Here is a 57,671-nt window from a genome sequence, read left to right on the forward strand (position 1 = left end):
ATAAAACTGCACAGAAAAAATTCGGAAAACTTTGGGGTGGGATATTGGCCGGACCAACTTGCGAAGAGTTAGTGCTTGATCATACAATTATCGAATATGCAGGTTCTACTACTTCAGATGCTTCTACTTCAGTTAAAATGGGTTTATACAAAGCTGTAGCTGGCGAAAACCTTCCGGCTTTATGGTTCTCCAATGCTAAGGGGAGATTGGTGGTACAAAACAGTGTGTTTAGAAACTTGCAGGAAGATTGTACTTACATTGAAGGTGGAAGGATTATTTTCGCTAACAATGTTTTTTACACCACTGGTGTAACCGGCGGCGAAGCAATGAATTTTAAATCTGGCTGTCTGGCAGATATCGCTTATAATCTGATTTACAGTACCAATACCAATGCGCTGAAACTTTCGAACACTGGAGATAAAACACCTCAAACTTACATTATTGCTTACAACAATACCATGGTTAATACAGGTTGGAGAAGACCAACTGCTAAGGGTGGTTCTGTTTGGCTGGAAAGTACTGTACGCGCTGACCTGTATAACAACCTGTTCGCTAATACGCGTTTTGGTGTAAAAAGAGACCCTAAAAAACCTGAAGATTCCAGGTCCGTTTACAGCAATAACTGGTATTATGGTTTTGATCAGGTTACCGTAAACCAATTTCAGCCAAAAGGCGATGTTGTTGGCGGTAAAAACGATATCATTGGCACAACCGCAGGTGCCAATGATCCGAAATTTGTAAATTATCCGGTAAATACTTCTGTTAATAATGCAGATTTTAATACCACATGGGATTTTCATTTACAGGGAAATTCTCCAGCGCTGGGCAGGGGAATTACAAACTTTACCCGTCACCATCAGGCAGGCATCGTTATGAAAAATGGCATCACGTATACTTCACCAGCACCAGCAACGTTTGTTGGTGCATATGGCACTAAATTATAAAATGAAAAACAAAAATTTAATCAACATTGCAGCAGTTGCAGTGTTAAGCTTAATCATTTCTTGTAATGGAAGTGCACAGCAGATAGATCTGAATGCCATTAAACCGTTATACGTTTCAGAACCTGTCGATTTTGATACTGATGATCCTGCAATTTGGATAAATCCAGCTGATCCGGCTAAATCTTTAGTAATTGGCACAGATAAAGATGCCAATGGCGGATTGTATGTGTTTGATTTAAAAGGTAAAATAATCAAGTCGAAAACCGTTAAAGGCTTAAAAAGACCTGACAATGTAGATATTGCTTATGGATTAAATCTGGCGGGGAAAAAAACGGATATTGCCGTAACTACCGAACGCCTTACGCATAAACTGAGAATCTATTCTTTACCAGAGATGAAGCCTGTTGATAACGGTGGGATTCCGGTTTTTGTGGACGAGACTGGGGCCGGGTTTCGAGACGTGATGGGCATTTCCATGTATACAGACCCGAGTGGAAAAATTTATGCTATTGTAGGTAGAAAATCGGGTCCGAAAGCAGGTGGTTATTTATGGCAATACTTGCTAAAGGATGATGGAAAGGGTAATATTAAAGCCGATTTAGTGCGGAAGTTTGGAAGCTATAGCGGCAAAAAAGAGATTGAGGCAATAGCTGTTGATAATGAGCTTGGTTTTGTTTATTACTGTGATGAACAATTTGGGGTACGTAAATATTATGCAGATCCGTTAAAGGGAAATAAAGAACTGGCATTATTTGGTCAAGGCGATTTTGCGGTGGATAACGAAGGGGTTGCCATTTATAAAACGGCTGGTAATAAAGGATATATTTTAGTTTCTGATCAGGGTGCGAGGCAATTGAAAGTATATAGCAGAATAGGGAAGGCAGGTGCTCCAAATCAGCACCCACTGGTAACTACTATAAAATATGCAGCCAATCAAACAGATGGGATCGATGTAGTTTCAGTCCCCTTAAATGCTGATTTTAAGCATGGGTTACTAGTGGCGATGAGTGATGATAAAACTTTTCATTTTTATAGGTGGGAAGATTTAGCTGGGAAGAAGCTTGACGTTAATCGCTAATATTACCGATTACCTTGGCTTGCCTCGGCTGGCCGCCGAAGGGCTGATGTCGGATTAGCAGGTCGAAGTTTAAATGGCGATCGCTTGGGGGCGTTTGCAATTCCCCTCCATTGGAGGGGTGCCCGCAGGGCGGGGTGGTTTCTGCATTGTGTCTCGTCCTAAAAAAAGTTTACAGTTTTTGATTTAATCCTGTAATTGATTTACAGGATTTTCCCGCTGCGCTGGCTTGCCTCGGCTAGCCGCCGAAGGGCTCTCTTCTTTTTCTTGACAAAAAGAAGCAAAACTCAAGGCTTGGATCTGATGTCGGATTAGCGCGTCGAAATTTAGATCGCGGTAGCGCAAGGGCTCGATTTGCTTTATAATAAGGATTTGTTTAAAGGAGCCGTTCGCGCTACCTTGGGTAGAGGTGTTTGAACAGAAAGTGCAAAAATTTCAACGGCTTCTCCTTCCATCATTTCCTAGGCCGGATAGCAGGATGGCAATAGCATGTGGTCATAGCATGATGAGAATTAGGATGCAGACTTAGATTTATAACGACAAGAACGACGATCGCTATCACTATCCAACAAGGCCAAACCACCGTTTCTTCGTTCTGCTCTTAGACCGGCATGGTCAATTTTTTGGGATGGCACTGACCAAGCCCAGCTACTGACTTGGATAAAAAAAATTGCGAGCCGGCAGTTTTGTTTCTTTTGCTGTCAAAAGAAAAAAGGCCCGTCCGGCCAGGACACGATAATATCCTTTTAACACGAAGCGTAAAAGACATTTTTTGTAGCATTAATTTATCAGCTGGTGTCAATACCTGCAGAGAAGTTTTTCCCACTGCACTGCCTTACCTCGGCTAGCCGCCGAAGGGCTTGTTCTTTATTCTTGATACTAAAGAACCAAACAATCAAGGCTTGGATCTGATGCCGGATTAGCGCGTCTAAATTTAAATGGCGGTAGCGCAAGGGCTCGATTCGACTTGTAATAAGGATTTGTTTTAGGAGCCGTTCGCGCTACCTTGGGTAGAGGTATTTGAACGTTGCTACAAAAATTTCAACGGCTTCTCCTTCCATCATCTCCTATGCCGGATAGCAGGGTGGCAATAGCAGGGTGGCCATAGCATGATGAGAAAATAGGATGCAGACTTAGATTTATAACAAGAATGGCGATCGCTATCACTACCTAGCAAGGCCAAACCACCGTTTCTTCGTTCTGCTCTTAGACCGGCATGGTCAATTTTTTGGGATGGCACTGACCTAGCCCATCTACTGACTTGGATAAAAAAAATGCGAGCCGGCAGTTTTGTTTCTTTTGCTGTCAAAAGAAAAAAGGCCCGTCCGGCCAGGACACGATAATATCTTTTTAAACCGAAGTATAAAAGACATTTTTTTGTAGCATTCATCTATCGGCTGGTGTCATCACTTGCCGTAAACTTTTTCCGCTGCGCTGGCTTGCCTCGGCTGGGCGCCGAAAGGCTTTTACTTTTTTGCTTGATCAAAAAAGAAGCAAAACCGAGCTTTTCTGCGAGCTCATGAATACCTATAAAAACATATACAACTGATGAATAACTCAAGGCTTGGACCTGATGTCGGATTAGCGCGTCGAAATTTAAATGGCGGTAGCGCAAGGGTTCGATTCGTCTTGTAATACAGATTTGTTTTAGGAGCCGTTCGCGCTACCTTGGGTTGTGAGGGAATTTGAACGGAGGTGTAAAAATTTCAACGGCTTCTCCTTCCATCATTTCCTAGGCCGGTTAGCAGGGTGGTGGTAGCAGGATGAGAAAATAGGATGCGGACTTAGATTTATAATAAGGATTGCGGTCGCTATCACTACCTAACAAGGCCAAACCACTGTTTCTTCGTTATGCTCTTAGACCGGCATGGTCAATTTTTTGGGATGGCACTGACCTAGCCTAGCTACTGACTTGGATAAAAAAAATTGCGAGCCGGCAGTTTTGTTCTTTTGCTGTCAAAAGAAAAAAGGCCCGTCCGGCCAGGACACGATAATATCCTTTAAACCCGAAGCGTAAAAGACATTTTTTTTGTAGCATTCATCTATCGGCTGGTGTGATCACTTGCCGTAAACTTTTTCCGCTGCGCTTGGCTTGCCTCGGCTGGCCGCCGAAGGGCTTTTACTTTTTTGCTTGATCAAAAAAGTAACAAAACCGAGCTTTTCTGCGAGCTCATGAATACCTATAAAAACATAAATAACTTATGAATAACTCAAGGCTTGGATCTGATGTCGGATTAGCGCGTCGAAATTTAAATGGTTGTAGCGCAAGGGCTCGATTTTCTTTTAATAAAGATTTATTTTAGGAGCCGTTCGCGCTACCTCGGGTTTGAGGTACTTGAAGGTTGGTGCAAAAATTTCAACGGCTTCTCCTTCCATCATCTCCTAGGCCGGATAGCGAGGTGGCAATAGCATAGGGAGAAATTAGGATGCGGACTTAGATTTATAATAAGAATGGCGATCGCTATCACTACCTAACAAGGCCAAACCACCGTTTCTTCGTTCTGCTCTTAGACCGGCATGGTCAATTTTTGGGATGGCACTGACCAAGCCCATCTACTGACTTGGATAAAAAAAATGCGAGCCGGCAGTTTTGTTTCTTTTGGTGTCAAAAGAAAAAAGGCCCGTCCGGCCAGGACACGATAAAATCCTTTTAAACCCGAAGCGTGAAAGACATTTTTTTGTACCATTCATCTATCGGCTGGTGTCATCACCTGCAGAAAACTTTTTCCCGCTGCGCAGCCTTGCCTCGGCTAGCCGCCGAAGGGCTTTTACTTTTTTGCTTGATCAAAAAAGTAACAAAAAAATCAAGGCTTGGAACTGATGTTGGATAAATTCGTAAAGTTTTATTTCGGCAGCACAAGCACCCGATGAAGAACCGGGAGAGAACGCGCTGCCTTGGGTTGTGGGGTATAAAAGATTGTGGTTGAAACTTTAACGTTTTCTCCTTCCATCATCTCTTATGCCAGATAGCGAGTTAGCAATAGCATGTGGTCATAGCACGGTATCAATCGCTGGAGTGTGAACCGTCCTACGGCATAATGCAAATTTGGTCCCGCAGAGCTAAATGACCACCGCAGATTTTTGCCGCTCAATTCTGCGTAAATCTTCTTAATCTGCGGGAAAATTATTTAAACGAGCAGGGTGGCGATAGCTAGACTGCGATTGCAATTATCCTCCATTGGAGGGGTGCCCGCAGGGTTGTTTTTGAACCGGTGAAAAATTACCTATAAGGTAGACATTGAAGGCACACCGGATGTTAATGTTTGGTACAGTGCTAATGGCAAGTTTATCAAAGAGCTGGCCGATTAAAACTGGATATTGTCTGCAGCAATAATCTGATTAAATAAAAAGCGCTCCGGATAATTCCGGAGCGCTTTATAAGGTAATTCACAATTGGTCTTTTGTTAGTAGATGTAGTTTAATGCCACTACATCATTAGCGTTGAATGTGCGGTTACCACCATTAGAGCAAGCTAACATAAAAGAAGCGGCATCAGGAGTAGCTGGAGTTCCTGGTATTACTACTGCTCCAACGTTTGATGCACCTTCGTTTCCTGCGCCACTTGCGCCACAGCTAAAAGCACGGTTCATATAATCTGTGTGACGTAAACCGATACAGTGACCTACTTCGTGCTGGATCACAGAAGCAAGATACAATAAGTTTGGATTAGCACCGTAAGCAGCAGCATTGGTATTCATTCTGATTTGATTAAAAGGGTTACCTGATGAGGTAGGGAAACCTGCAGAACCTAAAGTGATGAATCCACCACTTGCCGCTTCGTTAAAGCCAACCACATTAATATTGCCGGTTGTGCCTGCAGCTGCTCTTTGAAAAGTAATCTGTAAACCCAAGGAGTTATATCTAGAAATCATCGTATTTACAGCATCACTATATACCTGAGGTAAATTAGTAATGGATACAGTGATCACCCGGGGTAATGATCTTACCACATTGGTGGTGCGGTATTGCTCAGTTTCAGCAATATTTAAGTTAGCACCTGAAGCAGCTTCAGTTAAATTGGCATCAGTTAAAAGAATATCTCCTTCAACTAAATAGCCTCCATCCATTTTACGGATATTCTCAGTACTGAATCCTAAAGACTTAACCTTCTCCAAGGTAGCTGTAGAAATATCAGTTTTATTTTCGGCCGCAGTTTCTGTATCATTATTCTTACAAGAATATAAAGTAGTGAACAATAAACATGCTGCTGCCACTGATAAAAATTTGGTTTTTTTCATTTTAGTTTAGATTTAATTGGGGATAAATAGTTAAGTTAGTTAATATAATTTGTGAATTACCTTATAAATGCTAATTTAGGGAAGATTTATGATGTAAACAAAATTTTACAATAAAATATTTTTTGAGAGTCAATACTGTATATTTAATTATATTAATTTGTGTGTGCGTATTACGTTTAAATGCACAAGGACAACCTGGTGGAGTAGAAAAAAAAATGCAAAAATTTGTTTCTGCCAACGATAAAAAGACAGGATCAAGTTTAAATGATGTCCTGTTGGTTAGGTTTGATCACCAGTTAACACTAGCAGAAATCCGGAATTTACAACCGAAAAAGCAACTAACTGGCGATTATTTTATTGTTAGTAAGGCCAGTATTTCTAGCCTTTCTAGCCGAGTTGCTTATCAAATGGAGGCAAATGGCTTATGGAAAGCCAGCGATGGCTTAGCGCAGCTCCTTCACAAAAGTAAAAACAGCGATTCCATCACTGTAAGATTAGCGGTTAAAAATAGTACGCTGCAACCCGGGTTTTTAAAACCGTTAAACATTAAATCAGTTGATCTGCAGCATGCTATTTATACTATTTACATTACCGCTAACGATTTAACCTCAATACTTACAGAAGAGGAGATCATTTATGCTGATATTCTCCCAGTTGCCAAGCAAGAAGTGGTGATTAATGGATCTGATCTTGGACTCAACCAAATTACGAATGCCCGGAGTTTGTTCCCTGGTATTAATGGAGCGGGCATTAATATTTCGTTTAAAGAGGGAATGTATGACCTAACTGATCTGGATCTACTCGGAAAAACGGTTTCAGGTGCAGTTACCGGTGGTACAGCAACTGCTCATGCCACCAGTATGGCTACACTGGCACTAGGAAGGGGAAATTCTTTTATTCGTGGGCTCGGCGCCGCGCCAAATGCAAAGCTGGCTTTTTCTAGTTTTACAAATTTGTTTCCCGATCCGGTTTCAGATTTAAATCGCCTGCAGATTATGGTACAAAACCATTCGTATGGAACTGGAATAGATAATAATTATGGAATAGAAGCTGCTGCATATGATCAACAGGTATTTGATACCGATACCCTGGTTCATGTTTTTTCTGCTGGCAACAGTGGCACGCAAACACCAACTGGCGGTTTTTATCAGGGATTAACAGGAAGAGCTAACCTAACCGGAAACTTTAAACAAGCCAAAAACCTGTTAGTGATAGGCGGGATTAACCGGGAAAATATTTCAGAAAACCAGAGTAGTAAAGGTCCGGCTTATGATGGCCGCGTAAAACCTGAGCTCGTAGCCTTAGGCGAAGATGGAACATCAGGTTCTGCCGCGATTAGCAGCGGTGCTGTTGCGTTGCTGGAGCAATTTTATCATCAAAAGTTTTCAAAAGCACCATCTGCTTCGCTAATCAGGGCAACTTTAATAAACTCAGCTGATGATTTGGGAACACCACAGGTAGATTACATTTTTGGTTATGGAAAATTAAATGTCGCCCAATCTTTAAAAACCCTTAATGAAAATCGAGTTGCATTATATAGCGCAACAAAGGGACAAGATCTAATCATTCCACTAACTATTCCGGCAAATGTTGCCGAAACTAAACTAACCATTACCTGGAATGATCCGGCTGCTGCGGTAAATGCAGCGCAAAGCCTGGTAAATGGCCTGGATTTAAGTCTTGAAAGTCCATCCGGATCGGTTACCTTGCCATGGGTGCTAAGCAGCGCATCTAATTTGGATTCTATTGCCTTGCCTGCAACAAGAAAATTAGATCAGATTAATAACATTCAACAAGTGAGTATTGAAAATCCGGTGGAGGGCAATTTCAAAGTCCATGTAAAAGGCGACCGCATTTCACAAGGCACACAACAGAATTTTGCGCTGGCTTATCTATATAAATATAAAAATACCTTCTCTTTTATTACGCCTGATAAAGAAGTATATTTTTTTGGAAGAGAAGATAATTACATCCGATGGGAAAGTACCTATCCTGATAAAAAGGGTAAGCTTTCTGTAAGTTATGATGATGGCATTAGCTGGAAAGTGATCGATTCGAATGTGGATTTGGCAAAAGGATTTTACAATTGGGGTACCCCCGATTTATTTTCGAAAGCTACCGTTAAAATGGAAGTGGGTAGTGCTGTTTTTACCAGCGAGCGTTTCGTTATTTCCTCGCCAAGGGTATTAAAGGTAGGTTATGTGTGTAAAGATGGGATCGTTTTAAACTGGAATCCACAGGCTGGAGCCAAAGATTATACAATTTACGGCATCACTAATGATGTATTATCGCCAGTTGCAACAGTTACTGATACTTTGGTTAAGTTAAATGTGAACAGTATTGCCAGCCAGTATTATGCTGTGGCGGCAAATGGTAAAGACTTTACAGGGTTAAAGAGTTATACCATCGATTATACCCAACAAGGTGTTGCTTGCTATGTTAGAAGTCTGTTTGCTTCCGTTACTGGCGATAATAAAATTAGACTCGACCTCAGCATCGGGACTGTATTGGATATCAAAAGCATCATTTGGGAGAAACAAACGGGTGTAGATACGTATACGGTTTTGCAGCAAACGAAACCAGGAAATAATATACTTGATTATTCCATTTTTGATGATAAACCTAAATCCGGTATACAGTTTTATCGCGTAACTTTTGAAACGGCGAATGGAAATATTGTGAGTGATCTGGTCTCTGCGACTTTCCTTAAAGAGAATGAATTTTCATTTTACCCTAATCCTGTAACTGATTATTTAACCATTTTAAGTGGATCTTTTGAAGATTATAGCCTTTCTATATTTAATGTTTTAGGGCAAAAGGTATTCGAAGAGAAAGCCGCAAGTACGAATCGCTTTGGCTTAACGGCACTTACTACAGGTGTTTATGTTGGAGTGATCGTTAAAAATGGCGAACAGGTAAAGCAATTTAAGCTGATTAAAAGATAGTGGTCAGCGTTAATAATATAGAACCCTTCAGGTAAAAGTACCGCCAGGCAGATAGGATTTGCCCATTTCTCCATTTTACCTGCATATCAGATGGATTCTTTTGTCCTCATTATTTTTCTGCAACTTTGCCCTTCCAATTCATTTATTCAAATATTTACGCATTCAAAAAATACTTTTTATGTTTAAGCGGATCCATCATATCGCCATCATCTGTTCAGATTACGAAAAATCTAAAAATTTCTATGTAAATAAATTAAATTTTACAGTGTTGGCTGAAGTTTTCAGGGAAGAACGAAATTCTTACAAATTAGATCTTGCTATTAATGGCCTCTATCAGATTGAACTTTTTTCATTTGAAAATCCGCCAGCGCGTCCATCCAGACCAGAGGCACAAGGTTTACGGCATCTGGCTTTTGAAGTTGATGACATTGAAGCAGAGATTTCAAGATTAAATGCAGTTGGAATAATTACCGAACCTATTCGAATTGATGAATTTACAGGAAAGAGATTCACTTTTTTCGCTGATCCGGATGGATTGCCGCTGGAACTGTATGAGGGGTAGAAGTTGGTTAGTTGGGTTAGGGGGTTAGGGGGTTAGTTGGGTTAGAGGGTTAGTTGGGTTAGGGGTTTGAAGTATTGAGTTGGTTGTTAGTTTGTTATGAGTGTTTTTAAGTTTAAGCAATTTGAAGTCGACCAGACGGGTTGCGCCATGAAGATTAATACCGATGGGGTATTGATTGCTGCAATGGCTAATCATGAAGGGCCTCAACATATTTTAGATATTGGAACAGGGACAGGAGTGATGGCGCTCATGCTTGCGCAGCGTTTCCCTGAAACTGAAGTTAAGGCGGTTGAAATTGATGCACAGGCTGCAGAAACTGCTGGAAGAAACTTTCAAAAGTCTGTCTTTAGTGATCGTTTAACGATTAAGCATATAGCCATTGAACAATATAGCCATTCCGAACCATTTGACCTTATTGTCTCTAATCCTCCATTTTTTGTAAACGATCTGAAGAACACAGAGGAGCGAAAGGGAATCGCCAGGCATGCAGACGAACAGTTTTTCGAAATGCTGATTGATAAGTCAAATCAGTTATTGGCAAAAAAAGGTATGCTATGGTTAATTCTTCCTGTTAAACAAGCCAACGAAGTGATTGAGTATGCATCAACGCATCACTTGAAGCTTGCTGAACGAATAAATATTCACTCTGATCAACAAAAGCCGACTTTCAGACAGATTATTTGCTTAGCAAGAGAAGATTTAGAATTCAGAGAAACTGACTTTTATATTTATGAATCACTGAAGAAACATAGTCCCGCCTATAAGTTATTGCTAAAGGATTTTTTTCTAGCCTTTTAATTTAATAAATCAGGATAAGATCGTACATAAAATAACGACTGGTAATGCTGTTGTTTGAGGCTGAAAAATTCGGTTACTCTCTTTTTCGCGGGTAAATGATAAACTTATAAATAGCTGCTGATGTTTGTAAACAATTAGCACAATTAAATTCACAAAATGAGAAAAATAGGCTTGATTTCTGATACGCATGGATACCTTGATGATGCTGTTTTCAAACATTTCGATCAGGTAGATGAAATTTGGCATGCTGGCGATTTTGGTAATGATGTGGCAGCGCCATTGGCTGCCTTTAAGCCCTTACGCGGGGTATTCGGGAATATCGATGATGCGGTAATTCGCTCTGAATTTCCTGAGAAAAATCGATTTAGCTGTGAACAAGTAGATGTTTGGATGACTCATATTGGCGGTTATCCCGGAAAGTACTCCTCTTATGTTAAGCCAGAAATTTACACTAACCCTCCCAAATTATTCATCACCGGGCACTCACATATCTTAAAAGTAATGTTCGATGAAAAAATAAAATGCCTGCACATAAACCCTGGCGCGGCCGGAAAACATGGTTGGCACAAAGTGAGAACACTGGTTAGATTTTGCATTTCTGAAGAAAATATTCATACCTTAGAAGTTATAGAATTATCAGGTAGATAATGTAAAATATACACTAAGTATGGGTTTTGGCGTAGTCACATTAGGGCAATTTATTATAGAAAAACAAGCAGATTTTCCTTACGCTAAAGGAGAACTTTCCAGGCTATTGCGTGATATTGCAATTGCAGCAAAAATTGTAAACCGGGAAATAAATAAAGCCGGTTTGGTTGATATGATTGGTCATGTAGGTACGATCAACATCCAGGGAGAAAAACAAAAAAAACTTGATGTATACGCAGATCAACAATTTATAGCTGCCCTAACCAGTGGTGGCGAATGTTGTATCATTGCCACTGAAGAAGAAGAAGAGATTATTCATATTGATTCGCCGGTTTCACAGAATGCCAAATATATTGTTTGCATAGATCCAATGGATGGCTCGTCTAATACCGACGTTAATGTTGCGGTGGGTACGGTTTTTTCAATTTATCGACGTAAATCTTTAGAGGGAAAAGCCAGTATTGCTGATGTTTTGCAGAAAGGTACGGAACAAGTAGCGGCTGGTTATATTATTTATGGCTCTTCTACCATGTTGGTTTATACCACGGGAAAAGGGGTGAATGGATTTACGCTCGATCCTTCCATTGGCGAGTTCTGTCTTTCTCATCCAGAAATGAAAATTCCTGAAACAGGTGCTACGTATTCTATCAATGAAGGCAACTACGTTCATTTTCCGGAAGGAGTGAAGCAATATATTAAGTATTGCCAGGTAGAAGATGAGGCTTCTAACAGACCTTACACATCTCGCTACATCGGCTCTATGGTAGGAGATATTCACAGAAGTTTAATCAATGGAGGAATTTATATCTATCCGACTACAGCCCGCTCGCCTGAAGGCAAGTTAAGATTGCTTTATGAATGTAACCCGATGGCTTTTATTATTGAGCAGGCTGGCGGCAAAGCAAGCACAGGTTTTGAGCGGATTTTAGAAATACAGCCTACTGAAGTTCATCAGCGTGTTCCAATATTTATAGGTTCTGTACAAATGGTGGAAAAGGCAGAAGAATTGATGTTAGTTAATGCCAAAAGTACAGCCTATGCTGATCATCAGGTAGAGGCTAAATTAACAGATTTAGGAATCGTTTCCGGAATCGATTAATCCCGATGTAAACCATCTGTAATTCGGGATTAACAAGCTAGTTTTAAATTATACTGTCATGTTAATCCCGAATGTTCTCCTTATTGAAGGGCGACATGACTGTATCAAAAGGACTTGGATTTAATAGGTGATAAGTTTCATCGGATGTGTTGATCAGGAACGGGCACGCTCTGCCTCAAAAAAAGTATCTATGGCGAGGTTTTGCTTGTCTTTTGAGGCAAACACGGCTAGCCTGTCGCAACGCTCGTTTTCAGGATGATCATTGTGCCCTTTAATCCAAATGAATTTCACCTTATGCAGTTTGTATAATTCGAGGAAACGGATCCAGAGGTCCTTGTTTTTTTTATCCTTAAAATTTTTAGTTACCCAACCGAAAAGCCATTTTTTTTCTACTGCATCTACTACATATTTTGAATCGGAGTAAACCGTTACTTCCTGGTTTAGACTTTTCAGCGCTTCCAGGCCTTTAATTACGGCGAGTAATTCCATGCGGTTATTGGTTGTCATTCTGAAACCGCCGCTCAGTTCCTTATAGTGTTGTCCTGCTCTTAAAATGGTTCCCCAGCCACCTGGTCCGGGGTTTCCGCTAGCTGCTCCGTCTGTATAAATCTCAATCATAAACGGTGTAAAGTTATGTTTTTAGGTTTAAAACTGGTTGTTTTATGTGGATGTGAAAAATTATTTTCATTTCAAATAATTGAATTTTAAGCAATTAAAAGTTTGTTGTTAATTCTTTAATAAAAATATTTGCAGGGATTGGTAAAAATCGTACTTTTGTGACACTAAAAAATACGGTGGTTGTAGCTCAGTTGGTTAGAGTATTGGTTTGTGGTGCCGAGGGTCGTGGGTTCGAGCCCCATCAGCCACCCCGTGAGCCCTTTAAGTTATCTTAAAGGGCTTTTTTGTTTTTATGAGATTTTAAAATCGTTGAATAGAGGCGATAGAGGCAGATTTTTGGTTCGAGCCCTATAGGGGTACCCTGATGGTGCAAAAGTAAATCAATTCTTAAAACATTTTTTTAATATCCTTTTAATGAGAGTGTTGTAATTTTTAAGTTCCGAATTTTTGGTTCGATGCTATTAACTTCGACAGAAGCTTGCGTTATAATTTTATTATTGCTTGCTTCCTCCTCCCCGCCCCACCATTTCAAAAAGCGTTCAATATCGATCAGCATGGTGCACGGAATTGAACATTAAATTAAAAGAAATAGCGTGTTATATCGTTTATTGGCTACAATGGTAATAAAATTTGTTTGGCATAAAATTGGGGAAGGACGGCATAAGAGTTAAGGCCAGTATACTTCAACTATCCTGGTATTTTAAATAATTAAGTCTATGCTTGCACACAATCTACTTCTTATCTATAGAAATTTTAAGCGGTTTAAGATTTCGTTCTTCATCAACCTCATCGGCTTGTCTGTAGGATTGGCAAGTACACTACTGATCTATTTTTGGATAGAAGACGAATTAAGCATTGATAAGTTCAATGAGAAAGATACTCAGCTCTATCAGGTGATGAGAAATGAACCACTTAACAATACGATAAACACCGAAGAATATACCCCAGGGCTTTTAGCACGTAGTCTTGGATCGTCAATTCCTGCAGTTGAACATGCGGTGGCAGTTGTAACTCCCAATATCAGCTATAAGGGTGTACTTTCAGATGGAGTATCAAAAAGTTATGCCAACCCTCAATTTGCCGACAAAGACTATTTCAATGTTTTTACCTATCAGTTTATTGAAGGAGATAAGAATACCGTATTGTTGAACAAAAGTGCAGTTTCGATTTCAGAAGGAATGGCGCTTAAATTATTTAAGACAACGAAAGACATCATTGGGAAAACTATATCTTTTGAGAATGAATATTTCGATGGACAATATATCATATCGGGAATATTCAAGTCTCCATCAAACGCTTCAAAACAGTTCGATATATTGTTCAGCTACGAACTGTTTCTGGAAAGAAGACCTGAAGTAAAAGATTGGTCAAATGGCGGTCCCTCAACATTTGTAATTTTAAAGAAGGATGCGGATGTTGATAATGTAAACAAGGCCATTACGCAATTACTGCTGACAAAAAGAAAAAATTCGAACGAAACCCTTTTTGTACAGCGCTTTTCGGAAAGGTATCTTTTTGGCAGTTATGAAAACGGCATTCCTGTAGCAGGAAGAATGGTATATGTACGTCTGTTTGGAGTTATCTCATTGTTTGTACTTGGCATTGCATGCATCAACTTCATGAACCTATCTACCGCAAAGGTTTCTAGGAGAATGAAAGAGGTAGGTATAAAAAAAGTGATGGGAGCAAAAAGAGGTGCGCTCATGGTTCAATATATTGGAGAATCAATGCTGCTGACATTTATTTCACTATTCGTTGCCTTGCTCGCTACTGAATTATTACTGCCACAGTTTAATGCTATAACCGGCAAATCCCTTAGCCTGCATTTTGACCTAAAGCTAATATTAACACTTTTGGGCATAAGTATTTTTACAGGTCTAGTTGCTGGTAGTTATCCAGCTTTTTATCTATCTGGATTTAACCCTAGAAATGCGCTTAAGGGAAGGCTAAGCAGTTCAAAAGGTGAACTATTGACCAGAAAAGGATTAGTAGTGTTTCAGTTTATCGTATCGATTGTCTTAATTATATCTGTTCTGGTTACCTACAACCAGATAAAGTTTGCACAGAATAAAAATCTCGGTTATGAAAAAGACAATATCATTTCGTTTGCCAAACAGGGCAAATTGGAAAAGAATTTTAAATCCTTCATCTCACAACTGAAAAATACCCCAGGAGTAGTCAATGCATCCTATATGTATGGAAGTTTGGCTGGTGGCGTTAGTTCCCGTTCAGGTGGACTTTCATGGGATGGACAGTCATTAGATCAAAAGAACACAAAATTTGATTACCTGGATGTTGATTTTGGTTTGATCGAAACACTTAACATCAAAATGGAACAGGGAAGAAGTTTCTCTCCTGAATTTGGATCGGACAGTTCGGCAATTATTTTTAACAAGGCTGCCATTAAAGCAATGGGAATTACCGATCCCATTGGTAAAACAGTGAATTTTTATGGCAACAGGCAAATTATCGGAGTGGTAGATGATTTTCATTTCGAATCGCTTTTTGAAAAGGTAAAGCCTTTCTTTTTTAAGATTGACTATGAAAGTGGAGGAAATATATTGGTACGCATTAAATCTGGATCGGAGCAGATGGCGATAGCAAATATTGAGAAATTGTATAAAGAATTTAATGAAGGAACACCATTTGAATATAAATTCTTAGATGATGATTATCAGGTGCAATACACACTTGAAAACAAGGTAGCTATTTTATCAAGATATTTTGCCGGCATTGCAATTATGATCTCATGCCTTGGTCTATTTGGCTTGGCTGCATTTATGGTAGAGAGACGGTCTAAAGAGATTGCCATAAGGAAAACATTGGGCTGTAGCGATTTTGGTATTATTTCTTTATTGTCGACTTTTTTTATCAGGATTATTTTTATCGCTATAGCAGTTGCTTTTCCACTGGGTTATTTTATAATGGGTGATTGGTTACAAAGTTTTGCCTATAGAATATCTATAGAGTGGTGGTATTTTGCTTTAGCAGGTGTTTTGTCTTTCACGATGGCTTGGATTGCAATTGCAACGCAAATATTCATTGCTACAAGGATTAATCCTGTTAAGTATCTTAAAGAATAAATTACTCGTCTAAAATCTTCGAAAAACCGCTTATTTCAATCAATTCGTCCACAAAATGGTTCGAATTACGCACCGTTACTGACCCAGAATTTTGAAAGGTCTTGACATTACGTTGAGACCTTTCTTTGTTTTAAGAGCATGCTCTTAAATACATTATTTAGTTATTTCGTGGATTTATTGTGTTCGGCACCGGGCTCCAGTTTATTTTAATCTTCTAAAAATAAATGACTATTAAGGATCCATTTACTCATGGGCTGAAAAACTTAATTCTAACTTAAGAATATGATGGCGGGCATTCAGAAATCAAACTGATGATTATGATTTTAAAATCCATCTCCTTTAAAAATGCTGCATCATTCTTTAAGGTCTGATTGAGAAAGATTTAAGTCTTATTCATCTTTGTTTATTTTTTGGACAAAGGACGATATCGCACAGGAACCGATCAGGATCTTCACTTGTTGCCAAAAATAAACCTGATCTCAAATAGCGCATGAAACCATATGCTGTCATACTCGAAGCAAAGGCTAAGTATAGGTAGATTAATGGTGGACTAGAGGTGGAGATCACGTGGACTGTAGGCGCAGTAAAGAAATCAATTATTTAAATAAGCAGGAAAATGCTATATTTAATTGGTCATCCCCTTGATTACGCTAATATACTAAATTATTATGGCAACATTAAATGGAATGATCAGTTTTTCCGGTAAACTTGGCGACCTTGTTTTTTACAACCGGGGAAAAACAAAAGTGGTGCGACAGCAGGTGAAGTCTTATCAACTTTCTGAGAACAGCAAGAAAAGCGGTCGCGATTTTGGAGCGGCCAGTCGCACGGCAGCTTATATCGGAGCGGCCTTTTCGCCTCTAGTTAAACGATATGCCGATGGGGATCTGGTTAATCGCCTTAATAAAAAGGCGATGGAGATTTTTAAAAGTATCCCCAAAGAACATGCTGGAAATAAAAAGCTTGTTGACGGGGACCTTGGCCAGCTTCGGGGCTTTGAGTTTAATGTTGTTGCCCCTTTAAGTAAGCTATTGTTCCAACCCCTGGGCGCTAAGATGCAGTCTGATGGAATCCTCGAACTGGAATTTTCTAAAACTAAGCTAGAGCAGTTTATTCGGGTGATACCTAACGCTAGTTGTGCGGTACTACAGTTGATGGTATTTAATTTCGAACTGGATGGAGAACACTGTGAATTAATCAATGTTAATGATATGGAAATTCCGCTGAACCTTACAGATTTCCCAGGTGCAAAATTAATGTTGAAAACAACGCAAAAAGGTGCCAGGGCACTGATCATTGCTTTGGGTATTTCTTACCTAAGCAAGGGGATACTAAGTGACGACAAACGCTATTATGGCTGCCATATTTCTCATGCCTGGCATTTGCAGGATGGCGTGGAGGTTGAGTTTATACCGTTAGTAGAGGAAAAAATAGAAGTAGTTGAAAAGGTGGGTGGAATCAGTTGGGAAATGGGCTGAACGGGGTGCGTGAATTGCAGCGGCTCTAAAATATTGGGTATGGTCTATAACCTAAATTATAATGGCAAAACTACCTTTGTCGGTCATTTTCGATTTCTGGTATAGCCAAGTACAATGCAAGCATTAGTTTGTTCTTAGGAACATTTGAGTCTAAAGGCTATTCTACTGCCTGTGGATTAGTTCCCAGCCTTTTTAGGTTTGCCAACACCTGATAAGCATCACAGGTATTGCGGCTAAATCTATCCCATTTGTTAAAGAGGAGGAAATCCGACTGGTGTTTACGCAAATAGGTAGTGAGCTTCATCCATTCTGGTCGTTTGAAAGATTTTGCAGAGTGGTCTTCAGTGAAAATCTTTAAAATGCTAATGCCACGCAGTTTGCAGTAGTTGGTTAACATCTCCTGCTGAGCCCTTAGTGAATGACCCCTCAATGCCTGTTCCTCTGTACTTACACGGAGGTATAAAATTGCTGTTTTCATAATTTAAGTTTTAACAATAATTATACAGCGACAAGTATTTGCCAAATCTTGGCAAGGTTACGATATAGAGGTTGGGAAATACTCTAGTAAGGACAAATATTATGAAGTTTGGTATATTTATAGATAATTATGAAAGAGGACACTTCAGCTTTTCGGCTAAAATTATACGTATGTGAGTACCCAAAGCAAACAACAGATAAAGTCTTTTTGATGAGCTATAATTTAATATATTAGCAATACAAAACCAGCAAATCTATGGCTCCAATACAACTACTTCTAGCTACATTGGAGAATGTTTATGGCTGGTATAAAAGTTATAGGGCATTACCTGACCAAATGGAATGGCAAAAAAAACAAATAATAAAACCAAACTGACACTAATGAACACTTAAAAAATGCTTTAAGAAAGGTAATTGCGGACAATTCAGCAGGTATTGTTTTCAATATGCTAAACTTATTTGACGGAACTGGTTTCCCAAAAAATGACAATGTAGATTGGACTGGTTAAAAGTTATAGATGAAGAACCTAATAAAAATTCTGAACCTGTGGACGATTGTTTACATGACAAATTTTATGAAACTTATTGGGACTGGAAGAAAATTAGAGGCGATAAAAAATGGAAACTGGACACACACACATTCTACTCTGCATCAACTTTTGTGGTGTATTGACAACTTTGTGCTCCGAAATCCGCCACTGCGCCAAGCGCGAAACCGGTATAAACTCTAAAGAACATACACGAAACAGGAAATATGGGAGCTTGGGGAACAGCAATATCATCTAACGACACTTACGCTGACATATACGGTAAGTTTTTTGACCTGTATAATGACGGACTTGACGTGTCAGAAATTTCAAAGAATTTAATTGCTGACAATCAAGAAACCATTAACGATAAGGACAATTGTAATAACTTTTGGTTTGCATTGGCAAAAGCACAATGGGAATGTAAGCAACTTGACAAAGACATTTTCGACCAAGTAAAAAAGGTCATTGAAACAGGCGAAGATCTTGGAGTATGGCGACAACTTGATGCTGACGAAAAAGACATTAAAAAGCGTAAAGTAGTACTTGACAAATTTCTTACTGACTTACAAACAGAAAGACCAAAAGCAAAGTCAAGAAAAAATAAAATAATTTGCCAACCAGTTTTTGAAAAAGGAGACTGCTTGACTTTTAAACTTGAAAACGGAAATTATGGTGGTGCTGTTGTTTTAGAAGCAATTAAGGACAGCGAATATGGACATAATCTAATTGCAACAACAAGAATAGACCAACCGAGCAAGCCAACAAAAAAGGACTTCGAGAATGCGGAAGTTCTGGTAATGAACTATGCGAGTTGCGACAATGAACCAAATGTAAAATGGTATCTTCCAATACGACATAAGCAAATAGCACATTTAATTGAAAGGGTTGAGAACATAGAAGTTCATATAAATTACGACATCAAAAACTCTATGCTTGGGTTTGTAGGTGACTTTGACATTTGGGTAATTCAAGTTGTCGACCAGCAGTTAAAATCAGAAGAAACAAAACCTCGTTCAAAGACAAATCAAACAATCAAAGCATTGACAAAAAAGAGCAAATGGAAACTTTGGTAAAAACGGACAACGGAAGAAGAGCTGTCTATAACAGCACATTTGCAATAGACGGTGCGACGTTCTCCGCAGACAGTTTTGTGGTTACAGGAAGTTCAGTTCTCCGAATGAACATCTGGGCTGAAATCCCGCCCATCGCAAATCTGCAAAACATTATGCGTCACTTTAGCAAGACAGCAAACTATAACAATGAAACTATACGACATTTTTCTGGACAACAATAAAATTGGGACAACTGAATTTGAAAAGGGAGATGCACCTATGGGAGGTGTTTTTGGCAAAATAACTTTTATAAATATTTCTTCGGGTTATGACTTCTTTAAAACCTATTGTGTAACAAACGACATTGAATTAGTTACTGATTATCCCGAAGACAGACTGATACTTACTCGGACGATAAATAATTTAGCAGTTAAAAATGAACTGGGAATGGAAATCAAAGGTGTAGGAAATCAAATTAGTGGTATGGATAGCGATGAATTTGAAATTTCATTAGAAGGTGTTCCATATCCATTCTATGAAGAGGAATTTCCCCATCACGTAAAAGCGTATTACAACCAGTTCAACAACTAGCAATGACCACAATCGGAAACAATTTTCAATCTATACGTTTACTCTACTTTAGACTTAATAACTGAAGTAGGCGTAGTTGCACATTGATGACTGTGCAAACGGGGAAACTGAAAACCGTATAGAGTAAACATATTGCTTCTCACTACTAAATAGTATTTAATCGAAATATTCCCTAGTAGTGAACTTCCATCTTCTCTACTAGGGATAAAAACCATTCAATGATTGATGGTACGAAAATGTGCTCCAAAAGGGCCTATTTATCCGTTTTCCGAGTTCCTCAAACTCGTTCATTCGGCGTGGCATTTCGGCCACTCGCTTCAAATCAGCCACAAACTTGGAGGTAGTTGGTACCATCAGCCACCCAGAATTTTGAAAGGTCTTGACATTACGTTGAGACCTTTTTTGTTTAACAGCAGGCTCTTAAAATACAATATTTAGTTATTTCGTAAATTTATCGTGTTCGATATCTGGTTCTAATTTATTCCAATCATCTAAAATAATGACTATTAAGGATCCATTTACTCATGGGCTGAAAAACTTAATTCTAACTTAAGAATATGATGGCGGGTATTTAGAAATCAAACTGATGATTAGGATTTCAAAACCCATGTCAGCCACAAACCGCAATGAAATTTGTACCATAAACGACCTTTTTATTGTCCTCTAATTTTTGTTTATCAAGAAGATACGCTGAAACGTTTCGCTCACTAAAGCAGTTCGATGTTGTAGACTTTCAAATCAAATTTTTCGGGGAACATCGAACCAATCAGCTTCTCTTATTGTTAATCGCAGATTTTGTGAGAATTGGGGAAAATCGCGGTAGCAATGAATCATCGCCCCGCGCTATCAAAATCAAGTTCCACTGAAATGTGGAGACAATGTCTCCGGAATAAACTGAATCTATTACTCGATTCCGAGAGGTTTGATGTCAGGGATAAAGGGGGTGATCTTGTCATAGAGGTCAAATAAGATAGCTGTTATGCGAACTATCGTTTATCGTGCAGCTAAAGGCAACTGCTAAACAAAGAAAGATGGGAGGTAATCTCATTTGAATTGAAAGTGGCCATTTTTAATTACCTACTCAAATATGGCATGCCTATTATGAAGATAAATTAAAGTGAAATACTATCATAAAAATTATATCACACTTTTGTGATATTTATATATTTTTTTAACTTTGCTTTTGTAAATTTTGCTGAGCGTGTCGATATAGATAAAGCCATAGGCAATTATTTGATGTTTAAATAGATTACTTAACAGAAAACAGCTACCGGTACTCGCTATACTTCAATGGGAAAAGCCCAGACATATGATTAAAAATAAACTCATTAAAAATGAAAATCTTTACACTAGCTGATTTCTACAAGCAGTACGGCAAAATGATGTCAAGAATAATGATCATCTTTATGCAGTTTATACTGCTTTCTGCTTGCCAAAACGGGCAAAAGGATGCTCAGGATAAAACCTCTAAAGACGAGCAAAACAATATTTTAAGTGCACTAATCACTAATATGCGGGCCAGCATTACAGACCTTACTGAAGCCAACCGCAAGCCAACTAATCAGTGGTTGCTGCATAGCCATTATCCGCTGTCTGCGGAAGAAGTTAAAGCCATAGAAAATGCCGGAAAATTGGAAGGCAGTTATGCTACGGATATGGTGGATAAAATTGGGTGTTTCATTTTGCGTATTGAGCTTAAAAATGAAAAGGGCGAAAATGTAACGCTGGCAGATACTACGAAAAATCCATTGTACCTCCAACGTTTTGGGCTGTGGGAACATGATAAAAAATTATCCCAAAATGTGGGTATCAAGATCCGAACCAATCAGTTATTTTCTGAATTGAAAGGTAAAGTTCAGCTCCAATTGAAACTGGAAAATGGTGCTGTAAAATTGGCCGAAATTCCTGTTTCTATTACGATTAACGACCAGAATGAGTTGTAAAAGTTTCACTATTTAGTATTACTGTTCATATTTTGCCCAGACTTCCTGCTGCCGCAATCGCTTTTCTTATAGTGCAGATCTTTTAGTTCTTCGCGAAAAAAACGGCGGTTACGTTTCTCCACCAAGATCGGTATACTATGGCTTTATAATTTCTTTCATCTAAACTAAAAGATCTTAAAGAGCCAATGCAAAACTGGATTGACAATAGGAGATGTACAGACTTTGAGCTAAGGTTTTGATCGGACTGTTTGTTTTGTGATGCGGTAAATCTACCAGCCGCTGTCAATTTTTTTATAGGCTTCGGTAATTATATCATCGGGCGACGCATTTTCAAATAAATAATCCACTTTACCTAACGTAAACGTTTTTGATTTTGAAGGCATATCCTCTTCCATGGTATTGATTATTTCCTCTTCTAATGTTCCTTTATGTAAATCATAATTAAGCGAATGGTGGCTTCCAGCACCCATGTTGTAGGTTTTGATATGTGTAAGTACAAAATTCTTTCCAACGTATTTAAAAGTACTGGAAAGATTACCACTTGGTCCGATGCCAGATAATTTGATATTTAATGCTCCACTATCAATACGCACCTCTTCATATTCATAAATTTTAATGTCATTTTCGTTATATGCGATTGGCATTGCAACATTTGAAACCTTGTCTAAGCGGTAGGTTTTGTTCTGATTTTGTAACAGGATTAGCATTGGTCTTTCCGCAGTTTTATCTTTTTTATTGCCCAACACTATTACGATGTCAGCCAAACCGTCGTCATTCAAATCCCCTTCCGTTTCGTATTGAATTTCATAAACCCCTGTTTTAGGCAAGAAATCCTGCGGTTGATGGCCTGTTTGCGGATAAATAACCCTCTCCATCTTATCAATCGCTTTGATCGTATCTACAACACTTTCTTTAAAAACGGTATCATGTGTAGGCGCTTGGGGCTTCTTGTCTGTGCTGGTTTGGCAACTTTCAAAAAGTAGTATGATTGCTGTACATCGTGTGAGTAGATATTTCATTTGTCTGAGTTGGCTTTCCTGTGATGGTATAAAGGGTAAATCTTATCGTAATTGTGAAGAGTAAAAGGAGCGTAGTAATTTGGATATTGTTCATTGAATAGGGGAGGTTATGTGTTTTGCTGATTTCGGGTTAGCTGAGTTCTTTTGATTTTATCTCGGCGTTCAACGTTTTAACCCGTAAATAGACTGGGAGAAAACCTAAAATAATTGTAACTGCGGGAAGAAACAACGCTATGTTGCCTTTTTTGTAATAAAAATAAATAGCTGCTGCGAGTATACATGGCCAAAGTATACAGACACCGATGATTAGGCCTTTGAAAAAATCCCTTTGTTTGGTCAGTGTTTTCAGATCTTGTGGGTTGGATGGGTTCTTAGTTATCATTGTAATTTTTATTGTTTAGTGATGGAGAAAATATGCTTTAGTCTTTTTTTTTCGGATAGGGTATGCCACCAATATTTCGATGGCATACCTTTCCAGTATTATTCATAGTTTTATAAACTTCCCTAATTGCCTGGCAAGGGCAAAGCTAGTAAATATATTTTATATCACAATATTGTGATATAGATTTAATACATAGTTTTTAAACCTGAAAATTTGGCTTCTTATCCAAATTAGACCCTCCTTGAGCAATGGCCTATCGCTTAAACGAAATGGAAGAAAAGTTTGTTTCTGTGGGTGGAATCTTTGATGATGCCCCAAAAAATCGCAAATTGCACCAAAGTTAAATCGAATGGCAAGAAAAGTTACGGATGGACCTGTTAGGAATAAGGAACGCACCAAAGAAAACCTGATTTCTGCGCTTGGGGAAATTCTGAAAAAGGATGGTTTTTCCGGTCTGAACATCAGTAGGGTGGCAGAGAAGGCAAAGGTAGATAGGAGGCTGATCTATGATTATTTCGGAAGCCTTGAGGGACTGGTTAAGGAGTATCTTAATACCAATGACTACTGGAAGATGAGTCCGGAAGAAGTCGGCGATATTGTGGAGACCAGCAAAGCAGATGCGGGAAAAACACTTGCCTACAATGTTCTGGAGAACCAGTTTGACAGTCTGATCAAAAATGAAGAGATGCGCCGGATCATCACCTGGGGGCTCAGCGAGAAGTTGCCGATTTTGAAAGCGCTTGATTTGAAACGTGAGGATATAGGTAACCAGGTGTTGAGTGAGGTCTTCGACAAACATTTTGAAGGCAGTGATAAAAACTTCAGGGCGCTGTATGCGTTATTGATGGGAGGAGTTTATTACCTTACCCTTCATGCCAAGATGCAGGAGAATCCTTTTTGCGGGATAGACCTTCAACAGCCATCTGGTCAGGAAGAAATTAAGAAAGCGCTAAAACAGTTTATTGAACTTGCCTACGCCTAATGGTCTATTTAAAACATAGAAAAGTCTATTTTTAAATCCCCGAAAGTGGATATTCGAATGTTATGCCAACCGTGCATTATGAGATGAACAAGGCTCGTTGTCAGGCATGGTTATTACAAAACCGAATTTATATTAATTCATGGCTGATTTGTCAATGAGCGATGATGCTAATTTGTGTTAGATCCGATAGTAACTACCTCACTATTTTATTCAAATAATAATCATTTCCTTCCTCCTTCATCTCATTTAGGAAATCATTGTAAGTATAGTTTTTATTTAAGTTCTCCTTCTTGGCTCGAAGATAATCCTGGTAATAGCCAAATCCTCCGGCCATGTAGTAATTATAAAATCCATCAGCTTTGTTGTTCACCACACACAAATCGCCCGTTACAGAAGCTTTGTCGTTGTAGACGGTGGTATAATTTATTTCCAGAAAATAGGTGTTACCCTTAGATTCCCAAATCCTGAAAGTCATGCTCGGATCTTTATAATGATAAAAGGTTTTTCCGAATTTTGCTTCCAGAGCCTTTTCTAATTTTTTGGTTTCCTGCGTAGTTTTGGTTTCCAACTTATAGGCCTCGATTTGATTGGTTTTTTTATCAATATAGAATTTAACAAAGTTTGCCATGTAGGAGGTATTGGGACTGTTGTCTATACTGCCATAAAGGGACTCGCCCTCAAAATATAAGGCATCTTTTTCCATAGAGATATACTCATCTAGTCCAGCTACCTGGAAGTTCTGGTCTTCCAGTTGAAATTTAGAGGTGATGCTACTTTCCTTTACCGGAAGTACAATAGACGACAGATCGAAGTTTTGAGAATTACACGATTGTATAAACATACTCATTACAAGGAGGGACAAAACTATTGGGGCTGCTGTTCTGCTTTTTAACATTTAAAAATTTTTATAGGTTTTTGGGGAATTACCATTGCTTGCTCGACTAGCACTACTTTGCCTATAACTTATCATAGTGCAAAATATATTGGTAATGTTGCCAGCCAAATTTAATACTTGCTCAAAGATTAACTTGTTGCTCTACGCAATTTAACTACCCTTTCGAGCTACCTGACAAATATATCACATATTTGTGATATTTATCTACTTTGTTAGTTTTGCTTTAAAAGTTTTTGCCTGGACAACCGATATTGGTGTTTTCGCAGTGGCGATGTAAGTTTTGAAATTCCCAAAAAGGTAAAGCTTTTGAATTTCATCAGCAGGAAAAAATTAAATATGATTATGTTGTTGGTGGCGATGGTGGTTTCAGTGTATCCAATTGGCGAAGACAGGGATTTTTTCAAACCAATATTGCAGGCAGGATTTTGAATTTATGGATCCTGAACGGGTAGTGGAAAAGGAGAAGTACAATGGGTTTAAACCAAGCCTGTATACTGTGAGTGAACCCGGCTCTTCCTATAAGCTTTTTCATCCAGCCTTTTATCACTCCTCAAATGGTTTTTCATGCTATGCTCCAGGAGCAAAGGCTTTATTTTTAATTAGGATGAAGTAATGGATAATAATTTGAGCTATATGCTGATATTTGAAAATATATCACGATATTGTGACTTATAATAATACTGCTAACAAATGTTCAGTTTAGAAATTAAATAATATCATTTTATGAGTATGCTAAATAAAGTTGAATGGAGTAAGAATCCGCTGCATTATGTATATGCTTTGGTTTGGTTAACCCTTTTTGTGGCTTTCGCTGCCTATGTTTTCAGCGGCAAAATGTTCATGGCTGATGGGCAGATCAGCTTAGTGGCTATCCTGGTAGGCTGGGTGGCACAGTACATCACGCAAACAGGTACGGTGATTTTGATACTCCTGATCGGTTTATATGTTGTTTTCAGAACGGTTACAGTAAAAAATGAACAGTAATATGGATGTGAACTATTTGATCTTGGTCTTTACAGGAATTTATCTTTTGGCAACCTTTTTATATTATCGTTATGCTAAACGCAAGGGTATCGTTTTTCGCTATAAACCCCTGATGCTAATAATTGTGATGTTGTTATTTGTTTTAGCCCTGTTTGGTCTGTTGACAGGAAAAGCCTACAATGAGATCCTACCTTTTATCGGATAGCATCAGCATATAGTGGAGTTCAACTGATATCAATTAGTCAAACCTGAGAAAATCATAAATTTGGCTGATCATCAAACTATTTGAATAGGAGGAATTATTAGCTGATGCGCTCAACTATTTCTTGAAGCAGGGGTAGACTGACATGACTATGCTAGTGTACGCTAAAAAATTTGGCTGGCTTGATTCCATACCCGAAAGGGCTTTTATGGACTGTGGTCACTACGTCACGATAAGCGGCTAAGGGAAACCTTTCTGGTGCAGCTAAAGTTTATTCGCCTGTTTCGGAATTCTTCGTATAAAATGTAAGGAATTGTTTAGAAGAAGTTGTCCATCTGGGATTCGCTTGCTTCGATCGGGCATGCCTGCTTCGTGTCGGGCCGTGGTTCGCTATTGATTTAAGAAAGATGGTGTCGTGTCTATATTTAAAACGTTCCTCCATCTTCGTTAATCGCCCTTTACCCTGAGGCGTTCCAGATCAAGTACTTTTTTAAACATGGGGTCATGCTGTTTTATGGTATCGCTCTCGATATACCACTGATATAATTAACCGAGTTCTGTCTATAGGTCGCCAGATATAGATTGCTGTTGGGGAAAGTGGTGTAGTTGACCTGGCTGGTGGCAGACTTCCTTAAGAAAAGAAAGTACTGCACATATTTCGTTGATAGGTTTGATAATTATTGTTTCCATTTGTTTGCTTAAATACATTCAGCCTGATGCCTATTGTTATTTTAACCCAAGTAGTTACATCATTGCTAATGATTGACCTGGTTTTTTATTTAGCTGTCTTTTTCTGATCAGGAGAGAAATTACCCAAATTAACAGCAGTGTTATCAACAGAATTGTTTTGATGGTATCCATTGCCGGAAAAAAGTTGTTGAGCGAATGGAAGGCAGATACGGCAAGCAGCGAATGCGTGCTGTCTGCAACCTTTCCGATTCCCCAGCTCCCTAATATTAAAATTGCAAAGAACAGCAGGTTTGAGCTGGTGAGATCAAAGTTGAGATGCCAGATAAACCAAAGGGTTGCAACCAGTAGGATGTTCAAAAACTCCGGCAAGGGTTTTAGCTCGCGCTGCAGAAAGCCACGCCATCCGATTTCTTCTAAAAGGCCATAAAACAAAATGGAGATCACGGTGACTGGAGCTATTGTTCCTTTTATAAAATAGGCTGCCCCAGAAATCAATACAACAGGGAGTGCCCAGTACAAGAGAAAAGGGGTGCTGGTTTTGCTATAGTTCCCTTTGAGGTTAAGTGTCGGCTTGATCTTAAAGATGTAGAATGCTGCCATTGCCGCGATTGCGGGAGAAATGCCTTGCAAAACAACTTTGAGAAAGTCGCTCGATACCCCGTCTAAAAGACCCGTTTTGTTGGTGAGATAACGTAGCGCTATAGCGACCATGTAGAATGTTAGGATAGCAGGAGCGTCAATTTTCGTTTTCATCTTTTTTACTTTTGAAAGAATTCATTTTGAAACTAGACAAAGGTAGTCAATAGAAATATATTATATCACGTTATTGAGATATAATATAAAAATATTCTCGGGCGGTAGGTTTTAGAATAAAAATTTGCAACGGTAGCTGAAACTAATTTTCAATTTTTCGCCAATTCTGATTGGTTATTGCTATTCTCATAAAATATTAAAAAAACCGCCAATTTCAATCAATTCGTCCATAAAAATGGTTAGAATTGCGCAGTTACTGACCTAGAATTTTGAAAGGTCTTGACCTTACGTTGAGACCTTTTTTGTTTTAACAGCATGCTCTTAAAATATATTATTTAGTTATTTCATCAATTGATCGTGTTCGGCATCGGGCATCAATTTATTTCAACCTTCTAAAAAATAAATGACTATTAAGGATCCATTTACTTATGGACCGAAAACTTAAGTCTTAATAGTTTCCCGAACTCATCATATACTGTCATTTGTGTCTAATTCTGCGATTCGATTCAATCAGCGATATATTTATTCCAATAAAGTACGCTTACCGACCGAATTTTTAAATTCATTTTTAAAGATTTGAGCTTTTTTTATTTATAGCGTTATCTAGCCGATGATCACACCAACTAGCGGTTAAAGTTCACTGTTGCTCAATATTTGTCTATGCCTGGAAACATTGACCACTTTTTTTTGTTCTAGGGCTAAGATATAACCGAATGAAAAAAATATACTTTCTAATATGCTTCATGCTTTTTTTAACTTTAAAACCCTGGGCTCAGGAAAAGAAAAGCATACACTACAATCTATTTCGCCCGGTTCCAAAAGCTGAACTCAGGGAAATGGAAACCGAAAGACCTGATGTTACAGAATCTCCAATTACTTTGGATGCCGGCCATTTTCAGTATGAAAGTGATCTTTTCAGGCTGGAAAGAGCGCCGGGAGAAAATGCGCTGACTAATACTTTTCTTTTTAATCAGGCTAACCTGAAGTTGGGACTTACTCATTCAACAGCTGTTCAGCTCGTGGTTCAAAGCTTTGTATACCAAAGGGAAAAGTTAGTAGAGGATGGAACGATAGCACGTTCTCATGGATTTGGAGACCTTACCTTGCGCATTAAGCAGAATTTCTTAGGAAACGATAAGGGGAATTTTGCCATAGCAGTGATACCTTATATTAAATTTCCGACCTCGCATGTGGAAGAAGAGAATCGCCACGAAGGTGGGCTGATCATACCGATGTCTCTGAAACTTCCCAGCGAATGGAATGTGGGCATGCAGATGGAGGTGGATAGGTTGCAGGATACTGAAGGAGCCGGATTGCATACAGAAATCCTTCAGTCTTTTACAATTGGACATAGCCTTATGGATCGCGTTACCGGAATTGCTGAGACTTATTATAGATATGATTTCTCGCATCATCATTGGGGTAATTTTTTAAATGCCGCCTTGCAGGTTGAACTTGCAACGGATATTAAGCTAGATGGTGGACTAAACTATGGGCTCCAGCACGATGCCTTGAAGAGTTATTTTCTTGGCCTCTCTTTCAGGCTTTAGGTGAGTGCATAAAAAGTAGGCTCTTTGTTAAGATTTCAAATTCCAGCGATTTCATCACGAATGGATAATTTCTGTTGATTGGGATATAGCCTTATTTTTTAATGTATTATTTTGTAGGTGTTTGCATGCTAAACACCTATTTTTTTTTGTTTGATGTTAATGCACTCCACGTACCCAGGCAAATAAATGATCAAGCATAAACCAAAAAGCTCATTTCCTCTTGCAAGCTTGTAGGTTTTAAATCGTGGTGTTAATCCAGCAATGCTTTCCTGAATGTCCGTAAATCGATTGTTACCTACTCCCACCGAAATAATGATGGGTAACTTCCATTTTCAATTGATCAAAGGGTATCCCGACCTGGTTTCACCGTATTGAGACCCTCACAATAATGGGAGCAAGTTGAGGGCCCACAATTTATCCAACGCTTTCCACAGCATCTGATTGCTTCTTTCTTAGGCATTACCAAAGAAACGCTCAGTAGAATCAGGAAACGAGCCATAAAATAGATTTTTGTTTTTTTAACTTGATGCAAACCGTTGATAAATGTCAACGGTTTTTTTTATCATATCTCATTGTCGCAAGGCCTGCCTTTGATGCAACTTTGCTTTATCAAAATAATTAAAAAATTATAAAAAATAAAATAATGAGTGATTTATCAAAAATGTCTAAAACTGTTGTTTTCCATGAAGCTGGAGCGCCAGAAGTATTAAAAGTAGAACAAGTTGAGGTGTCTTTTCCACAAGTTCACGAAGTAAGAATTCATGTTAAATCAATCGGTGTAAACAGAGCAGATGCGATGTATCGCCAAGGAATGTATATTGAGAATCCTATCTTCCCGGCCCAAATTGGTTATGAAGCAGCAGGAATTGTTGAAGCTGTTGGATCTGAAGTTACAAATATTGCGGTTGGAGATATTGTTAATATTGTTCCAGGATTTTCATTACATAATTATGCTTCTTATGGCGAATATATTAATATGCCGGCATATGCTGTACATAAATATCCATCGAATCTGTCTTTTGATGAAGCAGCATCTGTTTGGACAAGTTATTTAACCATGTTTGGAATGGTGGTACATTCTGGTCAATTAAAAGCCGGGCAATTTGTGGTAGTTAATGCCGCTTCAAGCAGTGCAGGATTGGCAGCCATTCAAATGACCAACTACGTTGGAGGAATAGCGATTGCTTTAACTACTTCATCGAAGAAAAAAGAAGCTTTATTAAAAGCCGGCGCAGCTCACGTCATTGTAACGTCTGAACAAGATATAGCGACTGAAGTTTTAAAAATTACAGAAAATGTAGGAGCTCATTTAATTTTAGACCCTGTTGTAGGAGCAAAATTCAGCAATCTTTTAAGTTCAATAGCCGAAAACGGTAAAGTATTTGTATATGGCGCATTAAGTCACGAACCTGCAAGTTTTCCTGCATTTGATGTTTTGATGAAAACACCAACGATCAGAGGGTATTCAGCAATTGAAGTAATGGGTAATATGGAAGTTTTAATGCAAGCAATCACTTTTATTGATAAAGGATTAGCAGAAGGAAAATTAAAACCAGTTATCGATAAAGTTTTTAGTATTGACGACATCGTTGCCGCTCACAATTATTTAGAATCTAACCAGCAATTTGGAAAGATTGTAGTAAATATATAAGTAACAAGAGATTTAAAAATTCAGAACCATTGATATTTATCAACAGTTTTTTTTATCAAATCGCATCAATTCAAAGCTTAATTGTGATGCAACTTTGCCCTGTCAATATTAATTAATAAAATAACATTCAAAAATTAAAGAAAAATGGAAAATTCAAAAAATACACCAGCTACTCAACTACTTCGTAACACGTTAGATAAATTTCTTGCCAAAGATATGAAAGGCTGGACAGAACTTTGTGCTGAAGACGTAGTGGCTGAATTCCCTTTTGCACCAGAAGGTTCACAAGCACGATTTGAAGGCCGTGAAGCACTTTATGCTTACTTAAAAGATTACCCTAGCTACATTGATGTAAAATCACTGCCAACTTTGAAAATCTATGGTACCGATGATGAAAATGTTGCTATCGCAGAGTGGAGCGCTTCAGGAGTAGTAATAGGTAATGGTAATCCGTATGAAATGAGCTATGCCACTTTCGTAACCTTCCGCGATGGTCTTGTTGTAAACTACCGTGAATACTGGAATCCACAGGCTTTTCAGAAAGCAATGAGTGGTGGCAGTTTCGCTGAATAAAAGATATCAACTAACTGATGAGAACCGTTGATATTCATGTCAACGGTTTTTATTTACAAGGGTACAGCAAACATACCTTTAGCATTCCTTTGTCAATTGATTTTGAACTTCACCCCATTCTGCCATAGCTTCTAACACAGGGAGTAATGTCTTGCCCTTTTCAGACAAATAATATTCTACGTGTGGGGGGATAATTTCTTTTGCATCTCTTACCACCAGGCCATCAAGTTCCAGCTGTTTCAGTTGTTGTGCCAGCATTTTTTCGGTAGTGAAGACCAATATCTTTTTTAATTGCCCAAATCGCAATGGCTCGTTTCTAAGTTGATATAGAATGATCGTTTTCCATCGCCCGCCAATCATTTCAATGGTGAAAGACATTGGACATTTGGTAAGGACGTTATTGTTTAAGCTATTGGTTGAATTCTCTTTTTTGGTTGCCATTTTTACACTTACTTTTTGGGTAGTACTTGTTTGTTTAATAGTGCAAATATACCTTTGTCTTATTAAAAATCAATCAATTTAAATTAAATTTTCAGAATTATGAACATATTATTAATTGGCGGAACGGGCAACATTGGTCAGCGAATTTTAAAAGAAGCTTTGGATAAAGGCTACGACGTAACAGCGGTACAACGCAAACCAGAAACGTTGACTTTAGCACATCCAAATTTGACAGTAATCAAAGGCGACTTGCTGAATGAGGCAGAATTACCATCACTGATAGCTGGTAAAGATGTAGTTATATCTGCAATTTCTCTTTATGCGGGATTAACGCCTGAGCAGTTCAAACAAGCGCATCAAAACCTTATCAATGCCTTAAAAAAACAAACACAAACAAGAATTATTGCAGTTGGGGGAGGCACCAATAATGAGGTTGCACCTGGCGTAAGAATGTTGGATGTCGAAGATATAATGAAGAATATTCCAGAAGAATATAAACCTTCGATTTATGCACACGGTGAAGTACAGAAGTTATACGAAGCTTCGGGACTTGAAAAATGGACTTACTTTAACCCGGCAGCTATGATACAAGCGGGCGAACGCACCGGTAAATTTAGATTAGGAACTACCAACCTGGTGGCAGACGAAAACGGAGGAAGCAATATTTCGTTTGAAGATTACGCAATTGCATTGGTAGATGAAGTTGAAAATCAAGAATTTGTAGGCAAGCCATTTACCATTGGTTATTAAATCATTATATAAAATGGAAAATTACAGTAGAGCAATTATTGGCTCAGCATTTAAATAAAATTTGGAATCAACGCGACGAAACACTTAGGCTTGCAGCTTGGGTAGCCCCAACTTAAAAGCTGCGAATACCAATGGCATATTTTAAATGTGTTCTCTTCGCAACAGGCTGTAAACTATAAGCTGAATTCTCATTTTGAAATTCAGCATCATAAAAACCGTTGACATTTATCAACGCTTTTTATTATCATATCTCATCTTTACAGACCTCATTTTCTGTGCAAATTTACCTTATCAAAATCAATAAAAATGGATCAACGCTATTTTTTTGAAACCGATTAAGTCCTTGGTAAAAAAAATGTATTTATTGATGTGTTTTAAAAAACTGATTTACAGGTAATTATTTAATAATAAACAAAGAATATAAAATGAAAGTAATCGTATTTGGAGCCACAGGATTAGTGGGCAAACATATTGTAAAAGAGAGCTTAAAACTTGGAAACGAAGTAACCGTTTATATCCGACAAACCGAATTTTCGATTGATGGTGTAAAAATCATTTCGGGAGAACTAAATGATGAAGCTAAGATTTCAGCAATCATCAAGGATTATGATGCAATAGCTTGTACTGTGGCCAACAGAGATCTTGAAGATCCTACGCAAGTGCTAACGCCATTGGTGAAATTAGTTACCAGGCACATTTCGCAAGAGCAAAGATTGATCGTAGTGGCAGGTTCGGGCCTGACACTTTTAAATTTCAATACGCTTAGAAGAGATTTGCCGGGACAGCCTGCATTTTTGAGAAATCCACGGGCTGATCATTGGGATGCTTACACTTACCTTGCCGCTATAGATGTTAATTATTTAGTGGTGTGCCCAACAATGATTGTTGAGGGCGACGCTGATGGCAATTATCTTTTTGAAGAAAAATATTTTCCACAAAGCGAAAGCAAAGAAATATTTGCAGGTAATGTAGGGCATTATATAGCCAAAGAGCTTAATGAGCAAAATTTTAAACAAACCAGGATTGGTCTTGTGAACAAAGGATAATTTTAGTTGAAAATCAAGAAGTCGTTGGCATAAAAATCGAAAGGACAAAAACTTAAAGAAGAACTAACGGCTTACTTTGCCAATAGTGGGGAATTATATGCACCTCAGCTCAAATTTTTACCAAAGTTTAATTAGAATTGCAAAACTCAAAATCTAAGGCTTCAGTCACACTATTTCCGCACAAATGTTGGACGATATGCTTTTATTCTGGCTTTAATTTCACTATCTTATTGTCTCTCATTACAACAAGCTTGGTATTTTTTTGTTTCTTAAAAACAATCAATTTTTCGTAAACTTTTTCAAGTCCGAATAAAATTTTATTTCTAAGTTCTATTTGTTTTTCAACAGTTGTCATTTCGTGCTTTTTAGTTCGTTAAACTTCATTTGGTTAAAAATATTTAGCTGTTCATCAATTGTTTTTTCAGCTAAAAGTTCGTGTTTTCCATTTGAATTGTCAAAAATTAATGTTCCGTCAACAATTGGCAAGTAAATCTCAAATAGATTTTTTATTCCTCTGTAATATCGCCTTTCAATAACTTCTGGTTCAATGTTGTGTCCACCCTCCGAAACCCTTATTTTTACACGTTCCTTAGCCAATTCTACATTTTGAAGCCAAAAAAAAAGCAGAGTGGTAGTATATCCTTTCTCTTTAGCTTTTATTATTTTAGACTTGTAACTTCTTGTTGATAATGTAGTTTCAAAAGCAAAACTTTCATTATTATTCAACAATTCATCCACTCTTTTTAGCATTATTCTTCCGGCTTCAAAAGCTACTTTTTCAGGTTGAAATGGAGATAATCCTTTTGCAATTTCGTCTGCGTTAACAAATTCTTTACAGTCTATAATCTCGGGCAGAATTGTAAATGAAGCCGTCGTTTTTCCAGCTCCGTTACAACCCGCAATTATGTAAAGATTTGTTTCCGTCATACTTTACAAAGTTACAAAATAATAGCTTTGATAATATGAGAAAAACAATCCCAAAGGGATGTCAATATTATAGCCAAAAAAAAATCAAAACCCTAGGGGTTGGCATTTCACCCTTTCAGGGTTATAATTTGTAAACATTTGATGTTATCTATAATCAAATCAGTCCTTTGGGCTTAAAAAATTTATGATACCCCAAAAAACCGTTGATATTTATCAACGGTTTTTTTTATCATACCTCATCGTTTAAGCACCTGTTTCTGTCGCAATTTTACACCATCAAATAACGAACTACTAAACTTTCAAAAGTAAAGAAAATGAAATCGCAGATTCACGAATACCAAAAAACTAATAAAAAAGAAATGAGTAAAGCAAAAAAAATTATTTATTGGGCTACAACAGGAATTATTACGGCAATGATGCTTTTCAGTGCCTTTGGCTATTTTACCAATCCGGATATGAAAGCCGCATTTGTGCACCTGGGTTTCCCTGATTATTTCAGAATTGAACTGGGGATTTTAAAAGTATTGGGTGCCTTGGCCTTGATCCTTCCAATGGTTTCGGATAAGATAAAATCGTTCGCTTATTTTGGTTTTGCACTCACGTTTATTTCTGCGTTTATTGCACACCTAGCCAGTGGAGACCCTATTTCTGTTGCCATTATGCCTATTGTTTTCTTAGTCATTTTGGCAATTTCATATATTTTTTCTCCTAAAATAAAAGCTTAATCTTTATGAAAAAGCAAGTAAGTTTTTCAACACAAGGCAGCAGAGCCGATTTAGGTCCGCTCGCCATTCAACGAATGTTGCCCAATAGATACGCCAGTGCCGTTGGTCCATTTGTGTTTTTGGATTATGTGGCACCAGCCATTAAAAACAGCATTACAAAAAACGGGATGGGTGCGCATCCACACCGTGGCATTGCCACCTTAACCTATATTTTGCAAGGCGAAGTGGAACATTTTGACAGCGCCGGTAATGGCGGCAAAATTTATTCGGGCGGTGCACAATGGATGAAGGCTGGTAACGGCATTATCCACGATGAAAATTTAAATTACGATAGCCAAACCGATAGTAAATATGTCCAGGGATTCCAGTTTTGGATCAACCTTCCCGCAGAAAATAAAGCCGAAAAACCAGCTCACATTGCTATCCAGGCCAATGAAGTTCCGCAAAAAACATTGCCTGACGATAGTGGCACGGTAAAAGTAGTGGTTGGGAACTTTGAAGAGCTAAGTTCTAAAATCCCTGATTATTCTGAGCAGTTTTTATATCACATCAAATTGGAAGCGGGTAAACAATTTTCGTTTAAAATTAAAAACGAGATTGAGGTTGCTGCATTCTTACCCACTCAAAAAGCAACGCTTAATGAAGTAGAATTTCAAAAAGGAGAGTTTGTAGAATTTGATAGAGAAGCTGGCGAAATTGAAATTAAAAACACATCCGAAACTGCCATTGATATTATGCTTTTTGGTGGCGAAAATTATGCCGAACCAATTGTTGCCGAAGGTCCATTTGTAATGAATTCGCAGGAGGAAATTATAGGTGCCTATCGTGATTTTTATGCCGGAAAATATGGAGAAATTAAAAATATAAATTAAAATGAAAATACTTGCATTTGCCGGAAGTAGCAGCATCCATTCCATCAATAAAAAATTAGTAACCTACACTTCATCTTTTTTTGATGAGCATACGGTAGAGATTTTGGATTTGAATGATTACGAAATGCCCTTATTCAACGTGGATAGATTGGCAATAAATGGCGTGCCTCAACTGGCTTTAGACTTTGCCAAAAAAATTGATGAAAGCGATTTTCTTATCATATCTCTTGCCGAAAACAATGCGGCTTACACCACAGCTTTCAAGAATATTTTCGATTATATCTCAGTCATTCCCGAGCGGAAAGCTTTTTGGGGCAACAAGCCCACTTTTCTAATGGCAACTTCGCCCGGGGCAAGAGGCGGAGCTTCGGTATTGAATTTGGCGAATACTACTTTTCCTCATTTTGGTGCTACCATAGTTGAAACCTTTTCTCTGCCAAGTTTCTATCAAAATTTTGATGAAGAAAATGGTATTACAAGTACGGAGTTTGCCGATGCATTGCAATCAAAAATTAAGACCATTAAAACAAATCACCTGAAATAAATAACGAAATGCAAAAATCAATTTTAATCATTGGTGCAGGAACCGGATTGAGTTTGGGCGTTGCCCAAAAATTTGGCGAACAAGGCTATAAAGTTGGGCTGATCAGCAGAAATGCAGATAACCTTGAAAAATTAAGCCAAGAGTTAAAAGCAAAAAATATTGATTGCTTTTATAAAACTGCCGATGTCAAAAATGCTACCGAACTGGAACAGGCTATCACCGATTTACGTTCCATTTTTGGCGAAATAGACATACTTTTTTACAATGCCGCACATCTTAAAATGCAAAATATTTTAGATGAAACACCAGAGTCACTTGTCGACGATTTTATGATAAATGTAGTCGGAGCGCAACAGGCATTTAAATTACTATATCCCGATCTGCAAAAGCAAAAAGGCGCTATGCTGATTGCCGGAGGTGGCTTGGCTTTTTATCCCAGTCCCGATCTTGGTTCGCTGGCGATTGGGAAAGCGGCAATTCGCAATCTTTCCTTACAATTGAATGCTATGGGCAAAGAAAAAGGAGTTTATGTCGGTATACTAAATATCACCGGTAGGATTGAACCCGAAAGCCTCAAACATTCACCAGAAATCCTTGCAGAAAAGTTCTGGAAACTAAACTCCGACAGAACACTTGTGGAAGAAACTTATTAATAAAAAATATTTAAAATAATGAAACTATTACAAGCAATCAAACTAGCAAACATCACGCTAAATAACAGCGTCGCAATGTCGCCAATGACCCGTGCCCGTGCCGAAGTCGATGGAACCGTAAACGATGCAACGGTTACTTATTACACGCAAAGAGCAAGTGCAGGACTATTAATTTCAGAAGGTGCCAATATTTCTGAACAAGCCATCGGAAGCCCTTACACACCAGGAATTTATACGAAAGATCAAATCGAAAGTTGGAAAAAAGTAACTGATGCGGTACACGAAACAGGCGGTAAAATTTTTGCCCAGCTTTGGCATACAGGTCGTGTGGCGCATTCGGTAGATAAAAATGACGTATTGCCGGTTGCTCCGTCGGCGTTGGCTATTGTAGGGCAACAGCATTTTTCTTCGCAAGGAGCGATGGATTATGAAGTACCAAGAGCATTGGAAACTGCGGAAGTAAAACAAGTTATTCAAGACTATAAACAAGCTGCTGTAAATGCTATTGAAGCAGGTTTTGATGGAGTGGAATTACACGCAGCAACAGGCTATTTGCCCAACCAGTTTTTGGCAGAAAGTGCTAACATTCGTACCGATGAATACGGCGGTAATATCGAAAACCGCAGCCGTTTTATTTTGGAAGTAATGGCAGCTGTAACCGAAGCCATCGGCGAAGGAAAAGCGGGTATTAAATTATCGCCAAGCATTCCGTACAACAGTATTTTGGAAAGCGACCCGGTTGCAACCTATTCTTATTTGATAAAAGAATTAAATAATTTGCCTTTGGCTTACATCCATTTGATGAACCCGTTATTCTTGCCGGAAGAAGGTTTTGAGCAATATCCAAAAGACGTGATGGGAACGTTGGGAACTTTGACCACACACAGCATAATTGCCAACGCAGGTTACACCAAAGAAACTGCCGAAGCAGAATTGCAAAAAGGCATTGCCAAAATTATTTCTTTCGGTGTACCATTTATCGCCAATCCAGATTTAGTTAAACGTTTTGAACTCAACGCCGAATTGAACCAGCCCGATCGTGCTACATTTTATGGTGGCAATGAAAAAGGGTATATCGATTATCCGTTTTTGGATGAAGCAGTTCTTTAAAAGTGAAAATACTACAAATCATATCGAGTCCAAGAGGCGAAGCTTCGCAAACTATTCAACTCAGTGAAGCTATTATTCAAAAATTAAAAGCTAAAAATAGTAATACGTCTGTTACGGTTCGTAATCTTACCGTAAATCCACTGCCTTATATTGCCAGTAATCATATCCAATCATTTAATACGCCAGCGGATATCCGTTCCGAAGAACAATTGGAAACCATTAAGCTTTCAGATGAACTGCTTGCCGAAATAAAAGACGCAGATACGATCGTAATCGGTGCACCAATGTACAATTTTGGCATTCCTGCAGTTTTAAAAAGCTGGATAGACCATTTGGCAAGAGCTGGCGTGGCTTTTACCTATACCGCTGATGGCCCTGTTGGGTTAATTAAAGGCAAAAAAGTTTATTTGGCTATTGGCTCTGGAAGCGTTTACAGCGAAGGCGATTATAAAGCAATCGATTTTATTGAGCCTTATTTAAGAACTTCTTTAGGCTTTTTCGGACTGACTGATGTAACGGCATTTCGCATAGAAGGCGTTTCAGTTTCTGCACTCAAAGACCAGGCAATGCAGGTTGCACTTGATAAATTAAGTATTTTAAACTAACAAAAATGATGAAGGTGCTTAGTTTTAAGCACCTTTTTTATAAATAAAACTTGGTGTAAATATAGAATCTAATGAAAATAGATAAGCGTATAAAATGGAACCGCATTGACCCAAAAACTATCAGCCTTACCGCAACGAAAGTGATAATTGTTGGCGGAACCGGTGGAATCGGTCGGGCTTTGAGTCAATTTATGGCATCTCGTGGTGCCGATGTTACCATAATTGGGCAGACTTTTAGAGATGCTGATATTGCTGGAATTCAATTTATCAAAGCCGACCTTAGCCTGATGAGTGAAGCGAAACGTGTTGGCGAACTATTGGAAGCAGAATCGGCCAACCTAATTATTTTTACTAACGGCATATTTGCATCCCCAAAAAGGGAAGAAACCAGCGAAGGCCTGGAACGTGATATGGCTATAAGTTATTTCAGTAGGTTGGTCATCATCAATGAAACAATTGCCCGACTTGGAAAAAATCTACCCTTAACTGCTGCTAAGCCAAGAGTCTTTATAATGGGATATCCAGGTGCTGGCAACATTGGCAAAGCTGATGATTTGAATGCGGAAAAATCATACAAAGCGATGGATGTACACCTCAACACCGTTGCAGGTAACGAAATGCTTGTGCTGGATTTAACAAAAAAACATAAGAACATCAACTTTTATGGCTTAAATCCTGGTCTTTTACCTACCAATATCCGAAGCAATTTCATGGGCGCAAATTCCTTTAAATTTCGTTTAATGGAATGGATTGTTTCGTTAATTTCTATTGGCACAAAGGCTTATGCCCAGAGATTAACACCACTTTTAATCTCTTCAGATATTGAAAATCACAGCGGTGTTATGTTTAATCAAAAAGGTATTGCAGTACTTCCATCAAAAGGATTAACGGACGATTATATTGAAAAATTTATGATGGCCTCTCATTCGCTTTTAATGAAGGTTTCATTGAATTAAATCTTCATTCACTTCCTTATAATTTAAAAATCCGTTGATAAATGTCAACGGATTTTTTTATCGTTTGTCATCTTTCGGCACTGCCTCTCCAATGTAATTTTGGTGTAACAAATCAATAAAAATTTAAAGAGATGTCAGTACAAAATTCAACCAGTAAAAAATATGATTTTATTATTGTAGGTGGTGGTTCTGCCGGGGCAGTAATGGCTTCACGTTTAAGCGAAAATAACAGCGCAACTGTTTTATTAATAGAAGGCGGAAATGCTTATTCTGCCTGGGATTATCCAAGTGCGGTTTACAGCGCCAACAATCCTGGAGGCGATGCAGCGCACAATTGGGGCTTTCAGTCTGAGCCAACACCTTATGGCAACACATTAGATTTACCGAGAGGAAAAGTGTTGGGCGGAAGTTCTGCTATCAACGGCGCAGTTGCTTTGCGTGCCAGACCGCAAGATTTTAAAAACTGGAACCTTCCCGGATGGTCTTATGAAGAAATTCTTCCTTATTATAAAAAATTAGAATCAAGTGATTCAGGCGATAAGAACCTGCACGGTTTTGACGGCCCGTTGCCGGTACATCAATTGTTGCGAAGCGATTTAACTTCGGTGCAAAGGGCATTTGTTGATTCGACCGTTAACATTGGATATAAACTTATTGAAGATTTTGATGGTGCAGATGCCAATGGTGTAGGCCCATACCGTATGAATGTGGTAAACGGCGTTCGTGTAAATACAGGAATGGCCTATCTTACCAATGCAGTTCGAAAACGTGAAAATCTTACAATTATAGCGCAGGCTGTTGCCGACCGCGTTCTGTTTGAAGGTAAAAAAGCGATCGGTATTTTATTGGCAAATGGAGATGAATTTTTTGCTAAAGAAATTATTCTTTCAGGTGGAACTTACGGAAGTGCAGCCATCTTGTTAAGGTCTGGAATTGGAACAAAAAATGAATTGGAACTATTGGGAATACCAGTTGTTGCAGATCTTCCTGTGGGCAAAAATATAAAAGACCATCCTTTTCACTATGCGGCCTTTGCGCTGAATAAAGAAATGGTTGAAACCAAAACACCACCCATTGCTGCCAAACTATGGACGTCGGCATTTGATACTGCTGAACTGAATATTCACATCACCGCTACCCATCTTTTTCCAGATGAATATAGCCCTACACAAAGTGGATTTGTTTTAGGAGTAGCAGTAACCACGCCCAATTCAAAAGGAAAAGTTTGGATAGAAACAATCGACCCAAACATCAACCCAAAGGTAGATTTAAACTTTTTGGATGATGAAAACGATACTAAAAGAATGATAGAAGGTGCTAAAATTGCAAGACGCATCGCAGCAGCTGAACCTTTTGCTCAATACGTCCATTCCGAAATTGCCCCAGGCATTGCCGTACAAACAGATGAGGATCTGGAAATCGCTATCAAAAAAAATGTGGCAAGCTATGCACACCCAACCAGCAGTGCACCAATGGGAGACATCCATTCAAAAGAAGCAGTGGTTGATTTGGAAGGCAGGGTACATCACGTAGAATCACTGCGTGTGGTAGATGCGTCAATCTTTCCCGATATAATTTCGGTAGCGACTAACATCACCGTGATTGCTGTCGCAGAAAAAATAGCCGATAAAATAGTAAAATCTTAAAACATTAAATTATGACAACATCAATAAAAAAAGTGGCTTTGATTACAGGAGCTGCAACAGGAATCGGTAGAGCAATTGCCATCCGATTAGCAAAAGACGGAATCGCCATAGCCATTAATTATATAGGTGATCCAACATTGGCAAATGAGGTCGTAAAAGAGATAAGAGATGCAGATGGAACAGCGGTTGCATTTGAAGCAAATGTGGGTGCAGTGCCAGAAATTATTAATCTTTTTGATCAAGTAATTAATGAATTTGGCGGGATAGATATTGTTGTAGCCAATGCAGGTATTGCAAAGATGGGAATTCCTATCGCTGAAGTAACTGAAGAAGACTTCGACCGCATCAATGCCGTAAATTATAAAGGAACTTATTTTGTATTGCAGCAGGCAGCCAAACACGTTAGAAATGGCGGTCGGATTATCCAGATTTCTTCATCCAGTTCACTTTATCCAGCAGCAGGTCTGGGCATTTATGCGCCAAGTAAAGCAGCAGGTAAGGTATTGACCGAGATATTGGCGCAAGAACTAGGTACGCGTCAAATTTCAGTAAATAGTGTATTCCCAGGACCAACAAGAACCCCTTTAATGGAAAAAGAAGCCTCAAAAGAAGAGTTGGAAAGAATTGGGCAAAGTATGAACTTAGGTAGAATGGGCGAACCGGAAGATATCGCTGGTGTGGTTGCATTTCTTGCCGGTCCGGAAGGAAGTTGGGTAAACGGCCAACAAATCATCGCCAATGGTGGTGGCAGAATTTAATTTAAAGAATCACCTTATGGGTTGAGCTCACAAAACCTGTTCGAGATCAGATAATTGTTTATGGAGAAAATAGAGAAGGTTTTCAGTAATTTAGGCTTATTAAATCAAAATCTCTTTAGCTACTGATCTTAGATGATGGCATCGACCTTATGAAAGAACTTCTCAAACAAAATATCGCCCAGCATATTTCTCTTTCTGAAGAGGAAGAAGAGGCATTCTGTAAGTTGTTTCAACAAAAACAAATCAATAAAAAGAATTTTTTATTGAGGGCAGGCGAAATCTGCAGGTTTGAAGGATTTGTAACCAAAGGGCTTTTCAGGGTGTACCATATTGATAAAGATGGCTTTGAACAAATCCTTTATTTTGCTACAGAAAACTGGTGGGTTACAGATATCGACAGCTTTACAAACGAAATACCATCCCAGCTTTTTATTGAGGCACTTGAAGACAGTGAAGTGCTTTTGATTTCAAAAAAAGATAAAGAATTTGCTTATAGGAGTTTACCCAAAATCGAGAAGTTATTTCGGGTAATGACCCAAAAAACACATACTGCCTTGCAAAGAAGAATGATTGACAGTATGAGCAAAACGGCAGAGCAACGCTATCTTGAATTTGTAGAAAAATATCCGCAATTGATTCAGCGCCTTTCCAATATCCAGGTGGCTGCCTACTTGGGGATTACCAATGTCTTTTTAAGTAATATCCGAAAAAAAATTACGACAAAAAAATAATACCTGCGCTAGTTTTTATTAAACTACTTTAAAGTTTACGCCCTTATTTATTGCCAGATTTGCATAGAATTACAAGAGTAATCAATCATTAAAAATAAAAGATGAGCAAACTAATTTATGTAATGGACCCGCTTTGTGGATGGTGTTACGGAAACAGCATCAATACACAAAAATTGTTTGATAAGTATAAAGATGTGCTTGATTTTGAGATTTTACCTGCCGGAATGTGGACTGGTGCAAATGCCCGGAAACAATCTAAGCAGATGGCACAATTTATCAAAAAACACGATCCGCAGGTACAGCAAACTACAGGAACTGAATTCGGCGAAAACTATTTTAAATTTATAGAAAATGAAGAGATTGTTTTAGACAGCGAAGTGCCGTCAAGAGCTATTGTTACTGTGAAAAAATTGTGGGCTACACAAGCAATTCCTTTTGCTGTTGAAGTGCAGAAAGCAAGATACTGGTACGGTAAGGACCTGAATGAGGACGAAACCTATTTGAGCATTTGTGAAAAATTAGGATTGGACAAAGCAGGTTTTCTACAAGCATTCCACTCAGAAACAATCAAAAAAGAAACGCAGGAAACCTTTGCTTCAGCGCAACAATACGCCAATTCTTATCCTACGCTTTTAGCAGAAAAAGAAGGCCAATATTATGTATTGGAACAAGGCTATGCCAGTTTTGAAACCATCGTAAATAGAATAGATGAAATTCATTTATTAAACTAGTTTAAAGTTTTTCCGTTCAAATGACAGCAACTTTGCAGTACTAATTTTAAACAAAAGAAAATGAAAAAATTAATTTCAACCGTAGTATTAACAACAATAACTTTATTTAATATGGAAACACAAGCACAAAGTTTAAAGACCATTGAAGCTAACAATTTGAAATTAGAAGTTTACAACGCATCAGAAAATGCTTTTGGCGTAGCATCGGTAATTGTATCAGGAAAAACAGATGCGGTATTGATCGACGCCCAATTTACTTTGGCAGATGCCGAAAAAGTAGCACAGAAAATTAAAGAAAGCGGCAAAAAGCTAACTGCTATCTATGTTTCTCACGCAGACCCTGATTACTATTTTGGATTGGAAGTTTTTAAGAAATACTTTCCAGAAGTGGTGGCGTATGCTTCACCAGCTTCCGTAGAAGCGATCAAGGCTACAGCTCAAAAGAAATTAGACGTTTGGGGCGAAAGATTAGGTAAAGCCATTACATCAAATGTGGTTTTGCCTCAGGTTTTGAAAGGAAACAGCATCGAGTTAGAAGGTCAGAAGCTAGAAGTTATCGGTCTTGAGGATTTTCCAACAAAAACCTTTGTTTGGGATCCTTCAATTAAAGCAGTTGTGGGCGGTATCAATGTTTTCGGAACTACGTTTAATGTTTGGATGGCAGACGCACAAACTGCGGAAGCCCGTAAAAATTGGATGGCAGTTTTAGACAAAATCGAAGCTTTGCATCCTGCAATTGTAATCCCGGCTCATGCAAATAATGCAAGTCCATTCGATGTAAGTGCCGTTAAACACACCAAAAATTACATCCAGTTTTACGAAGAAGCGTTGAAAACCAACAAAACTTCAGATGATTTAATCAAAGCCATCAAAGCAAAATATCCAACGCTTACTTTTGAAACAGCCTTGCAGATAGGTGCAAAAGTAAACACCGGCGAAATGAAATGGTAAAATAATATTGCCACTGATGCACGAATATCTTTAATTTATTCGTGCATTCGTGGCAATTTAAAAAACTGAAAATGGAAAAAATATCTTTTAAATCATTCCTGCTTTTGGCTTTTCTTGTCATTAGTTCTGACGCAAGTGCGCAAACTAAAAGAAATGTAAAACAAGAAGAAGCCAACAAGAAATTAGTTACCACATTTTATCAGGGCTTAATTGGCAATAAAGATATTTCTGTAATTGATAAATATTTGGCCAAAGATTTTATTACCCATAACCCAAATATGGGCGATGGAAGCGAAGCTTTAAAAAAGGCATTTTCAGCAGATTTTGCCAGTGCGCCAAAGATAAAAGTCGATTTTAAACATATTGCCGCTGATGGTGATTTTGTTTTCCTGCATATGAAGATGAAAAATCCCGCAGGTAAATACGAAGCCGTTGCAGATATTTTCAAGGTCAAAAATAACAAAATTGTAGAGCTTTGGGATGTGGTACAGGAAGTGCCTGAAAAATCTCAAAATCTGCATCCGATGTTTGATAATACCCAGGTTTATAAACCTACCCAACGAAATGTAAAACAAGAGGAAGCCAATAAAAAAATGGTGCTTACTTTTTATCGGAAACTATTTGGCGATAAAGACATTTCATCGATTGATACTTATCTTGCTAAGGATTACAAACAGCACAATCCGGCAGTATCCGATGGAAGTGATGCTTTAAAAACTGCGGTAACAAAGTGGTTTGCTGGTGCAAAAAAAGAAAAGGTAGATGTGCAACACCTTGCATCCGATGGCGATTTGGTTTACTTGCACGTAAAAAATGCCCTAACTCCGGGAAAAACCAAAGCCATTGTCGATATTTTTAGGGTTAAAAACAATAAAATCGTAGAGCATTGGGACGTGATACAAGAAATGCCAAAAAGTTCGGTGAGTATGCACCCGATGTTCTAAATCAATAAAATTAATGAAGTTAACAATTTATGTTGTGTTGGTTGCAAGTTTGCTGCTAACAGGCTGTTCTTTAAATCAAAATAAAATGACAAATCTTGAAATAGTAAAAAGCACGTACGAAGGAAAAACTTCGGAGGAAAATGGTAAAAACCTGGCTAAACATGTGGCTGATAACCTCTCTTGGACAGAAGCCAAAGGTTTTCCGTATGCGGGAACTTATATCGGCTTGGACGAAGTAACTAAAAATGTTTTTAGCCGGTTGGGAAGCGAATGGATCGATTATAAATTTACTCCGGAAGATTACGTTGCCAGCGATGACAAAGTCGTTGCTTACGGAACTTATTCTGGAACTTATAAAATCACAGGCAAGCCATTTTCGGCAAGAGTTGCTCATATCTGGAAACTAAGAGATGGGAAAATTATCAGCTTTGAGCAGTTTGTGGATAGCCAGACGGTAAACGAGGCAATGAAATAAGCGAAATTAGTACTGAATAACTAACCTATCACCATGAAGATCCTCAAGCAAATTATAGCAGAAATAAAGCATTCGAAAGATGAAGATACGGATCAATTGCAGGATTTGATATTGCGTTATATCTGTTATGCTCCAAAGATGCCATTGCGCATCTTTCAGGAAAACTTGCTTGAACGTGCTGAGCAAACCACACTTAAGGTAGATGATGAATATTTCTCTGGCCGGGAGCTGACTTTTCAAGCTTTCAGGTGGGGAAAGGGAAGTCGAAAAATCTTACTCACCCATGGATGGGGCTCAAAAGCGGGTGATTTATATGAAATAATCATCGCCCTGGAACAGCTTGGTGATGTAGAGATTATTGCTTTCGATGCGCCGGGTAATGGTGCATCTGAAGGCGAACTCTCTAGTCTGTTGCTGTTTGTGGAGGGTGTAAAAGCTATTGTAGCTCACTATGGTATGCCTGAGGTAACGATAGGACATTCATTAGGTGCGATGGCGAACATCATTGCAATGGAACAGCTGAAAATTCATCCCAAACAGCTGCTCAGCATTGCGCCATTAATTGATCTGGGGAAAAATTTCGAAGCCAGTATGGATGCCTTGGATATTCCCAAATCCATTCAACATACTTTTTTTGAACGTTTTGAAGAAAGGTTTACAAAACCAATTTCCCACTATAATCTCAATGATTGGTCAGTCTTTAGTACCAAACTATCCAAACATTGGGTCGCATATGATGCAAACGACCTGGTTTCTCCTTATTCATTTATGAAGGCCTTCTTAAATTCAAATTCTTTGATCGATTCTACTAATTATCTTGATGCTGGTCATGAACGGATCATCAAATCGCAAGCAATGATTCAGGATTTGATATCAAGGTGAAGCTCGTAAACTTAATTTGACCATCACTGCCAATGCATAAATCCTTTGATCCCAAATTGATGGACATACTTGGTAGGGCATGCGCAAAAAAAGAATTCCAGGTATCTAATGTGATTTTTATGCAGGGAATATAGCGAGATAAAAAAAATGAAATAAAAATAAAGAGAGACTGCTTGTTTTACTCTACCTTTCAAATAATTATTTTTTTTCGGGTATTTCAATTGGGCAGTCTCTCTAACGCTAATAACCTTTTGCCTGTTGGTCTTTCTGCAGGTTTGGATTTCTATCTGTAGCAGTTAAAGGATAGGGGAATAGGTAAAATTTATCTTCCCATTTCCTCACCTGACTCAGGTCGTTGGTGATATCACGAATATCTTTGACTACAGTAGATGCGATTTTTAGTCGCCGAATATCCAGAAATCTTCTTCCCTCGGCTGCAAGTTCAATATGACGCTCATTCAATATCAAGGTACGCAGGTTGTCTTTATTGCCGTATTTGGCCTGATCAACATTTGGCATGCCTGCACGATTTCTAACCTGGTCTATAGCCGCATAGATTGCTGGATTTGGTCCTGTTAACTCATTTTGTGCTTCAGCGAAGGTCAACAGCACTTCGGCATACCGGATAAGTTGGTAATCATTATTTCCGTTCTGTTCCTGTATATAATTCGGATCGGCAAGCTTTCGGAAATTATAACCGGTTTTTGAGTTGTTGTTTCCACCCTTGCCCCACACGAATGTTGCCGCAGCGCCGTTAATAAATATTTTATTACCAGGGAATAGGATAGAGGCGTATAATCTCGTGTCACGGTTCTTAAACTCTGCCAGGAATTGGGCGTTATAATTTCCGCCATTGTAATTTGCTGCACGCTGTGCGGTAGTAGGTAGTGTCGTTACAGGATCCCCATTACGGTTGCCATAACTATTAACCAGATCCTGTGTTGGCGTAACAGAGCTCCAGCCATTGAACGTACCTGGAAATAAAAACGTGGTTACTTTGGTCGGATTGATATTTTCAGCATACTGACTGCTGAGAATCACTTCGCTATTACGCTCGTTTACTGACCAGAATTGCTGGTTATAACTGACAAGACCCTTATAGAATTTTGCTTTATCTGCATTATCCTGAAAATCTACAAGTTGGCTGTAATCCTCGCTTAAATCGGCCGCAGAAGGTTCCTTTGTGAAGAGTTTATAGCCCAGATCCATTACTGCCCTTGAATCTGAGGCAGCCTCATCATATTTTTTGTAAAATAATGCTGCACGGGCGCGCAAAGCTAAGGCTGCACCTTTAGTCATGCGTCCATATTCGTTACCGCCACCATTTGAGTAAGCTGTTGGCAGGTCTGGTGCAGCCGCTTTCAACTCGGCTAATACAAAATCAAATACTGTGGCTTGAGGCGTTGGTGCCACTTTTGCCTCTAGCGGGTCTACAATATCATTGGTAATCAAAGGTACCGGACCAAAAATAGAAGATAGGTTGAAGTACGAAAAAGCCCTCAATGCCCTGACCTCAGCAATATATCGCTTCTTTAGCGTTGCATCCATCGGCACACTTTCTATCTTGGAAAGGAAAAAGTTAAATCTGCGTATGCCGTTATATCGGTCACCATAACCCATATCCAGATTGACCGTTACATTCCCTGCACCTACGGCCGTTGCATTGCTTTCCCAAGGATATTGGGCGTAAGCGTCGTCTGTCATCGCATCCAGATAGATGTCGTTCTGACTGCCATTTAAATATCCATAACAGCCATTTAGAGCCAGGAGTGCATCGTTAGGTGTTTTGAAAAAAGTTTCTGCAGCAATAATGTCATTTGGAAACTGTTCCAGGTTTTTCTTGCACCCGGCCGAAAAAAATACCGTGAATAAGATACCACAGCCAATATATTTGAGTTTAATAATTTTCATTTTGATATGTTTAAATTGATCAGAAAGTAACATTTAGGCCCACTGAGCTTGTCTTCAATTGGGGATAAGATGGTCTGCCCGATGGTGCCTCGGGATCAAAATCCTTCATACGTTTATCTCCACGGATAGTAAACAGGTTGTTTGATGTGAAGTAAACCTTGATGTTGCTTGCACCGACTTTTCTCGATAATTTCTCCGCAAAATTATAGCCCAAGGTGAGCGATTTAATTCGGAAGTAGGAGGCATCGTAAAGCCAGAAGCTATTGGTAACCGTATTTTGGGTATTGTTCTCGGATAGTAAAAGACGTGGGTAAACCGCATTCGGATTTGGGTCGTTTGCTGTCCATCTTCCCTGATGGTATGCTCTTACACCAGAACCGTTAAAGAAGGCATTGGATGCTTCACCCTCTAGATAGGTTTTTACACCAAAAACACCCTGACCGATAATAGAAAGATCAAAACCTTTATAATTTAAAGAAAGGTTCACTCCATAATATTTGTATGGCACGTCGTTCCCAACTACTATACGATCTTTGTCATTAATTATCCGGTCACCATTTTGGTCTACGAACTTAATATCTCCGGCGCCTGTTCCGTTAGCCTGGAATGGTGAGGCAGCCACATCCGCTGCGTCTTTGAAGAGCCCGTTTGCCTGATACATGTAATACGAACCAATTGCCTGCCCTACACGATTAATGTAAAAGCCGGATGGTGGTAACTCATTTAAACCGTTGAGATCTTCTATTTTGTTCCATATCCGGGTAAAGTTTCCGCCAATTGAGTAGTTTAACTGACCAATTTTATTGCTGTAATTTAAGGTAATTTCAATGCCTTTATTTCTTACAGATCCTGCATTTATGCTTGGAATATTAGTCACCCCAGCTTCCTGCGGAACTGAATTTCCATTACTCAGCAGAATATCTTTGGTCAGCGCATCATAAGCATCAAGCTGAATGGAAAGACTTCTATTAAACATGGTAGCGTCTAAACCGATGTTTTTCATGTCTTTCTTCTCCCAGGTTAAAAATGGGCTTGGCAACCTGCCCGGCCAGGCACCATCTACAAATGTGCCATTAAGGAATGCGCCACGACCTGTAGATATACCACCGAAGTAGTCGTAGAAGCCTACGTTACCAACATTGCCCAGTAAACCCCATGAACCACGCAATTTCAACTCATTTACCCACTTTGCATTTTTCATAAAGTCCTCCTGAGCTATTCTCCATCCTACTGATGCGGAAGGGTAGGTGCCACCACGATGTCCAGGCGCAAATTGAGATGATACATCATGGCGCAGATTTGCTTCCAATAAATAACGGTTATTGAAAGCGTAGTTAAAACGGCCAAAGGTGGAAACAAATGCACGGGTATTGATTGTGCCTGATGCAGAGGTATTGGCCGGATCGGATGAGCCGGCATTGATTGCATCCAGGTTCTGACTTGGGAATTTGTTTCTAGACACGCCAATATCACGGGCATTGAAATATTCGTAAGAAGAACCTCCTAATAGCTTAAGGTTATGTTCGCCATAACTTTTGGAGTATGAAACGGTGGCTTGGGTGAGTAATCTCGAATTTGTATACCAATTTTCAGTTAAATTATTGGTATTCACTCCGGTACCCGCGATAGGTTGCTTTGTAAAAAAATCAATTATTGCAGGCCTGGTTGCTGTAAATGTCGAAAATATTTCTGTTTGGGTATAATACGAGGCATTTCCGTCAATTGATAATCCACTTATCGGCTTAAAAGACGCATCAGCAGAAGCTGTCAAACGGTTAGCAGCACTATTTGATCGACCTCCATTTTCGAGTATAAAAAGGGGGTTGTTATTAGCAAGCGTAACATCTATACTTCCGCCATTTACAGATCCCCAGTTACCATCACTTTGTTTGTTTACAAACAATGGGGTCATCCGGGCAAGGGTAGATAAATCCAGAGAACCGCTTTTATTGTTTATTGCATCTCTGATGAAAGAGATATTGGTTCCTATAGTCAGTTTATCGCTGACCTGAGTCTGGCTGTTTGAGCGAAGGGAGTAACGCTGAAGTTGTTTTCCCGGAAAAAGCGATGACTGGTTTAGATACGAACCACTTGCATAATAGCGGGTTTTGCCACCTCCGGAAACATTTACTTCGTGTTCCTGCAGGGGTGCATTATCCCGAAGGGTTAGCTTATACCAGTCGTTATCTGGATATAAATCAGGATCCGACTGTGCCCGTATTTTCTGAAGCACTTCAGGGTTGTATTGAGCTGATCTGCCAGCATTGGTCAGGGCTTCATTTTTTAAAATAGCATAATCATAGGATCCAAGTCCCTTTGGTAAATAAGCTGCCTTTTGGAGGCCGTAGGTACCATTATAGGCTATAACCGCTTTGCCATTATTGCCTTTCTTTGTAGTAACCAATATCACCCCATTGGCTGCACGAGATCCATAAATAGATGCAGATGCCGCATCCTTTAACACGGAAATACTCTCCACGTCGCGTGGATTGATACGTGAGAAAAATGCACCATCCAAAATCACGCCGTCTACAACGTATAAAGGTTCTGGTGCTCCAAGGTTTCCACGTCCACGTACAGTAATGCCTCCAATGTCGCTACCCACATCACCAGGACGGGATATCACCGTCAATCCAGGCGTTGTGCCCTGCAGTGCATTATTTAAAGAAATCACCGGGCGCCCCGTGATCAGCTTGGTCGGAACCGTATTGATTGATCCTGTAACCGTATTCTTGGTTTGTGTACCATACCCCACCACAACCACTTCCTGCAACCCTGAGCTTGAAGAAAGCATAGTTACATTAAGAACTGTTTTACCAGATACTGGGATTTCTTGCGAAACGTAACCTACATAACTGAAAATAAGTATTGCATCATCCGCTACAGTTATGGTAAAATTACCCTTCGCATCAGCTGAAGTTGCAGTAGCTTGTCCCTTCTCCCGTATGGTAACGCCCGGAATAAAATTGCCCATTGCATCCTTAATCGTTCCGGAAATAGTTAATGGTGGATGATTTTGATTGCGATTTACACTCGCCGTCTTGTTCCATTCGGATTCAGTAAACGAATGAGCTGCTAACGCTGCTAAAGGAGGAACTGTATTTAAAGTGACTAATAGGGCAAAGAGGAATATTTTCCGTCCTTGCATAGAAAAGAGATGGCTTACGCCATATTTTTCGATTTTTTTCTTCATAACAACTGGTTTAATATTTGGTTTGTTTTATAAAGCTAATATCAAGGGAAACAACAGATCTGTACATACACAAATCGGTCAAAAACGGGGCTTAATCAAACCAAATATTATTCTAGCTTAAAAACTTGTGTGAGGTATTTGGTTTGCCTTTGCTCAATTGAACATGGCAGGCAGGTACCATTAAAAACCAACCCAATCGGTTAAAAGCTATTTGCTGGTCGTTTTTTGCTATAGATTAAGTCGGTCAACTTTTGAGTTAATCGGAAAGATGGATTTTTCAGGATCGAGCTTACTCAGATGTTTATCTTCACCCATTTGTGTATATTAGCAATATGGAAGAACTGTAGAATTGATGTTGCTAATTTCAAAAAACAAACCTAACCAAATCAAGAGCTTAAGTGGCGGAACCAGGCTGTTTCGTTTGCTTATTCATTGCTTTATAGCCTTATTTTTTTTCCAATCCTCGAATGGGCAGTCACACTTTCCAATAGATCATATTGGTATCGAAAATGGGTTGTCAAATAGTGCCGTACGCTGTATTTACCAGGATCACCGGGGCTTTATCTGGATGGGTACACAAGACGGGCTAAACAGATTTGATGGTACAGATTTCAAAACATTTGTAAAAGTAAATGACTCAGAAAATAGCCTCTCCGACAATTGGATTAGTTCTATTGCTGAAGATCGCTTAGGGAAATTGTGGATCGGGACTCGTGCCGGTATTAACCTATACGATCCAGTATCTGAGAACTTTACAACCGTTTTTTTTAGAAAAAAAGGGGAAAAGTCTGTGCGGCCACTGAGGGGATGGGGAGAAAAAATCCAAATCGCCAGAGATGGTGATATTTTCGCATCGGTTTCGGGGGTCGGTTTGATCCGTTTTAAAAATGGAGCATATGCTAATGGGGAAGTTATCCGCTTTAAATCGGAGAAAGGGTACTCCCTCATAAACGACATCGTTTGTACCTCCCTGGGCACATGGGCACTAATTGATGGTGCTGGTCTTTGCCAATATACCAAAGGCCAGGATAGACTTCTTGTTAGGGATTCTAGATTTGCAAAGGCCACAGCGATGGTAGCCGATGGCAATACATTATGGATAGCCGGGCCTGATGGACTAGCGCATGTTGATCTTAAATCATTAAATGCGCTGCCCGTTTTCATCGCACGAAACCGTTTTACCGATTTACCCATCAAACAGTTGATGAATACACCACAAGAAGTGTGGGTGGCTACAGATGGTGGTGGCGTTTTCATTTTGAGCAAATTAACCGGCCAACTTAGATCAATATCTAACGGTTCGGGGAAATTTTCTTTGTCCAGTGAAGCCGTTTTTTCGCTTTTTTTAGACAAAGAATCACGCATCTGGATTGGTACGCTACGAGGCGGCGTTAATATACTAGATCCTTACAAAGCAAAGTTTAAGTCAATAGAACGAGAGCCTGGAAATGCTAATAGTCTGATCAACAACTTTGTACTTTCCCTTGAAGAACTTCCAGGCAATAAGCTTTGGATAGGAACTGATGGCGGTGGACTAAGTGTTCTTGACAGAATATCGGGAAGGTTCGAAAACTATAAACATCAAAGCAATAATCCTCACTCTCTTTCAGGAAACTTCATCACGGCAATTGAACAAGATTTCGAAGGTGAGGTGTGGGTAAGTACTTACGATGGCGGGATAGATCGCTTTAGCGCTGGCACACGGGATTTCCATCGCTATAAAGTCCTTAAACCTTCACAGCATACACCTGCCACAAAGTTTTGGACCATTTATGAAGACCATGAGCATCAGCTTTGGGCAAGCTCACTCGAAAGTGGTTTATATCTTTACAATCGCAGCAAGGATTCTTTTGAAATCTGGTCATCACAAGTGAATATATCAATACTCACAGAAGATTCTTTAGGCAGATTGTGGGGTGGAGGTGCAGATGGGTTGGTCTTAATAGACAAGAAGAACCACCAACTGATTACCTACTCAGTTGGAAGTTGGGTGAGAGCGATTCTGGAGGATCGTAATCAAAACTTTTGGTTAGGTACAGATCAGGGGCTGCTCTTATTTGACCGGACTAAAATGAAGGTCAAACAGCAGTTTAAAACGGCACAAGGATTGGCAAATAACCAGGTATTTGCGATTCAAGACGATCCTCAGGGAAATTTATGGATCAGCACATACAGTGGTTTGTCGAGAATGCAGGTAAGCACTCGGCGTTTTAGGACCCATTCCCAATCTGATGGACTGCTGAGCAACGAATTCAATTTTAATGCGGGCATAAAACTCCGTTCAGGTGAACTCGCCTTTGGTGGAATTAAAGGACTAAATATTTTTTTTCCCGAAAGCTTCAACCAGGAAAAGAAAGATCCTGAACTGTTGCTTACCCGGATTCGGATTAATAACCGTGCCGCAGAAAAGGTTCCACAGTTTGTTGAAAAGAGAGATGATAAACAGATTCTTGAAATGAAAGTGCCTTTAGCCCAGGCCATTTTTGCATTTGATTATACGGCAATCGAATATCCATCTGCTAACAGGATCCGTTATCGATTTAAAATGGATGGAATTGATAAAGACTGGAACTACCCCGGCGCTACCCGCACAGCGATTTATACAAATGTATCTCCAGGAACGTACGTATTTCGTGTGAATTGCACCAATGCTCACGGCTTGTGGATTAAACAGCAGGTGCTGGTGAAGGTAGTGGTTTTACCGCCATGGTACCGTACCTGGTGGGCTTATTTCCTATATATCGCCCTTATTACTAGTTTGGTTTACATTTACCTTCGTTACAAATTTAAACGAGCCCGTTTGGTCTACGAAGTTAGATTAGCTAAGGCCGATGTAGAAAAGGAACGTGAAATCCATGAAAAGAGAATGCAGTTTTTTACAGGTGTATCTCATGAATTTCGAACTCCGCTCACGCTTATAATCAACCCAATTAAGGATTTATTAATGAAATCCAACGCAGAAGGTAATGAGTTAAATATCATTTACCGCAATGCAAGGCGCCTGTTAAGCCTGGTTGATCAACTTTTGTTATTCAGAAAAACAGAATCGGGGAACTCGGGTATGAAGATATCGCCGCTCGATTTGCATGCGGTTTGTATGGATGTGCATCTTTGTTTTATCCAACATGCTAAATCTGCCGGAATTCACTATAGCTTCACAGGAGAAAACCAACGACAAACTGTTTTTGCAGACCGCGAAAAGCTGGAAACTATTCTCTTTAACCTCATCTCCAACGCCATAAAGTTCACGCCGCCAGGCGGAGAAGTAACGATTGGCATCAATGACCGTCCTTCCAGCTTTGAGATCGTGGTCAGCGATACCGGATGCGGCATCCCGGAAACTGCCAGAGAACAATTATTCGAAAAATTCTACCAGGTCAAGTCTTCTGGAAAGCCAATTAAAGCGGGATTTGGCGTGGGACTATTTCTGGTGAAACAATTTACTGCCGCACATCAAGGAAAAATTAATTATGTAAGTGAAATAGGAAAAGGCACTACATTTCATTTAACGTTGTTAAAGGGGGCGGCACACTTCCCGCCCGAAATGATCATCGAAGATGAGTCTTTCGAATCAGCATTTTTACAGGAACCGATAGAAGAGGGAAACACCGTAAAAGAACACATCCCAGAAAATCCCACACAATTTAAAGCGGAAAATATTTTCTTGGAGAAAAAGCTGGTTTTACTGGTTGATGACGACGCTCAACTTCGGAATTATCTGAAAGAGATACTGGGCAAAGAATATGCTACAGTGGAAGCATCAGACGGTGAGACCGCAATTATTATCGTTAAAGAGAAACAGCCTGACTTAGTTATTTGTGATGTGATGATGCCGGGAATGAATGGCATTGAGTGGTGTTCATGGTTAAAACGAGATCCAATGCTTAGCCATATACCTGTTATTCTGCTTACTGGTTCTTCTTCATCCGAAAACAGACTGAAAGGATTGCATGGGGGAGCAGATGATTACCTAAGTAAACCTTTTGATAACGAAGTGTTGATGGCCCGGGTGGCTAATTTAATTGCCATAAGAAATAACCTGCGCAGCTATTTTTATAATGAGATTACGCTCCAGAAAAATGACATCACCGTGTCTGCTGAATATCGTGATTTTTTAGCTAAATGTATAAGGGTAGTTGAGCAGAGTATGATGGATCCTGATTTTGGAACAAAACAACTCTGCGCTGAAATGGGTATGAGCCATTCGAATCTTTTTAGAAAAGTGAAATCTATATCGGGTTATAGCATTAGTAATTTTATGCGCTATATCAAGTTACGAAAAGCCGCTGAATTGCTGATTAACACAGAGTCGAATATTAACGAAGTAGCTACCATATGTGGATTTAGCAGCATGAGGTATTTCCGCACCCAATTTGCGGCCTTATTTGGATCCAACCCTTCTGATTTTAAGCGGCGTAACCGACCTGTATTCAAAAAGGGAGATCGGGTGCTGCACTAAACAATTGTTACCTGTTCCTACCCACTGCCTCAAAAGTCTAAATCAGTAGAAGTGCTAAAAACCATTATAATTGCCTGCCGAATGGTCTATTACTGTACCTCTATTGACTTATTTGAGCTTGATTTTTTCTTTAAATAGTAGCCACTTTAGCGGTGCTAATCTGTAAGATGTTACCTAACTGGTGATAGCTCTGCGGAGGAAAATAATCTAATCAAAAATAAATCATTGAAAACAAAACTAGAACTGGCTCAGTTATGGAACTGTGCCTTGGGCGGCGATGTAAGGGCTTTTGGAATCATTCATGATGCGCTTTATCCAAGTGTTTATCGATCTGTACTGAAGTTGACAAAGGACGAAGATGTAGCGAGCGACCTTGTACAGGATTTGTTTGTTAGAATGTGGATCAAGCGATCCAAGATCGGAGACATTGATTGTGTGAATCAATATTTCATGGTCTCGGCAAAATCAATTGTTTTCAATCATCTCAAGAAAATGTCAGTCTTCACGGTTTCTCTTCACGAAACATCTTCCACACTCTGCGATCCCTCTCCGGAAAAGGAAATGATTGAAAGAGAGACGGATCTGCTGCACATTAAAAA

47 protein-coding genes and 1 tRNA gene (2 of these 48 running past the window's edge) are annotated in these 57,671 nt (G+C 39.0%); 37 read left to right on the forward strand and 11 right to left on the reverse strand.

The features are described from left to right. Both SOM16_RS07390 and SOM16_RS07395 read left to right on the forward strand, forming a co-directional pair. On the forward strand, positions 1-944 hold the 3' portion of the coding sequence (locus tag SOM16_RS07390) for a right-handed parallel beta-helix repeat-containing protein (RefSeq protein WP_320463352.1). 316 nt of this gene lie to the left of the window's left edge; 944 of the gene's 1,260 nt are visible here — the last part of the coding sequence; its start codon lies beyond the left edge, outside the window; it ends in the stop codon at positions 942-944. A gap of 1 nt (position 945) precedes the next feature. Beyond that, entirely contained in the window at positions 946-2,022 is a 1,077-nt protein-coding gene (locus SOM16_RS07395) for a phytase (RefSeq protein WP_320463353.1), read from the forward strand. A gap of 3,401 nt (positions 2,023-5,423) precedes the next feature. On the opposite strand, the gene SOM16_RS07400 is transcribed toward SOM16_RS07395, so the two are convergent. Beyond that, complete coding sequence (locus SOM16_RS07400) at positions 5,424-6,257, reverse strand: M57 family metalloprotease (RefSeq protein WP_320463354.1); 834 nt, start codon at positions 6,255-6,257, stop codon at positions 5,424-5,426. Between the two features lie 215 nt (positions 6,258-6,472). Here SOM16_RS07400 and SOM16_RS07405 point away from each other — a divergent pair, with 215 nt between their 5' ends. The 5 genes from SOM16_RS07405 (at position 6,473) to fbp (ending at position 12,309) form a co-directional block, all read left to right on the forward strand. After that, on the forward strand, positions 6,473-9,202 hold the full coding sequence (locus tag SOM16_RS07405) for a S8 family peptidase (protein ID WP_320463355.1): 2,730 nt from the start codon (positions 6,473-6,475) through the stop codon (positions 9,200-9,202). Between the two features lie 178 nt (positions 9,203-9,380). Then, on the forward strand, positions 9,381-9,764 hold the full coding sequence (locus tag SOM16_RS07410) for a VOC family protein (RefSeq protein WP_320463356.1): 384 nt from the start codon (positions 9,381-9,383) through the stop codon (positions 9,762-9,764). 96 nt (positions 9,765-9,860) lie between these two features. Then, on the forward strand, positions 9,861-10,562 hold the full coding sequence (locus tag SOM16_RS07415; protein WP_320463357.1) for a tRNA1(Val) (adenine(37)-N6)-methyltransferase: 702 nt from the start codon (positions 9,861-9,863) through the stop codon (positions 10,560-10,562). Between the two features lie 156 nt (positions 10,563-10,718). Continuing rightward, on the forward strand, positions 10,719-11,210 hold the full coding sequence (locus SOM16_RS07420; protein WP_320463358.1) for a metallophosphoesterase family protein: 492 nt from the start codon (positions 10,719-10,721) through the stop codon (positions 11,208-11,210). A gap of 19 nt (positions 11,211-11,229) precedes the next feature. Beyond that, positions 11,230-12,309, forward strand: coding sequence for a class 1 fructose-bisphosphatase (gene fbp / locus SOM16_RS07425; protein ID WP_320463359.1), 1,080 nt, complete (start codon positions 11,230-11,232; stop codon positions 12,307-12,309). Between the two features lie 153 nt (positions 12,310-12,462). Here the strand turns inward: fbp and rnhA are convergent, their stop codons facing one another. Continuing rightward, positions 12,463-12,927, reverse strand: a complete 465-nt coding sequence (gene rnhA / locus SOM16_RS07430; RefSeq protein WP_320463360.1) for a ribonuclease HI — start codon at positions 12,925-12,927, stop codon at positions 12,463-12,465. A 176-nt stretch (positions 12,928-13,103) separates the two neighbouring features. On the opposite strand from rnhA, the gene SOM16_RS07435 reads away from it, so the two are divergent. From SOM16_RS07435 to SOM16_RS07445, 3 genes are all read left to right on the forward strand, one after another. Next, positions 13,104-13,177: transfer RNA gene (locus SOM16_RS07435), tRNA-His, on the forward strand. 466 nt (positions 13,178-13,643) lie between these two features. Then, positions 13,644-16,010 carry an ABC transporter permease gene (locus SOM16_RS07440; protein ID WP_320463361.1) on the forward strand — a complete coding sequence of 789 codons (2,367 nt, stop codon included), beginning with the start codon at positions 13,644-13,646 and terminating at the stop codon, positions 16,008-16,010. 668 nt (positions 16,011-16,678) lie between these two features. Beyond that, positions 16,679-17,488 (forward strand): hypothetical protein, encoded by an 810-nt coding sequence (locus SOM16_RS07445; protein ID WP_320463362.1) that lies wholly within the window; start codon positions 16,679-16,681, stop codon positions 17,486-17,488. Between the two features lie 157 nt (positions 17,489-17,645). Here SOM16_RS07445 and SOM16_RS07450 read toward each other — a convergent pair whose 3' ends face one another. Next, entirely contained in the window at positions 17,646-17,966 is a 321-nt protein-coding gene (locus SOM16_RS07450; RefSeq protein WP_320463363.1) for a recombinase family protein, read from the reverse strand. 753 nt (positions 17,967-18,719) lie between these two features. On the opposite strand from SOM16_RS07450, the gene SOM16_RS07455 reads away from it, so the two are divergent. The 3 genes from SOM16_RS07455 to SOM16_RS07465 all read left to right on the forward strand — a co-directional run bounded on the left by SOM16_RS07455 (position 18,720) and on the right by SOM16_RS07465 (position 22,081). Next, on the forward strand, positions 18,720-19,568 hold the full coding sequence (locus tag SOM16_RS07455; RefSeq protein ID WP_320463364.1) for a hypothetical protein: 849 nt from the start codon (positions 18,720-18,722) through the stop codon (positions 19,566-19,568). A 186-nt stretch (positions 19,569-19,754) separates the two neighbouring features. After that, positions 19,755-20,138 (forward strand): hypothetical protein, encoded by a 384-nt coding sequence (locus SOM16_RS07460; protein WP_320463365.1) that lies wholly within the window; start codon positions 19,755-19,757, stop codon positions 20,136-20,138. A 1,334-nt stretch (positions 20,139-21,472) separates the two neighbouring features. Continuing rightward, positions 21,473-22,081, forward strand: coding sequence for a hypothetical protein (locus SOM16_RS07465; RefSeq protein ID WP_320463366.1), 609 nt, complete (start codon positions 21,473-21,475; stop codon positions 22,079-22,081). Positions 22,082-22,350: 269 nt separating this feature from the next. Here SOM16_RS07465 and SOM16_RS07470 read toward each other — a convergent pair whose 3' ends face one another. Then, the gene (locus SOM16_RS07470) at positions 22,351-23,100 is read right to left on the reverse strand and encodes a hypothetical protein (RefSeq protein WP_320463367.1); all 750 of its coding nucleotides are present in this window, start codon (positions 23,098-23,100) and stop codon (positions 22,351-22,353) included. A gap of 731 nt (positions 23,101-23,831) precedes the next feature. Here SOM16_RS07470 and SOM16_RS07475 point away from each other — a divergent pair. After that, positions 23,832-24,464 carry a TetR/AcrR family transcriptional regulator gene (locus tag SOM16_RS07475; RefSeq protein ID WP_320463368.1) on the forward strand — a complete coding sequence of 211 codons (633 nt, stop codon included), beginning with the start codon at positions 23,832-23,834 and terminating at the stop codon, positions 24,462-24,464. Between the two features lie 193 nt (positions 24,465-24,657). On the opposite strand, the gene SOM16_RS07480 is transcribed toward SOM16_RS07475, so the two are convergent. Then, the gene (locus SOM16_RS07480; protein ID WP_320463369.1) at positions 24,658-25,359 is read right to left on the reverse strand and encodes a hypothetical protein; all 702 of its coding nucleotides are present in this window, start codon (positions 25,357-25,359) and stop codon (positions 24,658-24,660) included. 723 nt (positions 25,360-26,082) lie between these two features. On the opposite strand from SOM16_RS07480, the gene SOM16_RS07485 reads away from it, so the two are divergent. Beyond that, the gene (locus SOM16_RS07485) at positions 26,083-26,343 is read left to right on the forward strand and encodes a hypothetical protein (protein WP_320463370.1); all 261 of its coding nucleotides are present in this window, start codon (positions 26,083-26,085) and stop codon (positions 26,341-26,343) included. Between the two features lie 946 nt (positions 26,344-27,289). On the opposite strand, the gene SOM16_RS07490 is transcribed toward SOM16_RS07485, so the two are convergent. After that, the gene (locus SOM16_RS07490; RefSeq protein ID WP_320463371.1) at positions 27,290-27,988 is read right to left on the reverse strand and encodes a CPBP family intramembrane glutamic endopeptidase; all 699 of its coding nucleotides are present in this window, start codon (positions 27,986-27,988) and stop codon (positions 27,290-27,292) included. Between the two features lie 713 nt (positions 27,989-28,701). On the opposite strand from SOM16_RS07490, the gene SOM16_RS07495 reads away from it, so the two are divergent. The 3 genes from SOM16_RS07495 to SOM16_RS07505 all read left to right on the forward strand — a co-directional run bounded on the left by SOM16_RS07495 (position 28,702) and on the right by SOM16_RS07505 (position 31,762). Further along, positions 28,702-29,538: a transporter gene (locus tag SOM16_RS07495; RefSeq protein WP_320463372.1), complete on the forward strand. Its 837-nt coding sequence runs from the start codon at positions 28,702-28,704 to the stop codon at positions 29,536-29,538. A gap of 643 nt (positions 29,539-30,181) precedes the next feature. Further along, positions 30,182-31,189, forward strand: coding sequence for a zinc-dependent alcohol dehydrogenase family protein (locus SOM16_RS07500; RefSeq protein WP_320463373.1), 1,008 nt, complete (start codon positions 30,182-30,184; stop codon positions 31,187-31,189). A gap of 144 nt (positions 31,190-31,333) precedes the next feature. Beyond that, complete coding sequence (locus SOM16_RS07505; protein WP_320463374.1) at positions 31,334-31,762, forward strand: nuclear transport factor 2 family protein; 429 nt, start codon at positions 31,334-31,336, stop codon at positions 31,760-31,762. A gap of 78 nt (positions 31,763-31,840) precedes the next feature. Here SOM16_RS07505 and SOM16_RS07510 read toward each other — a convergent pair whose 3' ends face one another. Next, positions 31,841-32,203, reverse strand: a complete 363-nt coding sequence (locus tag SOM16_RS07510) for a helix-turn-helix domain-containing protein (protein WP_320463375.1) — start codon at positions 32,201-32,203, stop codon at positions 31,841-31,843. A gap of 99 nt (positions 32,204-32,302) precedes the next feature. Between SOM16_RS07510 and SOM16_RS07515 the strand changes: the two genes are divergently transcribed. Both SOM16_RS07515 and SOM16_RS07520 read left to right on the forward strand, forming a co-directional pair. Then, complete coding sequence (locus SOM16_RS07515; RefSeq protein ID WP_320463376.1) at positions 32,303-32,953, forward strand: NAD(P)-dependent oxidoreductase; 651 nt, start codon at positions 32,303-32,305, stop codon at positions 32,951-32,953. A gap of 425 nt (positions 32,954-33,378) precedes the next feature. After that, on the forward strand, positions 33,379-33,999 hold the full coding sequence (locus tag SOM16_RS07520) for an NAD(P)-dependent oxidoreductase (RefSeq protein ID WP_320463377.1): 621 nt from the start codon (positions 33,379-33,381) through the stop codon (positions 33,997-33,999). A 202-nt stretch (positions 34,000-34,201) separates the two neighbouring features. On the opposite strand, the gene SOM16_RS07525 is transcribed toward SOM16_RS07520, so the two are convergent. Together SOM16_RS07525 and SOM16_RS07530 are read right to left on the reverse strand one after the other, a co-directional pair. Beyond that, a complete protein-coding gene (locus SOM16_RS07525; RefSeq protein ID WP_320463378.1) occupies positions 34,202-34,354 on the reverse strand; it encodes a hypothetical protein in 153 nt (50 codons plus the stop codon). Beyond that, the gene (locus tag SOM16_RS07530; protein ID WP_320463379.1) at positions 34,351-34,926 is read right to left on the reverse strand and encodes a zeta toxin family protein; all 576 of its coding nucleotides are present in this window, start codon (positions 34,924-34,926) and stop codon (positions 34,351-34,353) included. Before SOM16_RS07530 ends, SOM16_RS07525 begins: the two co-directional genes overlap by 4 nt. A gap of 314 nt (positions 34,927-35,240) precedes the next feature. Here SOM16_RS07530 and SOM16_RS07535 point away from each other — a divergent pair, with 314 nt between their 5' ends. From SOM16_RS07535 to SOM16_RS07605, 15 genes are all read left to right on the forward strand, one after another. Beyond that, positions 35,241-35,651: a DoxX family protein gene (locus SOM16_RS07535; protein ID WP_320463380.1), complete on the forward strand. Its 411-nt coding sequence runs from the start codon at positions 35,241-35,243 to the stop codon at positions 35,649-35,651. A gap of 5 nt (positions 35,652-35,656) precedes the next feature. Next, positions 35,657-36,523, forward strand: a complete 867-nt coding sequence (locus tag SOM16_RS07540) for a pirin family protein (protein WP_320463381.1) — start codon at positions 35,657-35,659, stop codon at positions 36,521-36,523. Between the two features lies 1 nt (position 36,524). Further along, complete coding sequence (locus SOM16_RS07545; protein WP_320463382.1) at positions 36,525-37,067, forward strand: NAD(P)H-dependent oxidoreductase; 543 nt, start codon at positions 36,525-36,527, stop codon at positions 37,065-37,067. Positions 37,068-37,075: 8 nt separating this feature from the next. After that, positions 37,076-37,720, forward strand: a complete 645-nt coding sequence (locus tag SOM16_RS07550) for an SDR family oxidoreductase (protein ID WP_320463383.1) — start codon at positions 37,076-37,078, stop codon at positions 37,718-37,720. Between the two features lie 18 nt (positions 37,721-37,738). Further along, positions 37,739-38,830 carry an alkene reductase gene (locus SOM16_RS07555; RefSeq protein WP_320463384.1) on the forward strand — a complete coding sequence of 364 codons (1,092 nt, stop codon included), beginning with the start codon at positions 37,739-37,741 and terminating at the stop codon, positions 38,828-38,830. Positions 38,831-38,832: 2 nt separating this feature from the next. Then, complete coding sequence (locus SOM16_RS07560; RefSeq protein WP_320463385.1) at positions 38,833-39,435, forward strand: FMN-dependent NADH-azoreductase; 603 nt, start codon at positions 38,833-38,835, stop codon at positions 39,433-39,435. Between the two features lie 71 nt (positions 39,436-39,506). Beyond that, a complete protein-coding gene (locus SOM16_RS07565) occupies positions 39,507-40,391 on the forward strand; it encodes a hypothetical protein (RefSeq protein WP_320463386.1) in 885 nt (294 codons plus the stop codon). A gap of 131 nt (positions 40,392-40,522) precedes the next feature. Next, positions 40,523-42,037 (forward strand): GMC family oxidoreductase, encoded by a 1,515-nt coding sequence (locus SOM16_RS07570; RefSeq protein ID WP_320463387.1) that lies wholly within the window; start codon positions 40,523-40,525, stop codon positions 42,035-42,037. A gap of 11 nt (positions 42,038-42,048) precedes the next feature. Further along, positions 42,049-42,795, forward strand: coding sequence for an SDR family oxidoreductase (locus SOM16_RS07575; protein WP_320463388.1), 747 nt, complete (start codon positions 42,049-42,051; stop codon positions 42,793-42,795). 149 nt (positions 42,796-42,944) lie between these two features. Beyond that, complete coding sequence (locus SOM16_RS07580; protein ID WP_320463389.1) at positions 42,945-43,526, forward strand: Crp/Fnr family transcriptional regulator; 582 nt, start codon at positions 42,945-42,947, stop codon at positions 43,524-43,526. A 101-nt stretch (positions 43,527-43,627) separates the two neighbouring features. Next, the gene (locus SOM16_RS07585; protein ID WP_320463390.1) at positions 43,628-44,257 is read left to right on the forward strand and encodes a DsbA family protein; all 630 of its coding nucleotides are present in this window, start codon (positions 43,628-43,630) and stop codon (positions 44,255-44,257) included. 60 nt (positions 44,258-44,317) lie between these two features. Further along, positions 44,318-45,208, forward strand: coding sequence for an MBL fold metallo-hydrolase (locus tag SOM16_RS07590; RefSeq protein ID WP_320463391.1), 891 nt, complete (start codon positions 44,318-44,320; stop codon positions 45,206-45,208). A gap of 71 nt (positions 45,209-45,279) precedes the next feature. Next, positions 45,280-46,152 carry a nuclear transport factor 2 family protein gene (locus SOM16_RS07595; RefSeq protein ID WP_320463392.1) on the forward strand — a complete coding sequence of 291 codons (873 nt, stop codon included), beginning with the start codon at positions 45,280-45,282 and terminating at the stop codon, positions 46,150-46,152. Positions 46,153-46,165: 13 nt separating this feature from the next. Next, positions 46,166-46,627, forward strand: a complete 462-nt coding sequence (locus SOM16_RS07600; protein WP_320463393.1) for a nuclear transport factor 2 family protein — start codon at positions 46,166-46,168, stop codon at positions 46,625-46,627. A gap of 33 nt (positions 46,628-46,660) precedes the next feature. Further along, complete coding sequence (locus SOM16_RS07605; RefSeq protein WP_320463394.1) at positions 46,661-47,509, forward strand: alpha/beta hydrolase; 849 nt, start codon at positions 46,661-46,663, stop codon at positions 47,507-47,509. Between the two features lie 240 nt (positions 47,510-47,749). On the opposite strand, the gene SOM16_RS07610 is transcribed toward SOM16_RS07605, so the two are convergent. Further along, entirely contained in the window at positions 47,750-49,420 is a 1,671-nt protein-coding gene (locus SOM16_RS07610) for a RagB/SusD family nutrient uptake outer membrane protein (protein ID WP_320463395.1), read from the reverse strand. 19 nt (positions 49,421-49,439) lie between these two features. Next, positions 49,440-52,613: a TonB-dependent receptor gene (locus SOM16_RS07615; RefSeq protein ID WP_320463396.1), complete on the reverse strand. Its 3,174-nt coding sequence runs from the start codon at positions 52,611-52,613 to the stop codon at positions 49,440-49,442. Positions 52,614-53,127: 514 nt separating this feature from the next. Between SOM16_RS07615 and SOM16_RS07620 the strand changes: the two genes are divergently transcribed. Both SOM16_RS07620 and SOM16_RS07625 read left to right on the forward strand, forming a co-directional pair. Beyond that, the gene (locus SOM16_RS07620) at positions 53,128-57,072 is read left to right on the forward strand and encodes a two-component regulator propeller domain-containing protein (RefSeq protein ID WP_320463397.1); all 3,945 of its coding nucleotides are present in this window, start codon (positions 53,128-53,130) and stop codon (positions 57,070-57,072) included. A 225-nt stretch (positions 57,073-57,297) separates the two neighbouring features. Continuing rightward, positions 57,298-57,671, forward strand: partial view of a sigma-70 family RNA polymerase sigma factor gene (locus tag SOM16_RS07625; RefSeq protein ID WP_320463398.1) — the 5' portion only. 208 nt of this gene lie beyond the right edge of the window; 374 of the gene's 582 nt are visible here — the first part of the coding sequence; the start codon lies at positions 57,298-57,300; its stop codon lies off the right edge, out of view.

Source organism: Pedobacter sp. CFBP9032 (genome assembly GCF_034045265.1).
GTDB lineage: Bacteria > Bacteroidota > Bacteroidia > Sphingobacteriales > Sphingobacteriaceae > Pedobacter.

Coding starts and splice junctions, on each gene's coding strand:
- SOM16_RS07615 (WP_320463396.1), bottom strand. CDS start 52,613: ATGAAGAAAAAAATCGAAAAATATGGCGTAAGCCATCTCTTTTCTATG.
- SOM16_RS07565 (WP_320463386.1), top strand. CDS start 39,507: ATGAAAATAGATAAGCGTATAAAATGGAACCGCATTGACCCAAAAACT.
- SOM16_RS07460 (WP_320463365.1), top strand. CDS start 19,755: ATGAAACTATACGACATTTTTCTGGACAACAATAAAATTGGGACAACT.
- SOM16_RS07535 (WP_320463380.1), top strand. CDS start 35,241: ATGAAATCGCAGATTCACGAATACCAAAAAACTAATAAAAAAGAAATG.
- SOM16_RS07470 (WP_320463367.1), bottom strand. CDS start 23,100: ATGAAATATCTACTCACACGATGTACAGCAATCATACTACTTTTTGAA.
- SOM16_RS07445 (WP_320463362.1), top strand. CDS start 16,679: ATGGCAACATTAAATGGAATGATCAGTTTTTCCGGTAAACTTGGCGAC.
- SOM16_RS07475 (WP_320463368.1), top strand. CDS start 23,832: ATGGCAAGAAAAGTTACGGATGGACCTGTTAGGAATAAGGAACGCACC.
- SOM16_RS07410 (WP_320463356.1), top strand. CDS start 9,381: ATGTTTAAGCGGATCCATCATATCGCCATCATCTGTTCAGATTACGAA.
- SOM16_RS07605 (WP_320463394.1), top strand. CDS start 46,661: ATGAAGATCCTCAAGCAAATTATAGCAGAAATAAAGCATTCGAAAGAT.
- SOM16_RS07530 (WP_320463379.1), bottom strand. CDS start 34,926: ATGACGGAAACAAATCTTTACATAATTGCGGGTTGTAACGGAGCTGGA.
- SOM16_RS07525 (WP_320463378.1), bottom strand. CDS start 34,354: ATGACAACTGTTGAAAAACAAATAGAACTTAGAAATAAAATTTTATTC.
- SOM16_RS07595 (WP_320463392.1), top strand. CDS start 45,280: ATGGAAAAAATATCTTTTAAATCATTCCTGCTTTTGGCTTTTCTTGTC.
- SOM16_RS07600 (WP_320463393.1), top strand. CDS start 46,166: ATGAAGTTAACAATTTATGTTGTGTTGGTTGCAAGTTTGCTGCTAACA.
- SOM16_RS07555 (WP_320463384.1), top strand. CDS start 37,739: ATGAAACTATTACAAGCAATCAAACTAGCAAACATCACGCTAAATAAC.
- SOM16_RS07395 (WP_320463353.1), top strand. CDS start 946: ATGAAAAACAAAAATTTAATCAACATTGCAGCAGTTGCAGTGTTAAGC.
- rnhA (WP_320463360.1), bottom strand. CDS start 12,927: ATGATTGAGATTTATACAGACGGAGCAGCTAGCGGAAACCCCGGACCA.
- SOM16_RS07480 (WP_320463369.1), bottom strand. CDS start 25,359: ATGTTAAAAAGCAGAACAGCAGCCCCAATAGTTTTGTCCCTCCTTGTA.
- SOM16_RS07505 (WP_320463374.1), top strand. CDS start 31,334: ATGGAAAATTCAAAAAATACACCAGCTACTCAACTACTTCGTAACACG.
- SOM16_RS07590 (WP_320463391.1), top strand. CDS start 44,318: ATGAAAAAATTAATTTCAACCGTAGTATTAACAACAATAACTTTATTT.
- SOM16_RS07550 (WP_320463383.1), top strand. CDS start 37,076: ATGCAAAAATCAATTTTAATCATTGGTGCAGGAACCGGATTGAGTTTG.
- fbp (WP_320463359.1), top strand. CDS start 11,230: ATGGGTTTTGGCGTAGTCACATTAGGGCAATTTATTATAGAAAAACAA.
- SOM16_RS07585 (WP_320463390.1), top strand. CDS start 43,628: ATGAGCAAACTAATTTATGTAATGGACCCGCTTTGTGGATGGTGTTAC.
- SOM16_RS07490 (WP_320463371.1), bottom strand. CDS start 27,988: ATGAAAACGAAAATTGACGCTCCTGCTATCCTAACATTCTACATGGTC.
- SOM16_RS07415 (WP_320463357.1), top strand. CDS start 9,861: ATGAGTGTTTTTAAGTTTAAGCAATTTGAAGTCGACCAGACGGGTTGC.
- SOM16_RS07575 (WP_320463388.1), top strand. CDS start 42,049: ATGACAACATCAATAAAAAAAGTGGCTTTGATTACAGGAGCTGCAACA.
- SOM16_RS07495 (WP_320463372.1), top strand. CDS start 28,702: ATGAAAAAAATATACTTTCTAATATGCTTCATGCTTTTTTTAACTTTA.
- SOM16_RS07400 (WP_320463354.1), bottom strand. CDS start 6,257: ATGAAAAAAACCAAATTTTTATCAGTGGCAGCAGCATGTTTATTGTTC.
- SOM16_RS07515 (WP_320463376.1), top strand. CDS start 32,303: ATGAACATATTATTAATTGGCGGAACGGGCAACATTGGTCAGCGAATT.
- SOM16_RS07570 (WP_320463387.1), top strand. CDS start 40,523: ATGTCAGTACAAAATTCAACCAGTAAAAAATATGATTTTATTATTGTA.
- SOM16_RS07440 (WP_320463361.1), top strand. CDS start 13,644: ATGCTTGCACACAATCTACTTCTTATCTATAGAAATTTTAAGCGGTTT.
- SOM16_RS07545 (WP_320463382.1), top strand. CDS start 36,525: ATGAAAATACTTGCATTTGCCGGAAGTAGCAGCATCCATTCCATCAAT.
- SOM16_RS07500 (WP_320463373.1), top strand. CDS start 30,182: ATGAGTGATTTATCAAAAATGTCTAAAACTGTTGTTTTCCATGAAGCT.
- SOM16_RS07465 (WP_320463366.1), top strand. CDS start 21,473: ATGAAAATCTTTACACTAGCTGATTTCTACAAGCAGTACGGCAAAATG.
- SOM16_RS07520 (WP_320463377.1), top strand. CDS start 33,379: ATGAAAGTAATCGTATTTGGAGCCACAGGATTAGTGGGCAAACATATT.
- SOM16_RS07420 (WP_320463358.1), top strand. CDS start 10,719: ATGAGAAAAATAGGCTTGATTTCTGATACGCATGGATACCTTGATGAT.
- SOM16_RS07540 (WP_320463381.1), top strand. CDS start 35,657: ATGAAAAAGCAAGTAAGTTTTTCAACACAAGGCAGCAGAGCCGATTTA.
- SOM16_RS07485 (WP_320463370.1), top strand. CDS start 26,083: ATGAGTATGCTAAATAAAGTTGAATGGAGTAAGAATCCGCTGCATTAT.
- SOM16_RS07610 (WP_320463395.1), bottom strand. CDS start 49,420: ATGAAAATTATTAAACTCAAATATATTGGCTGTGGTATCTTATTCACG.
- SOM16_RS07455 (WP_320463364.1), top strand. CDS start 18,720: ATGGGAGCTTGGGGAACAGCAATATCATCTAACGACACTTACGCTGAC.
- SOM16_RS07510 (WP_320463375.1), bottom strand. CDS start 32,203: ATGGCAACCAAAAAAGAGAATTCAACCAATAGCTTAAACAATAACGTC.
- SOM16_RS07450 (WP_320463363.1), bottom strand. CDS start 17,966: ATGAAAACAGCAATTTTATACCTCCGTGTAAGTACAGAGGAACAGGCA.
- SOM16_RS07580 (WP_320463389.1), top strand. CDS start 42,945: ATGAAAGAACTTCTCAAACAAAATATCGCCCAGCATATTTCTCTTTCT.
- SOM16_RS07405 (WP_320463355.1), top strand. CDS start 6,473: ATGCAAAAATTTGTTTCTGCCAACGATAAAAAGACAGGATCAAGTTTA.